Raw genomic sequence first — 57,671 nt, 5'->3', positions numbered from 1 at the left:
GTGCAGGGCGGGAACGCCCTGGCGGTAGAGCTCGCCCAACAGGGACAGCGCGATGACGCTCTTGCCCGTGCCGGGGCCGCCGGTGACGATCACGACCTCCTTGTGGTCGGAGACCTTCGCCTTCCTGACGGCGTTGAGCACGAGGCGGTAGGCGACCTGCTGCTGGTCCAGGAGGACGAACTGCTCGCGGTCACGGACCTCGGCGGCGGCCACGGCCATCAGCTGCTTGGAGGGCACGGGCTTGCCGGCGAGAAGCTCATCGGCGGCGGCGCCACCGGGATGCCCGGTACTCAGTTTGCCGCGCAGGTGATCGAGGAAGGCTCCGCGGCGTTCGGCGGTGAACAGCCGCCCCCGGTCGTCGACCTCCAGCTCACGCAACCCGGCCACGCCGAACTCGGTGGCGTTGTGGAGGTAGGCCACGCCACTGACCCGGTCCGACCGTCCGGCCAGGGCACCGTTGAAGTTCGCGAGGTACTCGCAGTACCGGCGCACCTGCTCGACGGGGTTGAGGACCGCGTGCGTGTAGGCGTCGACATGGCACAGGGCGGGGTCGTCCTCGTCCGGATCCGCCTGACTCCACTGCTTCAGTTCCACGACGACGTACGACGGCTCCCCCGTGACGGGGTGCACGCCCGCGAGGATCACGTCCGCCCGCTTGCTGTTGAGCGGCAGCGCGTACTCGAGCATGACCTCGACGTCACCGAGTCCCGCCTCGTTGAGGACGCTGAGGAGCGCGGGAATGCTGCGCTCCCAGGAGCGGGCCTCCGAGGGGGTGGGCCGGTGGCCGTGCATGTGCGAGAACTGCTCGGTCAGATGCAGGAACAGCGAACTGTCCATCGCCGCAGCCGCCACGGACTTGGCCGACGCACGGAACAACAAGGACTTCCCCCAGGCAGCACGAAGTGACTCGTGCGGGTGGGGGCGTGTCCTTCGAAACTCCACGGGGTGGAGCGGAAGCCCGTCGGGCCGCGATGACGATGTGTCACGAGGGTACCCGTCCCCTCCGGCGCGGGGGCGAGCGGACGAAACTCGTCTCCCCACCGCACGGCTCTCGTGGCCCTCGGTCGCACCGGCCGGGTCGCCGCCCCTCAGTCGTGGCCGGACATGTGGGCCAGGACCCGCGCCGCGCCGTCCGGGCCGAAGGCGTCGGTCAGGGCTTCGGATGCTCCCTCGGCGGCTTCGGTGGCGCGGGGGAAGAGGGTCTTCTCGTAGGCGGTGACGGCCTGGGTGAGGGTGGGGTGGGTGAGGACGGCGTGGGCCAGGTCCGTGGCGTCGAGCATGGCGAGGTTGGCGCCCACGCCGGAGAAGGGGGGCATGAGGTGGGCCGCGTCGCCGAGGAGGGTGAGGCCCGGCGTGGTGGGCCAGGTGTGCGGGACGGGCAGGGCGTACAGGGGGCGGTGCACGTAGCCCGTGTCCGTGTCGGTGATGAAGCCGAGCAGCTCGGGGCTCCAGCCGGCGAACCGGGCCAGGAGCGCGTCGCGTACGGCGGTGCTGTCGGTGAGGTCCAGGCCCGCCCGCCGGTGCCAGTCCTCGTCGGCGCTGAGGGCTACGTACACGCGTATGTGTCCGCCGCTGTTGCGCTGGGCGATGAGGCCCTGGCGGTCGGCGAGGGCCATCAGCGTGCCGTCGCCGGTGAGGCCGGCCAGCCGGGGGTGGCGCGCGTCGGCGTCGTCGAGGCCCGTCTCGACGAAGGTGACGCCGGTGTGGACGGGCACCGCGTCCGACAGCGCGGCGCGGACCGTGGACCAGGCGCCGTCCGCCCCGATGACCAGGTCGGCCTCGGTGGTCGCGCCGCCCGCGAAGTGCAGGCGGTGGCTGCCGTCCCCGAGGGGTTCGACGCGGGTGAGCCGGTGACCCCAGCGCACGGTGTCGGGCCCCAGCGAGTCCAGGAGCAGGTCGCGCAGCTGCCCGCGGTCGATCTCGGGGTTGCCCTCGGCGGTGTCGGCCTCGGGCGGGACGGCGTCGAGCAGGATCCGGCCGTCGCGGCCGACGAGGCGCATCCGCTGGCCCTCGGGGCGTGCCAGGGCGCGGAATTCCTCCGTCAACCCCGCTTCGGCCAGGGCGTATTGCCCGCTTCCGGGGTGCATGTCCAGGGTGCCTCCCTGGCCGCGGGCGGCCCGGGAGGCGTCCAGGTCGTAAACGGTGGCCGGCACGCCGTGCCGGCGCAGGACGCGGGCGCAGGTCAGGCCGCCGGGGCCGGCTCCGATGACGGCGATGCGGGGTGGTGCGGGCTCGGTGCGCATGGCGGGGCTCCGTTCGGCCGGGGTGGTCGGCGTGGTCGGGGGAGATTCCAGAAGAGCACACCCGTTCAATAAGTGCAACGACTCATCTTTTGAATCGAGTGAACCGAAGCGGGTACGCTGATGGCATGACCGAGACCAAGACCGAGCCGGCCGGCACCCCGCCCCCACCGGGACGCCGTGAGCGCAAGAAGGCCGCCACCCGCCGGGCCATCGCCGACGCGGCCCTGCGCCTGTTCCTGGAGCGCGGATACGACGACGTCGGCATCCGCGAGATCGCGGACGCGGCGGACGTGTCCACGACCACGCTCTTCAAGCACTTCCCGGTCAAGGAAGCCCTCGTCCTCGACGAGGACGCCGAGCAGGAGGCCCGGCTCCTCGCCGCCGTACGCGAACGCCCCGAGGGCCGGTCCATCCCGGCCGCGCTGCGCGAACACGCCCTGCGCCATCGCCTGGCGGCCGGCGACGACCCCCGCTTCCGCGCCTTCTCCGAGCTGGTGAACAGCACCCCCGCCCTGCGCGACTACGCCCAGAGCATGTGGCTGCGCCACACCGCCGCCCTCGCGCGGGTCATCGCCGACGAGAGCGGGCTGCCCCCGGACGATCCCGCCTGCCTCGCGCTGGCCCACTTCGCCCTCGAAGCCCCGCGTGCGGCCCGTGCGGCGCACGGTGACGAGGACGCGCGCCGTGCCCTCGCCCGCGCCTTCGATCTGCTGGAGACCGGCTGGGACGGCTTGACGGCCTGACGGTCTGACGGTCTGACGGTCTGACGGTCTGACGGTCTGACGGCCGGATAGTCCGGCGGATCCGGCCGAGCCGGGAGGGGCCCCGCGCCGCCTTCAGGACGTCGATCCTCGGGGCGCCGATCCTCGGGTTGCCGACCCGAAGGGGGTGAGCGAGCTTGGTGGGAGCAGAGGTCTCTGGAGGGCGCGCCCGCTCCCCCACCGTTCGCTTCGCAGGAGGAATGATGGCCAACCCCGAACAGGACCCGAACCAGCAGGAGGGCCCCGCGGACGGCGGCGCGGCCGGCACGCCCGGCGTCCACGACGGCGGCGCCGACGGCGGAGCCGAAGGCCCTGCAGACGGCGGCGCGGCCGGCACGCCCGGCGTCCACGACGGCGGCGCGGACGGCGGAGCCGAAGGGCCCGCGGACGGCGGCGCGGCCGGCACGCCCGGTGTCCACGACGGCGGCGCCGACGGCGGAGCCGAAGGCCCTGCGGACGGCGGCGCATCCGGCACCCCCGGCGTCCACGACGGCGGAGCCGAAGGCCCTGCGGACGGTGGGGCAGCAGGTACCCCCGGCGTCCATGACGGTGGCGCCGACGGCGGAGCCGAAGGGCCCGCGGACGGCGGCGCATCCGGCACCCCCGGCGTCCACGACGGCGGCGCCGACGGCGGGGCGGACGACTCCGGCAGCGGCTCTTGAGCCTTCCCCCGACCGAGCTCCAGGACGCCGTCGCCCCGCCGGGCCCCGGCGTCCTGCTGACGCGGCTGACCGGCCTGCGTCAGGAGGAGTTCGCCCGGGACGTCTGGGCGCGCTCGGCGCTGCTCATCCGCCGCGCGAGCGACTTCTCCGATCTGTTCTGCGCCGACGCCGTGGACGAACTGATCTCGCGTCGCGGGCTGCGTACGCCCTTCCTGCGCGTCGCCAAGGACGGCTCGACCCTGCCCGAGTCGGCGTTCACCTCGTCGGGCGGCGCCGGCGCCACCATCGCCGACCAGGTCGACGACACGGCCCTGTGGCGCGCTTTCGCCGACGGCGCCACCCTCGTCCTGCAAGCCCTGCACCGCACCTGGGGCCCGGTCACCGACTTCTGCTCGGGGCTGGCCGCGGAACTCGGACATCCGGTCCAGGCCAACGCCTACGTCACTCCCCCACAGAACCGCGGGTTCGACGACCACTACGACGTCCACGACGTCTTCGTGCTCCAGATCGCCGGCACCAAGCGGTGGATCATCCACGAGCCCGTCCATCCCGATCCGCTGCGCGACCAGCCCTGGAGCGACCGCCGCGCCGCCGTCGCCGAGGCCGCGCGGGGCGAGCCCCACATCGACACCGTCCTCGCGCCCGGCCACGTCCTCTACCTCCCGCGAGGCTGGCTGCACGCCGCCCGGGCCCAGGGCGAGGTCTCGATCCACCTGACGCTCGGCGTCCACACGTGGACGCGCCACGCCCTGGCCGAGCAGCTCGCCCAGTCGGCGCTCGCGGCCCTGCGCGAGGACCCCTGGATGCGCGGCACCCTGCCCCTTGGCCTGGACGGGCCGGAGGCCGCGATCGACGGCGTCCGCGAGCGCCTGACCGCCGCCCTCGCCGGCACCGATCCCGCTCCCCTCTTCCACCGCGCCCGGCGCGCTCAGGCACGCCCCGCGCCGCTGGGTCCGCTGGCCCAGCTCGCGGCGGTGCGCGGCCTCGCCCCCGACACGCCGGTGCGGCTCCGCCCGGCCCTGGCGGCGAAGCTGGAGGGGCGCCGCCTGACCACCCGCGTGGGCCGGCTCGACTTCCCGGAGGCCGACCTTGCCCCGGTCGCCCGCCTGCTCGACGGCGAGGTCCACACCGCCGGCGCCCTCGGCCTCCGTCTGGTCGAGAGACTGCTGCGCGCGGGCGTACTGGTGCCCGCCGAACGGTGAGGCGGGCGCGATGACCCCGGCGGAGCGGTTCTTGTGCGCCGAGGCCGCCCGGACCCGCGGCGACCCGCTCGCGGGCACGGCGCCGTACGGGGGCGTCTGGATCCTCATCGAGTACCGGGCCGGCTGGCCGCCCAACGGCTTCGACGGTCTCGACCTCGACCCCGGCACCAAAGGACTGGTGTTCTCGGCCGCCCAGGCGGTGCGGGCGCGGATACTCCTGATCAGGCGGCACGGGCGCCGCACCGCCGAAGGCGCCGGGCGCTGGGCGGTGCTGCGCCACGAGAAATCCGGCGCCCACCGTCAGCGGTGGGGCACCTGGCGCCGGGACGAGGACCTGGCGGACATCGTCCGGGCGCTCGCGGAACCGGGGGAGCCGGGCCTTCCGCCCGTCGTCCTCGTCTGCGCCCACGGCCGGCACGACATCTGCTGCTCGGTGCGCGGCCGCCCCGTGGGCCGCGCCCTGAGCGAGCGCTGGCCGGACCTGGTGTGGGAGTGCACCCATGTGGGCGGCGACCGGTTCGCGGCGAACGTCGTGGTCGCGCCCGACGGGGTCTACTACGGCGCCCTCGACGCCGACTCGTCCGTCACGACCGTGGCGGAGCATCTGGCCGGCCGCGTCCACGCGCGGCATCTGCGCGGGTACACCGACCTCGTTCCGGCGCAGCAAGCCGCCGTCGCAGCCCTGCTCGGGCGCTTCGGCCCGGCCGGGCGGCACGACTACACCGTCGTCGCGACCACCCGCGAGCACGACCGCTGGCGCATCCACGTCGCCGGCCGGCCGCCGCACCCCCCGGCCTGCCACGTCGAGGTGCGCTCCCATCGGACGCCGCCGCGCCGGCTGACCTGCCGGGGACTGTCCATGGCGTCCACCGTGGTCTACGAGGTCACGTCCATCCGCGTCGACTGAGCCCGGCCCCCTTTTTTTCCACGGAGTCTGCCCGGAGGGCTCGTCGCCGTCGCCGGTGCGACACTGGCGGCATGACGGGCGGCAGTGCGGCGGACGAGCGGGCGACGGGCCGGGACCTGGAGAAGGCCATCCTGGACCTGCTGGAGCGTCGGGGCCCGACCGCGTCCATCTGTCCCTCCGACGCCGCCCGGGCGGTCTACACGGGGGACGGCGACGGCTGGCGCGAGCTGATGGAACCGGCCCGGCAGGCGGCTCGGCGGCTGGTGGCGTCCGGCGAGGTGGAGATCACGCAGGGGGGCCGCCCCGTCGAACCGGCGGAGGCCCGCGGCCCCATCCGCATCCGCACCCGCATCCGCACCCGCCGCGCGGACTGAACTCCCGGCCGCCTCCGCGTCCCCCTGCCCCGGCTGTTCACCGAGGGGACATTGAACCCGAAGTTCCGCCACCCTCAGGTGAGTTGACGGTGTTGCGCCGTCGCCGCCGTCAACTTGCCCGGCGCTCGGTTGACTTCCCCGTCTGGTGCAGATTCACTAGAGCACATCTGGTGCCCTCGCACTATGGGCGCGTTATGGGCAAGGGTTCATGGGATCGCGTCGCGCGGCACACGCGGCACGTCAGCACGGAGAGGTGCGGACACTGTGACCGCTCACCCGTTCACATCACACACCGTTGTTCACGCGGGCGCCGCCCGAGTGACCCTGGCCGGAGAACTGGACCTTGACGCCGCCTCGTACGTCCGGGAGGCGGTCGCGACCTGTCTGGTGGAGGGTGTGGCGGTCATCCGCCTCGATCTGACCGGCGTCTCCTTCTGTGACTGCGCCGGTCTGAACGCGCTGTTCACCGCTCGCGTCGCCGCGCTGAGGGCAGGCGTGGACCTTTTCGTCGAAGGGGTGGGGCCGCAGCTGACGCGGCTGCTCTCCCTGATCGGGGCCGAGGACGCCTTCCTCGAAGCGGACGCACCCGTGGTCGGGGAGCCGCCTCGTCAGGGCCGGGCGATGAGCACCACCGCACCGCTGCTCGGTGACCTTCTGGCATGATCGTGCGGCCCGCCACCTGCAAGGATGCCCTCATGCCCGCGCCTTCCCCGAACAGTCGTCCGGTCCGAGTCCTGCTGGTGGAGGACCACGACATGGTGGCCGAGGCGATCTGCCTCGCCCTGGAGCGCGCACCCGATCTGCGGGTCGTGGAGCGCGCCGCCACGGTGGCTTCGGCATTGGCCGTCGTACGACGATGCGACCCCGACGTCGTACTCCTGGACCGGCGTCTGCCGGACGGGGACGGCATCGCGGCCATCGCGGATCTGCTGGCGCTCGCGCCCGGCGCGCGCATCCTGGTCCTGGCCGGCGAGGGCAGCGGATCGGTGGCCGCGCGCGTCGCGGAGTCGGGCGGCGCCGGCCTGATCCTGAAGGCCCGTGGCCTGCGCGAGCTGGAGGACGCCGTGCGCCGGGTGGCGACCGGCGAGGTGGTGTTCAGCCAGGACCTGCTGAGTGACGTACTGGGCCGGCTGACCGGCAGGACACCGCGCCCCGGCGCGAACCTCACCCCGCGCGAACGCGAGGCGCTCCAGCTGCTCGGCGAAGGACGCACCACCGCGGAGATCAGCGACCTGCTCGGGGTCGCCCTCAACACGGGGCGCAACCACGTCCAGCGGGTGCTGGAGAAGCTCGGGGCGCGTTCCCAGCTGGAGGCCGTGACGATCGCCCGGCGCGAAGGGCTCCTCGCGTGACGCGGGAGCCGCGTCACCACAAGCGCGCCCGGAAGCAGGCCGCCCCCATGTCGGAGGCGGCCTTCACCCTGCTGGTCCAAGGGGTGCTGGACTACGGCATCTTCATGCTCGACCCGCAGGGCCACATCATCAGCTGGAACGCCGGGGCGGAGCGGATCAAGGGGTACAGCGCCGCCGACATCCTCGGCGAGCACTTCTCGGTCTTCTACCCGCCCGAGGACCAGGCGTCGGGCAAGCCCCAGTGGGAGCTGGAGACCGCCGTGGCCGACGGCAGGCTGGAGGACGAGGGCTGGCGCGTCCGCAAGGACGGCTCCCGGTTCTGGGCGAACGTGGTCATCACCGCCCTGTGGAACGAAGAGGGCGTGCTCCAGGGGTTCGGCAAGGTCACCCGGGACATGTCCGAGCGACGGGCCGCGCAGCACGCGCTCAGCGAGCGGCGGCGACTGTTCGACCACCTGGTCCAGGCCCAGGAGACGGAGCGGCGGCGCATCGCGTGGGACGTCCACGACGACTCCATCCAGGCCATGGTCTCCGTCGCCATGCGGCTGGAGCTGCTGGCGGAGCGGGTGCCCGAGTCGTACGCCCCGGAACTGGAGCGCCTCGACGCCTCGGTGCGCGAGGCGATCGGCCGGCTCCGCAGTCTGACCTTCCGGTTGCATCCGCCCGGGATCGACAGGCACGGCCTGATCGAGGGGCTCTCCAGTCACCTGGCCGACGTCGTGGGCTCGTCCTGGGGAATGGCGTACTCGTTCGAGCACGAGCTGGAGCGTGAACCGACCCCCGAGACAGCCATCACCATCTTCCGTATCGTTCAGGAGGCGCTGCTGAACGTCCACAAGCACGCGCGCGCGAGCCGCGTGGACGTCCGGGTGCGCTCGGCCGACGGAGGCATCGTGACGCGCGTCGTGGACGACGGGACAGGCACCCCCCGGTCACCGGACGGGGCCCGGGATCACTTCGGGGTCATCGAGATGCGGGAGAGAGCGGAGACGGCAGGAGGATGGTGGTCCATGCACAGCCGCCCCGGAACGGGGACGACGGTCGAGTTCTGGGTGCCGAACCATCTCCCGACGCCGCCACCGCCGGACATCATGCCGTGACCACGGCGGGCGCGGCGGGCGTGTCGGCCGCGGACGACCGTTCCCACCCGCCGCTCGGCGTGCTCCTGTGCGATGACAACGCCCTGCTCCTGGAGGCCCTGGCCGAGGTCGTGGGCGCACAGCCCGGCCTGGAGGTCGTGGGCACCGCACGCGACGGCGAGCAGGCGCTGCGGCTCGCGGCCCGGCACCGGCCGGCCCTCGTGGTCCTGGACGTCCGCTTCCCCGGCGGCGGCCCCCGCGTCGCCCGGGGCATCCGACGGTGTTCGCCGTCGAGCCGCGTCGTGGCGTTCTCCGCGTACGACGACAACGGTTCCGTCGAGGAGATGAAGAGCGCCGGCGTGGTCGAGTACGTCCTCAAGGGCGCGAGCAATCGGGTACTCGTCGCGGCACTGCGCCGGGCGGCGGAGCCCCGCTGAACCCAACGGCCGAAGCCGCTGGACCACCTGACAGGGTTGTGCGGGGTTATGGGGGTAGTCGGTCCGCGTGAGGCCGGGCTGCTTGGGAAGCAAGGCGGACTGTATGGATCAGACGGCGGACGATGACGGGCGAGAGCCGACGGCCGAGGGACCCCTGGCGGTCTCCCGGCTGTTCGAGGGCAGTGAGGGGATCGCGACCGCGCGGCATCTGGCCAGAGACTTCCTGACGGAGGTGCGGTCCCTGCACGGGCTCCCGGTGTCCGGCCGGGCCATGGGCACGGTGGAACTGGTGGTCAGCGAGCTGGTGACCAACGCCCGCAAGTACGCGCCCGGACCGTGTCTGCTCACCCTCGTGGTGCGGGGCGGCATCATCGAGATCACCGTTCGGGACAGCAACACCGCCCTGCCCGCGGTCTCGGCACGGGATCCGCACCGCATCGGGGGGCACGGCCTGGAAGTCGTGATGGCCGTGTGCCGGAACTTCCAGGTGCACCGGGAGCCCTCGGGCAAGCGCGTCACCGCGATGCTGGAACTGACCGACGGCCCGGACGGGCACGCGACCGGTCCCCATCCGTGACCGCACGGCCCGGAACCATGTGAACGTTGTCCGGGCGCCGTGACGTTCCCTGGGAGCGAGGCCACCGCCTGCTGCCATGAGAGTGATTATCACACCGCAAGGGCGAGGGCAGGCGCGTTCCGACCGGCGGGGGATGTGATCGTCGTCGAGCATGGGCGGCATGCGTACTCGCGGGCGAATGAAGCACGTGTGGCCTGTGCACCTGTCCGCACTGCTGATTCTGGTCTGCGTCATCGCCGTGCCCGGCAGCGGGCGCGCGACGGCCGACGGCGCGGGAAACGGCGGCCTGGCCCTGCACGTGCACATCAACTCCCGGCCGGGTACGGGGGCACTGCGACCCGGCATCCGGGTCGGCGACCCCGTGCACGCCGTCTACCGTCTGATCAACCGCACGGGGGCCGACCTCTACGACGTACGGGTGAGCGACCCCGGGCTGCCCCCGGGCACGGCCGTCACCTGCGGGGGTCGCCCCACGGTGCGGATGCTGCGCGGCCTCAGCTCGACCACGTGCACGGCCCGGACCCGGGCGCTCCCCGGGGTACGGGTGAACGACGTGACGGCCGTCGGCCGCGTCCCGTCCCTGAACACGCTCTCCCGAGCCCGTACGCGGGCGGGGTACCGGGGGGTCGGGGGCGTCCTGACCCTCACGCAGACGGCCGCCGTCACCGAGCCGACCGGCGCCATGCGGCCGGCCGGAGTCGTGCGGCGGGGGGCTCTTGGGCGACGGGGCGACCTGGTGCGGCAGGCGGCTTTCGTGCGGCGGGCCGACCTCGTGCCGCAGGTCAGCGTCATGCAGCAGACCGACCTCGTACAGCGGGCCGATCTCGTGCGGCAGGTCGGCGTCGGGCAGCGAGCCGGTGTCACGCGGCAGGCGGCCCAAGTGCGGCGGACCGGCCCCGTGCAGCAGGGCAGCCCCGTGCGGCAGGCCGGGCTCAGTCAGCAGGTCGGGGTCATCCAGTACGTCGTGGCCAATCGCGGGGATCTGCCCCTGTACGACGTTCGGGTCAGCGACGCGCTGCCGGAGGCGAAGGCCGTCGACTGCGGGGGCGGCCGTCCCGTCGTGCCGCAGCTCGCTCCCGGGCGCTCCGCGTCATGTCGTGCCCAGGCCCGTGCGGCGCCGGGCACCTATGTGAGCAGTGGCCTGGCGGTGGCCGGCGACCGCACCGCGACGCTGGGAGCCACCGGTGCGCTCGTGCCTCCGCCGCTCCTCACCGCGCGGTCCTCGGCGCGGTTCACCCTTGCGCCCGTACCGGTCCCGCCTCCGCCGCCGCCCCCGGCTGCTGCTCCGACTCCGGCGCCGGCCGGGCGTACGCCCGCGTCGGTGCCCGCGCCCGCGCCCCGAGGTCGGGACGGGCAGCGGGCCGCGCCTCCTGCGTCCGGTTCCAGAACCCCCGGCGGGCAGGGGAACGCCCAGTCGCCTCCCCTGTCCGGGCGGCCCGGGACCGCTCCGGGGGCGCCGGGTTCCGCCCCGGGAGTGCCGGGGGCCGCACCAGGGGCACCGGGATCCGTACCGGGGGCGCCAGGATCCGTACCGGGGTCCGCTCCCGGGGCGCCGGGGTCCACCCCTCTGATCACTCCCCTGATCGCGCCGCTCACCCCGCCGGCCCTCCTGCGACTCCCGGCCACGTCGGCGCCGGCCCCCGCCTCAGCAGGCGCGGTCCCCGGCCCGGCGGACGCGGCCCCCGCTCCCCGGTCGGGCGGGAATCCCCCGCTCCTCGTCTCGCCCGGGGCCGCCGCCCGACCGCCCCTGGGACCCGGCGCGGCCCCACCGCCCCCGCCGCCCGGAGCGGCCGCACCGCCGCTGCCCCCGGGAGCGGCCGCGCCCCTTCCCCCCGGAGTGGCCCCGCGCCCCTTCCCGGCCGGGATGGCCCCGCCGCCCTTCCTGCCGGGAGCGGCTCTCCCGCCCGTACCGCCCGGTCTCGCCCTGCCCCCGGCACCGGGTGTGGCTCCCCCGCCCGGAGTGGCTCCCCCGCCTCTGCCGCCAGGGATCGGCCCGCCGCCCTTGGCGCCCGGAGTCGCTCCGCCGCCTCTGCCACCCGGAGTGGCCGTACCGCCCGGCGTGGTCCCACCACCCGTAGTGGACCCCGACGCCCGCAAGGTGACCCCGGAGCAGCCGCGACGCGCCTCCCGAGGTGTGCCGCTCATGGACCACCTCTATCGTCCGGGGCACGGCCCCACCGGGGTCGGTCTGGCGGCCCTCCTGTTCCTCGTGATGGTTCCGGCCATCCTGGCGGCGATCCTCCTCGGCTCCCGTCTGAAGTGAGCCGGGGCGCCGCTGTCGCCGCGCCGGACGCAGAAAGGGCACTGATGATCGGCACGATCGCGCTCGTCCTGGGCGTCTCCCTCCTGGCCGCCGCAGCCGTACTCCTGCGCCACCGCTACTGGCCGAACGACGACAGCGAGCCGCGGGAGGACGTGGCCGAGTACATCGCGATGATGGTCGGCGTGCTGTACGCGCTGCTGCTGGGGCTCTCCCTGGTGTCGGTCTGGGAAGGCCGCTCCAGCGCGGAGGAGCACGTGCGCGAGGAGGCGAGCGCGGCCCACGAGATCTACCAGCTCGCCGAGACCCTCCCGGCGCCCGACGCGCTGCGCCTGCGCGACAGCGTGACGCGCTACGTGCGGCACACGGTCCGCGTGGAGCTGCCGGCCCTGGCGGCGGGGGAACCCCTGCCCGAGGAAGGCTGGCGTCTCCTCCAGGACGTGCGGGGCGCGAACCAGCTGCGCCCCGACGCCAAGACCATCGAACAGGCCACCGCGCAAGAGGTCATGGCCCAGCTGTGGGCCCTGGACGACGCGCGCCGGGGGCGGGAGGCGGACGCGCGCGACGGACTGTCGCCGGTCCTGTGGTTCGGCCTGGTGACCGGCGGGCTGCTCACCGTCGCCTTCATGTTCATGTTCGGCATCCAGCGCAACACCACCCATGTCGTCATGGTGATGGGCCTGACCAGTCTGATCACCCTGACCGTGCTGCTCATCCACCAGCTCGACCAGCCGTTCGCGGGCCCCATGGCGGTCGACTCGTCGTCCTTCGGCCGGTACTTCCCCGGCGCGTAGCCGACGCGGGCGGCCCGCCGCGGCGAAAGACCGGCGGCGCGCCGGCCGGCCAGGCGCATAGGGTCGTCGCGGAGAGGGCCACCCGCACCCGACTCCTGACCGCCCTCGTCCAGGAGGCCGCCCGATGAACGTCGACGCAACGCAGATATCTCAGGCACCTCAGTCAGCACCGACAGCACCGACAGCACCGACAGCTCGGACGGCGCACGGTCTCGTCGTGCGCGAGCTGCACGAACTGGGCGAACTGGAGGATGTCGTCGCGCTGTTCGAGGGCATTTGGGGCAGCGCTCCCGGCAGCTCCCCCGTGAGCGTCGAGCAGATGCGGGCCCTCGCGCACGCCGGCAACTACGTCGCCGGGGCCTTCGAGGACGGCCGCCTGGTCGGCGCGTCCGTGGCGTTCTTCGCGGCGCCCGTCGGGGAGTCGCTGCACTCGCACGTCACCGGCGCGCTGCCCGGCCGCCGGGCGGGGCCGGCCCTCAAGCACCACCAGCGCGAGTGGGCGCTGGCGCGCGGCCTGCGCCGGATCACCTGGACCTTCGACCCACTGGTGCGGCGCAACGCCCACTTCAACCTGGCCAAGCTCGGCGGACGCCCGGTGGAGTACCTCACCAGCTTCTACGGCCGCATGGACGACGCGATCAACGGCGGCGACGACACGGACCGCGCCCTGGTCGTCTGGGAGCTGGACCGCCCCGGGCATCCCGACCACTCCGACGGCCGGGACGACGCCGTGGTGGTCCCCGCCGACGCCCCGACCGTGCTGTGGGAGCGAGAGGGCCTGCCCGTCGTCGGCCACAGCGACGCCGCGACCGTCCTGGTCGACGTACCGCCGGACATCGAGTCGCTGCGGCGCACCGATCCGGGCGCGGCCAAGGCGTGGCGCCTGGCCATGCGCGAGGTGCTCGGCGGCCTCCTCGCCGAAGGGGCCCGCGTCACCGGCTTCCACGCCCGCACCAGCTATGTCGTCACGCGCGGCGCCACCGCGTGACCCGCCCCCCGGAGGAGCCGATCACCATGCGGACCAACCTGCAGATCACCGGAGTTGAGCTGCGGCGGATCGCGATGCCCCTGCGCTCGCCGTTCCGCACCTCCTTCGGCACCGAGACCGCCCGCGACGTCCTGCTCGTACGCGTGGTCACCCCGGACGCCCAGGGGTGGGGCGAGTGTGTGGCGATGTCCGCACCGCGCTACTGCTCCGAGTACGTCGAGGGGGCCGCGGACGTGCTGCGCCGCTTCCTCGTCCCGGCGCTCCCGGCCGTGGCGGACGCGCACGCGGTCAAGCGTGCACTCAAGCCGTTCAAGGGCCACAAGATGGCCAAGGCGGCGCTGGAGACGGCGGTGCTCGACGCGCAATTGCGTGCTGCGGGGCAGTCGTTCGGCTCTTTCTTCGGCGCGGGGCGCGACCGCGTGCCCTGCGGCGTCTCGGTCGGCATCATGGACTCCGTACCCGAACTCCTGGACGCCGTAGGCGGGTTCATCGACGAGGGGTACGTCCGTGTCAAGCTGAAGATCGAGCCGGGGTGGGACGTGGCGCCGGTCCGCGCGGTACGGGAGCGGTTCGGCGACGACCTGCTCCTCCAGGTGGACGCCAACGCCGCCTACACCCTGGCCGACGCCCGCCACCTGGCCCGGCTGGACGCCTTCGACCTGCTGCTGATCGAACAGCCCCTGGCCGACGACGACCTCGTCCAGCACGCCGCCCTCGCCGAGCGACTGCGTACGCCCGTATGCCTGGACGAGTCGATCGAGTCCGCCGAGGACGCCGCCGCGGCCATCATCCTGGGCGCCGCCTCCGTCATCAACATCAAACCGGGCCGTGTCGGCGGCTACCTGGAGGCCAAGGCCATCCACGACCTGTGCGTCGCCCACGGCGTCCCGGTGTGGTGTGGCGGCATGCTGGAGACCGGCATCGGCCGCGCCGCGAACGTCGCGCTGGCCGCCCTGCCCGGCTTCACCCTGCCCGGCGACACCTCCGCGTCCGGCCGTTACTTCGCCACCGACATCACCGAGCCCTTCACGCTCGCCGACGGACACCTCCGCGTACCCACCGCGCCGGGGATCGGCGTCGATCCGCTCCCCGAGATCCTCAAACGGGTGACCACGGCCGAGGAGTGGCTCAAAACGCGTACCTGATCCGCAGCCAGGGCGCGTGCTCGGCGAGCAGGCGCCGCAGCCGCGTGAGGGATTCCTGCTTGACCTCAAGGGCGTAGCGCACGTTGAGGGCGCCGTTCTGCGAACGCTTCGGCTCCTGGATGTCGGGCCGCCACAGCACCTCCTCGGCGCGGGGGTGCCAGCCGAGATTGACCTCGTGGAGCGCCTGGTTGTGGGTGAGCATGATGACCTCGGCCGCCGCCTGCTCCTTCACGCGGGCGGGCAGCACGTCGTCGAGGTGGGTGAGCAGCTCGGCCCAGGCCCGCTCCCATCCCGGGCGCAGGACGACGGGCGAGAGGTTGAAGTGGACCTCGTAGCCGGCGTCGAGGAAGTCGGCGGCCGCGGCGATCCGCTCGGCGACCGGGCTGGTGCGGATGTCCAGCAGCCGGGCGTCGTCGGGCGGCATCACGGAGAAGCGCACCCGGGTACGGCCCCGGGGGTCCAGGGCGAGCAGGTCGGGGTTGACGAACTTGGTCGCGAAGGACGCCTTCGCCGTCGGCAGCGCGCGGAACGCGGCGACGAGGTCCGCCGTGTTGTCGCTGACCAGGGCGTCGACGGAGCAGTCGCCGTTCTCACCGATGTCGTAGACCCAGGCGTCGGGGTCGCACTGGTTGGGTTCCGTCTTGGGCCCCTGGGCCCGCACGTGGCGCCGGATGTGGGAGACGATCGCCTCGATGTTGGTGAACAGGGTGATGGGGTTGGCGTACCCCTTGCGGCGCGGGACGTAGCAGTAGGCGCAGGACATCGCGCACCCGTTGGAGGGTCCAGGGGCGATCCAGTCGGCCGACCTGCCGTTGGGCCGCGTCACGAGCTGCCGCTTGACCCCGAGCACGAGCGTCTCGGTCTTGACCCGGACCCAGCGCTCGACATTGCCGTCGTTGCCGTGCAGGGAGGGGATGCGCCAGTGGCCGGCCACCTCGGTCACGCGTACGCCCGGCAGCCGGGCCATGATCTGTCGCCCGCGCGGCGAGTCCAGGGCCGCGGGCTCCGCGTACACCTCGCGTACGTCGAGCATGCGCCGCGCCTGTGGACTGTCCCGGAACGCCTCGTCGGCGCCCGGCGCCGCCGCGGTCTCCGCCCACTCGAAGAGCGGCTCCTGCTCGGGCTCCCCCGGGCCGCCTCCCGCCGCTGACCGCTCCACGTGCCGTCCTTGTCATCTCCGCCGCGCGCGATAGCCCGGCGCACTACGCCCTCTACTCTCCCGCTGATCGGGACCTCTCGCACTCCGGCGGAGCCGCGAGATGCCGACGCTGCCCGTCAGCGCACCACCACAACGTCTGTCCCGACTTTCACGAAGCCCCAAAGGCTTTTGGAGTCATCGGTCCGCAGACGTATGGCCCCGGTCTTCTTCCTCGGCACCGGTTCAGGCGACGCCCCGTCCCGCGCGGCGGAAAACGCGGCCGCCGAGCCACCGGCACGGGAGAAGTAGACGACCCGCACGACCGGAACCCCGTCGCTGCCCACGGTCGCGTCCCGCAGGCCGGTCACCTTGTGCTCACCCACACCCGGGCGGACCGACCCCGGCCACACCGCGAAGGTGTCGAAAGGCTTGTCTCCGCTGCCGCCGACCAGCCATACGCGGTCTCGGCCCAGGGAATAGACGACTCGCTTCCCCTCCCCCGATTCCTTCGGGAGCAGGTGCGGCGTTTCGCGCTTCTCGCCGCCAGGGCCCGGCGTACTCGCCTTCGCCCGGGGCTCTTTGCGGGCGGTGGGCTCGGGAGTCGATCCCTCGGCCTGCATCGCGAGTACCGCAACCACGGCCAACGCTGACACGGTAAGGCCTGACACACTGATCCAGGACGGTATCCGGCTGGCCATCGGCGTTGCTTGTCCCCTACGCGAATTGCGGCCCCGGGCCGGGCCGCGGCTGTCGGAAGCCTATCGGGCGGGCCGCCTCCCGCCCCCACAGCGTGCCCCCGAGCGGGAAGCCTTCAGGCCTCAGGCCTCAGGCTTCAGACGAAGAAGGCGTTCATCCCGGGCACGTCGGAGAGATAGGTCTCGATACTCGCGATCTTCCCGTCGCGGAGCCGGCACACCGTGGCCAGGTGCTCGTCCAGCACCGCGTCCTCCCGGCGCGCGGTGTTGTGCAGGGAGAGCGCCACGTTCTCCCGACTGACCAGGATGTGCAGCAACGTGAAGTCGAGGCCGTACGAGGCGATGCGCCGAGCGCGCTCCACCACGGCGTCGGCACCCTCGGCCACACCGGAGACGGTGTTGTCGCCGGGCAGGGTCCATGTGGCGTCGTCGTGCAACAGAGCGCGGATGCCGGCCCAGTCGCGTGAGACGAGGGCCCGGTGAAAGCTGCGTCCGAGGGCGGCAGCGGCTTCGTTGCTGGACATGGCGTTCCCTTCCTGGCACTGCAAGCGGGATGCGCGGCGCTGCGTCCGCGCCACTAAAGCGGTGATCTCCGCTTTAGTGCGACTGTAGGCACACTGCCCGCTAACGCACAACCCTTCGCTTTAGGATGGAGGGGTGAACACCGACGCATCCACGAAGCGGCCCGGTGGCCGCAGCACCCGCGTCCGTGACGCCGTACACGGCGCCGTGGTCGCGCTGGTGGCCGAGCGCGGCGCCGACCAGGTGACCCTCCCCGCCGTGGCCCAGCGCGCGGGCGTCAACTCCAGCACTCTCTACCGTCGTTGGGGCACGCTCGCCGCGCTCCTGGCCGATGTCGCCCAGCATCGCGGCGAGGACGGCGCGCCCCCGCTCCTCGGCGACCTGCGCGCCGACCTGGAGAACCAGGCGCTCTGGACGCTGACGGAGCTGTCCCGGCCCGGCGGCATCGCGTTCTTCCGCGCCGAGGTCGCGTCCGACGTCGACGAGCGGCGCGACGGGCTGCGCGAGTGCCTGCGCAGGGTCAGCGAGCGTTTCCGCCCCATCCTCGACACGGCGCGGCAGCGAGGCGACGCGCACTCACCGCGGCCCCCGTCCCCGTCCCTGGAGCAGGTCCTGGACCGGATCATCGCGCCGCTCTACTTCCGGGTGGTCTTCTCGATCCCCGGTACGGACGAGGCGTACGTCCGTGGACTCGTCGCGGAACTCCTCGGGGAGCCGCAGCTTGACCGCTGACCTTTGACCGGCGAAGACGAAGGCGCTCATGGCGAAGGCGAGGGCTAAGGCGCTCATACGGAAGCCCGGTGGGCGCACGCGGCGCACGCGGCGCACGGTGGTTTGACGCGTGCGCCACCCGTCCGGGTGGTTGGCCGCCCGGTGCCGCCGCGTGAGCGACGGGCAGCCGCTCTCGTGTGGTGACCATGCCGCGTGACTCACTTCGCCTTGCGCTCCGCGTCCCGGGGCCGTGTCCTGACCGCCACCACTCTCAGCGCCCTGGTGCTCTGCCCCCTGCTGTCGCCCTCGGTGGCCGGCGCGGCGGACGCCTCTCCCCGCCACGTACGAGGGGCGGAACCTCCCGTACGTACGTCGACCGCCTCGGAGGAGCGAGCGGCGAGGCGCCTGGAGGCCCTCCGCGCAGGAGGTGACCCGCGACGGCTGCGGGACTTCTTCCACCGGCTGCCCAAGGGCGCCGACCTGCACAATCACCTTTCCGGGGCGGTGACGACGGAGTACCTGGTGGAACTGGCCGCCCGGAGCGGGCTGTGCGTCGACGCCACGATGACGGCCGTGGACGCGCCGTGCGGGGCCGGCGCCCGCCCCGCGGCCGACGCCCGCACCGACCGGGACTTCCGCGCCGCGATCGTGCGTGCCTGGTCGATGCAGGACTTCCCGCGGGGCGGGAACGGCCACGACCACTTCTTCGACACGTTCCAGAAGTTCAGCAGGGCCACGTGGGACCACCGGGGCAGGATGCTCGCGGAGGTCGCCAACGGCATGGCGGAGCAGAACCAGTTCTACCTGGAGACCATGGTCAGCCCGGCCTCCGAGGAGACGAACCGGCTGGCGGACGAGGTCGGCTGGCACAAGGACCTCGCCCGGCTGCACGGAAAGCTCACCGCGGGCGGCAAGCTCGACAAGGTCGTGGCGGCGGCCCGCAAGGAAGCCGACGGCACCGACGCGCAGTTCCGTGCCGCGAACCACTGCGGGACCAAGAAGGCCCGGCCCGGCTGCGACCTACCGGTGCGGTGGATCGCCCAGGTCGGGCGGACCGGCCCCTCCCAGCGGGTCTTCACCCAGCTGGCGCTGGGCATGCGACTGGCCGAGCGGGACGGCCGGTTCGTGGCCGTCAACCTCGTCCAGCCCGAGGACGAGAAGAACGCCCTGCGCAACTACTCCCTGCACATGCGGATGATCGACTACCTGCGCAAGGTCTACCCCAAGGCGCACGTCACCCTGCACGCGGGCGAGCTGTGGCCGGGCCTGGTCAAGCCGGAAGAGCTGAAGTCGCACATCGGGCAAGCGGTGAACACCGCACGGGCCGAGCGCATCGGTCACGGCGTGGACCTGGTGCACGAGGACCACTGGCAGAAGACGGCACGCACGATGGCCGGCCGGGAGATCGCCGTCGAGGTCCCCCTCACCAGCAACGCCCAGATCCTCGGCGTACGCGGCCCCGACCACCCCTTCCCCACCTACCGGCGCTTCGGCGTCCCCGTGGTCCTGGCCACCGACGATCCCGGGGTCAGCCGCACCGACATCAGCCGCGAGTACCAGTACGCCGCCCAGACCTACGACCTGTCCTACCCCGAGCTGAAGGACCTGGCCCGCGCCTCCTTGGAGTACGCCTTCCTGCCCGGCAAGAGCCTCTGGCGCGGCAACCCCACCCAGGAGGGCTACCGCCTCACCGGTGTGTGTGACACCGGCCGGCCCGGCGCGGCGAAGCCTGCCGCGCGGTGCGAGCACCTGCTGAACGGCAGCCCGAAGGCTGCGGCGCAGTGGCGCCAGGAGGCCGCGTTCCGCCACTTCGAGAGCCGGGCGGGCACCAAGGCCTGACGCCCGCACCACCAGCGGCCTGTCGACCCCTACGAACCACAACGGCACCCCCTCTCCCAGGGGGTGCCGGCGTACGAAGAGGGAGCCCCGACGGCCTACGGGCCATGCGCCACGTCACCTGGGCAGGCGCCTGCGGCGGCGCCCCAGGCGCAGGCCGAGGAGGACGAGGTCGGCGACGAGCACCACCACCCCGATGACCAGCAGGTAGAACAGGCCCTTGGCCACCAGCCCGATGATGCCGAGGACGATGGCCACAATGACCAGCAGGAGGAAAAGAGCCATCTGCGTCACCTCATGGTGGGGGAAATCGGTGAGGGGAGTCGGTGGGAGAAGTCGGCAGGAGGGGGGTCGGTGGGGGTGTCAGCGGCGGGCGAGGCGGCGTTCGCCACCCGCGCCCGTGCGGTAGACCAGCTCGTAGTGCGCGAAGACCGTCTTCTCGTCCTCCGCGAGCAGTTCGCCGTCCGTGTCGATCGAGGGCGCTTCCTTGACCAGCTTCTTGTCGTAGGCGACCTTCAGATATCCCGGACCGACCGTCGCACCGCCCAGGGGGACGAAGACCAGCCGGTGCCGGGTCGGCAGGCCGACCGTCACGGTCGCGAACGCGGGCTGGTCGGTGGCGGTGTCGACGTAGACCGCCTCCAGCGCGCCGATCTTGTGCCGCTCGTGGTCGACCACATCGTGGCCGCGCCACTCCCTGATGTCTTCCGCCTCGAACACGGGGTCCCCTTCGTCTCGGGCCAGCTGAAGACCGCTGCCTCGTCTTTCTCTCGCTCCTCCCTCCTTACCTGCCTGGGGAACGTCACACCCCGAAGAGCACACAATGCCGCGCACACGGGGCGACCACACCCCCCTCTCCTGATCATCGCCGACACCCGCACCCCCTGCTACCTGGCCCTGGACCGGACGCCCACCACCCGGACCTCCCTGCAGAAGGCCTCGCCTTCGCCGCCCGGACGGCCCGGCCGGTGGTGAGGCACGGGGGGACTCGCCTGTTGCCGGAGAAACATGCGCAGCCGCAGCTTCCCTGAAACACTGCGGCCATCGGTGCCGCGGGGGCCCGGTGTGTCGTCATCGAGGTGCCCGACGAGGAAGCCCTTCGGGCCCGACGGGGAGCCGTCCGTCAGGCGCTCAGAGCGTCAAGGACATGCTCCGCCACGCCACGGCTCAGTCGCGTCGGATCAATTCGGGATTGATCCGACGCCCGACCAGGGGCAGCGTGCCGAGCACCGCCACGATCAGGACGGCGAGCGCAGCCACGGTGAGCAGGGGGATGCCCGCGCCGTCCCAGAGGACCTCTCCGCCGCCTGTGACGAGGTAGGAGGACTCAGCCAACTTTCCCGTGACCAGCGCGAGGACCAGTCCGAGGGCCAGGGGCAGCACCACCTGGGCGCACTGGACCAGCCGCAGCGTACGTGGCCTGGCTCCGATGAGGGAGAGGGCGGTGACCTGCGCACGGCGCTCTACCGCACGGTCGGTGACGGAGACCAGGAAGGCGGCGACGCCGATCACCAGGCCCATGATCATGCCGACAGCGAGCAGGGTCTCGATGACGGTGATCTGCTGAAGCGCGTCGATGTTGATGCCGACGGGGTCGACATCGGCGGTGGGCACGATGGCGCCGATGCGGTCGAGCACCGTTCTGACGGTCTCGGGATCGGACGCGCTGGCAAGGATCAGGCTGCCGGTCGCGGGGAGGGCACCGGGCGGCAGCTTGGACGGCGGGTAGAGGACCGGCGCGTCGACAGAGGTGATGTCGTAGCCCCAGTACAGGGCCTGCCGGCGCGGCACGTGGAGCTTCACGGACGTGCGGTGGTCACCCTGCCGGAGGTGGACGGTGGAGGGGGCGACGGGCTCCTCGGTGACCGCGGGGTCGGTGAGACGGAGCGGCGTGCCGTCCACGCAGCCCTCCAGACGGCGCACCATCTTCGCGAGCTGGCCACAGGTCGCGACCAGGGCACGGGCGGGAATGCGCGGGCCCTCGGCCTGGGGATCGAAGGGCGGCTCCATCACCATCGCGTGTGCGCGCAACTCCGGGATGTCGCGGAGCTTGTTCTGCTGGTCCTTACTGAGGCCCGACAGGGACAGGCCGTACTCCTGGGAGGGCGAACTGGGCCGCAGGATCTGGTCCTCCTCGACGAGGACGCCTTGAGCCAGGGACGCGGAGAAGACCAGGAGGACCAGCCCGGTGACGACGCGCATGGCGCTGCCGGGTTCGACCTCGTTGCGGCGCATGGCCAGATTCAGGGTGAGAGAGGAAGAGCGGGCCAGGCGCTTGGCGAGGAGGTACGACAGGAGCGGCATCGTGAGGACGAGCCCGAGGCCGGTGAGCAGCACGCCGAGCGGGACCAGCAGTGTGTTGATGCCCGTCGTCTGGGCCGGACGGTCGGTGAGGCCGGTCAGACAGTAGCCGGTGACGATGCCGAGGCCGGTGACGAGCAGGAGGCCGCCCCAGACGCGGGGTGCGCGGGGGGCCGCCGTACGGCGCGTACTGAGCGGGCTTGCGGCAGCCGCCCGGGCACTCGCGCGGCCGACGAACCAGGCCAGGGCCGGGCAGCCGAGCAGGCAGACGGCGAGGGTGGTGGCGGACAGCGCGCCATCGGCCGGATACCACTTGAGACCCGGCAGCCCGGTCCTGGCCATGACCTGGTTCAGCAGCCAGAACTCACCGAGGCCGAGGAGCGCGCCGAGCAGTGCGGCGGCGACGGTCTCCGCGGCGTTGACCCGCTGGGTGCCCTTGGCGCTCAGGCCGAGCAGGCGCAGCGCGGCGAGACGGCGGTTGCGGCTGGCGGCGGAGAGCTTGGCGCATACGGAAAGGAAGACCGTGAGCGGCAGGAGAACCAGCGTGCCCAGTGTGAAGCGCAGAATGTCGAGGGTGGAAGGCTCGATGGCGGGCACAGGCGCGTAGCCGGTACCGAAGCTTTTCAGGGCGCGGGTCGCACCGAACCCGGTGAGCTTGGAGCGGTCGGTGCCGACGTACGCGTACAGCTCGTTGGGGTCCGTGAGTCCCGCCGGGGAGATGGTCCCCTTCTGCCGGCCGGGCAGCAGCCCCTTCAAGGCGGGCTCACGCTTGAGTTGGTCACGCAGAGCCGGGGAGACGAACACCTCGCCCGGAGAGGGGAGTTCGCTCAGGCCCGCCGGTGGTTTCGGAGTGTCGACCGTGCCGCGGGCGATGAAGACCCGGTGAAAGGGCTTCGAGCCGTGCGGGTCGGACCGCTCCAGCACCAGGGTTCGGTCGCGTTCGGGTTTGCCGGGGAAGACGACGGTGGCGCGGTCGGCGGCCCGGCCGTCTCGCGCGTCGAGGATCGCCGGGATCGTCAGGACGAGTGCGAGGCAGCACACCCCGAGTGACCCACCCACGGTCATCAGCAGAAAGCGCGCCCGTGTGCCGCGCCCGGAGCCGAGGAGCAGCCGCAGCCCGAGCAGGAACTCCTTCATTCCGATGCCCCCTTGAGGGCGAGGACACCGTCGGCCATCGTGCAGCGGCGGTCCGCCTGCGCGGCAACCGTCCGGTCATGCGTCACCAGGAGCACAGCGGTGCCCTGCGAGCGGGCCAGGGACAAGAACTCCTTCAGCACGGCGTCCGCGTTCGCGCTGTCGAGCGAGCCGGTGGGTTCGTCCGCGAAGACGACGGCGGGCCGGTGCACCAGCGCACGGGCGACGGCCACGCGCTGGCTCTGCCCGCCGGACACCTGCGACGGGCGCCGCTCGCGCAGCTCGACGATGCCGAGGCGGTCAAGAACCTCGGCAGCGGCCTTCAGCGCGGGACGCTTACGAACACCCGCCAGCCGCAGTGGCAGCGCCGTGTTCTCCTCGATGGTCAGCTCGGGCAGCAACTCGCCGTACTGAAAAACGAATCCGAATCGCTCACGCCGCAGCGTGCTGATCTCCTCGTCGCCGAGGTCTCCGAACGCCTGCCCCTCGAAGCGCACCTGCCCCCGAGTCACCGGCAGTACCCCCGCCAGGCAGTACAGAAGCGACGACTTGCCGGACCCGCTGGCCCCGGTGATCGCCACGACCTCGCCGCGGGCGAGGCTCAGATGTGCGTCGCGCACGGCGGCTGTGGAGCCGTAGGAGAGGTCAACTCCTTCGGCGACCAGGACTTCCGACGTACTCACTGTTTTCCCCCAATGGGCCGGATGGGCCCCGGCCGAAGGACCGGGGCCCACAAGGTGGTGCGACTGTCGCCGGCAGCGCTTATCGCCGGTACCGCTTGGTCGGCGAGCAGTTGTCCGGGTGGAACGAGCCTCGGTCACGGCATGCGCGTATCCGGGCGTCGTCCGTGTACCGGTCGGCCGGGGCCCACACGAGATAGTCCTTCCACACCGACTGGCGCTGCTTGCCGTTGAAGCGGTTCCAGTCGTGGCCTTCCGCCTTCACCTGGACGTACACGTTGTGGCCATCACCGGCACTGGTGTCCTTGAGCCAGCCCTTGAAGTGGAAGGCACCGTGCGTCCTGGGCCCGGCGGGCTCCCACTTGTACTTGCCCGAGTGGAACGAGACGCCGCCACTCTTGCGGGTCGGGATCTTGTGCCATGACGCGGCCGCCTCGACGCCCCCACTCGCCTCTGCGAATGCTGCCCCTACCCCCGCGAAGAAGAGCCCAGCGGTGAGCGCCCCGACTGCCAACTTCCGATTCACTTATGTCCTCCCGTTGTTTTGCTGCCGTTATCCGCATGTCCATGATCGGCAGCCACGGCAGCTTAACAGTCGGTCACCATGCGAACACGGGGCTCCGGCGTGAGGTGCCCCACGCCGGGTCCAGCGTCGAACGCGATCCTCTGGCACCCGCCTTCCGAGCCCGTGGCGGCCGGGGCAATGGCCACGCATGCGCGACGCCACGCGGTACTTGCGATTCGCTGCAACGGTGCTGTGGCACACCCGTTGCCCGGCGATGCCGTTCAGCGGAGGCGGGGACGTACTACATGTGGCCCGACACGTACAACCCGATGACCGGGGTAGTACAGCATGGCCGCATACTCGGTGATCGATACGAGGCCGTCACCGCTGTACCGGCCGATCAGTGCGCGGGAGCGAGGAGACGTGGGGGACATGAAGGACGTGAACGGCCCAGCCGTGCCCGAGGTGGTGGAGAGCCCCGCCCTGCGGGCGCAGCCCACCGGCCGCCTCGCCCGGTGGATGCTGCGCCACCAGGTGCAGCCCGTCGGACCGGCGGCCGGTGAGGGGCAGGGTGAGCCGCACGCCTGGTGGAAGGTGATGTGCCTGACCGGCGTCGACTACTTCTCCAGCCTCGCCTACGTGCCGGCCATCGCCGCGCTCGCCGCCGGCGCCGCTTCCCCCTTGGCGACACTGCTGATCGTGGCGCTGACCCTGCTGGGCATGCTGCCGATGTACCGGCGCGTGGCGAAGGAGAGCCCGAACGGCGCGGGGTCCGTGGCGATGCTGGAGGACCTGCTCCCGTTCTGGTGGGGCAAGTTGTTCGTGCTGGTCCTGCTCGGCTTCGTGGCCACGTCGTGGATCATCACCATCACCCTGTCGACCGCGGACGCCTCGGTGCACGTGGTCGAGAACCCCTTCTTCCCGGAGGCCCTGCACGGCCATGAGGTGGCCCTCACGGTGGTCCTGCTGCTGGTCCTCGGCGGGGTGTTCCTGCTCGGCTTCAGCGAGGCCGTGAGCGTGGCCATCCCGCTGGTCGCCATCTTCCTGGCGCTCAACGCGGTCGTCATCGCCGTCGGCATGGTCCACGTCCTCACCACCCCCGGGGCGTTCTCGGCCTGGACGGACGCCCTGGTCGGGGGCGGCGGCTTCGGCGACCTGGTGACGCCGGCGCTCCTCGCGTTCCCGCTGCTCGTACTGGGCCTGTCCGGCTTCGAGACCGGCGTGAGCATGATGCCGCTGGTGGCCGCCGACGGCGCGAACGACGAGGAACGGCTGCGCTCCCGGATCCGCAACGCCCGCAAGCTGCTGACCACCGCCGCGCTCATCATGAGCGTCTACCTGCTGGCCTCCAGCTTCGTCACCACCGTCCTCATCCCCGAGGACGAGTTCCGGCCCGGCGGCGGCGCCAACGGCCGCGCCCTGGCCTGGCTGGCCCACGAGCACGTCGGCGAGGCGTTCGGCACCGTCTACGACATCAGCACGATCCTGATCCTCTGGTTCGCCGGCGCCTCCGCCATGGCGGGGCTGATCAACATCGTCCCGCGCTACCTGCCCGACTACGGAATGGCGCCGGAGTGGGGGCGCGCGGTGCGACCGGTGGTCATGGTCTACACCGCCCTGTGCATCCTCATCACCATCGCCTTCGACGCGGACGTCGACCACCAGGCGGGGGCGTACGCCACCGGCATCCTCGCCATGATGGTCTCCGGTGCCTTCGCGGTGACCCTCTCCGTGGCGCGCGGCGGCCGCCGGCCGGTGGCCGTCGGCTTCGCGCTGCTCACCCTCGTCCTGCTCTACGCCCTGATCTACAACATCGTCGACAAGCCCGACGGCATCACCATCTCCGGCTTCTTCATCCTCGGCATCATCTTCGTCTCGCTGATCTCCCGCGTCTCCCGCACCACGGAGCTGCGCGCCGACCGGATCGTCTTCGACGAGGCCGCCCGCCGGTTCATCACCGACACCCTCGCCCACGACGAGTCGATCAACATCATCGCCAACCGCCGCCAGGCCGGCGACAGCGCCGAGTACAGCGACAAGGAGCGCGAGCAGCGCGGCAACAACCCGGTCCCCGGACCGGCCGACGTGCTGTTCCTGGAGATCGACGTGGTCGACCCGTCCGACTTCAGCGAAACCCTCTCCGTCCGTGGCTTCGAGGTCGACGGCTACCGGATCCTGCGCGCCGAGGCGCCGGCCGCCCCGAACGCCATCGCCACGATCCTCCTCGCCCTGCGCGACACCACGGGCGTCCAACCGCACTGCTACTTCGCCTGGGCCGAAGGCAGCCCGTTGAAGCACATGTTCCGCTACTTCCTCCTCGGCCGCGGTGACACCGCCCCCGTCACCCGCGAGATCCTCCGCAGGCAGGAATCCGACCCCGACCGCCGCCCCCGGGTGCACGTCGGCTGACCGTCGGGCGGTGGGCTGCTACGGCGCCATGCGGAACCTGAGCCGGCAGATGACGGCGTCGGTGTCGCGGCGTACGGCATGGGCGAGAACCGCGCCGCGCTGGTTCTGCAGCAGGCGCTGCCACCGCCGCTCCGGCTCCGTCTCGGCGATGAGCACGGTGACGCGGGCGCCGGGTTCCGCGGCGACCAGCGCGCGGACGTACGCGGTGATCGGGCGGCCCAGCGTGCGGCGCTCGGACGGCAGGCGGACGAGGTCCACACCCGGGTTCCACAACGCCCAGTCGCGCTCCAGCGCCTCGGTCGTCACCCGGTCCTCCTCGTCCGCATGACACACCGTCACCGCCCGCACCTCGTCGCCCAGGGAGACGGCGGCGGTGAGCGCCTCGCTGGTCAGCCGGGTCAAGGACGAGACCGGCACCAGGACGAGTGAACGCTGACGGCGCGGCGGCTCCGGGATCCGGCCGATGCCCAGACGCTCCCCGATGCGTCCATACGTCCGGTGGACGTGCTCGAACAGGGCGACGAGCAGCGGCACGGCGATCACGATCAGCCAGGCCCCGTCATGGAACTTCGTGGCCGTGACGACGACCGCGCAGACGCCGGCCAGCAGCGCGCCCAGGCCGTTGAGCAGAGCCTTGCCCGCCCGGCGGGGGCCACGCTCGCCGCGCCAGTGGAGCACCATGCCGGTCTGGGCGATCGTGAACCCGACGAAGACGCCGATGGCGAAGAGCGGCACGAGCGTGTTGGTGTCGCCGCCCGAGAACACCAGGAGAGCCGCCGAGACCGCGGCCAGCCACACCACGCCGTGCCGGTGCACCTGGCGGTCCACCTTCAACCCGAAGACGTGGGGCAGGTAGTTGTCCCGGGCCAGCAGCTTCAGCAGGACCGGCAGACCGCCGAACGACGTGTTCGCCGAGAGCGCCAGCAGCACCATGGTCGCGAACTGCACGCCGTAGAAGGCCCAGTTGTGGCCGAGGGAGGCGTCGGCGAGCTGAGCGAGGACGGTGACGCCCTCGACCGGCTGGAGACCGAAGCGGGAGATCAGCGCCGACAGGCCGATCAGCATCCCGCCCAGGAGCACACCCAGCGCGGTCTCCGCACGCATCGCCCGCCGGGCGGCCGGGGCGCGGAAGGAGGGCACCGCGTTCGCGAGCGCCTCCACGCCCGTGAGCGCCGAGCAGCCGGCGGCGAACGCCTTGAGCAGCAGGAGAGTGCCGACGGCGGTGGCGTTGTCCGCGAGTACGGAGGCGTGACCGGAGGAGGCCGCGGTGGACACGGGGGCCTCGCGGAAGAAGCCGACGACGATCAGGACGAGGATCGCGCCGATGAAGATCGCCGTGGGAACGATGAACACGCGAGCCGAGTCGACGATCCCTCGCAGGTTCACCGCGGTGATCAGAACCAGGACGGCGAGGCAGATCCACAGCCGCTCCCCGTACAGCGCGGGAAAGGCCGAGGTCAGCGCGGCGACCCCGGCCGTGACCGCCACGGCCACGTTCAGCACGTAGTCCAGGACCAGCGAAGCGGCGGCGACCAGGCTCGCACGGCGGCCGAGGTGCGCCTTGGCGACGGCGTAGGAGCCGCCCCCGTCGGGGAACGCGGCGATCACCTGCCGGTACGAGGCGACCAGCACAGCCAGCAGGCCGGCTATCGCGAGCGTGACGGGAAGGGTGAAACCGAGACCGTGGGCGCCCGCGGCGGCCAGGACGAGGACGATGGCCTCGGGCCCGTACGCCACGGAGGCCATGGCGTCCAAGGAGAGCGCGGCGAGGCCGGTGAGGGCCGTCAGCCGGTGACGGGCAGCGGAATCGGGAGGTTCCTCAACGCTCGGAGCGGCGGCGCTCGGAGCGGCGGCGTTCGGGGTGGTCAGGACGGCCATCGGGTTGATCCCTTTCACGACTGGTCCGCTCAGCCTGCGCCCCGGACCGCCCGTCCCCGCACCGCCTTTCTGCCTCCTTGACGCCATGGGGCGGAGTCGATACGTCCCCTTGACGCCGCTGGCGTAGGCCGAGCGGTGCCGGGGCGAGTCGTCGGCCGTTGGGGTACAAGTCGCACGGGGCGCTGTGCAGCGGCTGTTCCAGCGCAGGGCGCATGCCGAGATACGTCACAGCAGTGCGCGACCAATCACCTCACTGCCGCGTGAGTAGGAGGAGGCGAGTCCGACACCCGCGTTACGGAGGTGCTTGTGCAGTCTGCGCACCTCCGCAAGAAGATTGCCTGTCGGCGTGACGTCACCAAGGCCAGCGCCCCTTGCCCTGACCGCACACCCTTCACCAGCACATTCCCAATGATTGGAAAATCTGTTCAAGCCGGTAGACGTCCCTGTCCCCCACCCCGAACTCCTGCCTGAGTCGCTCCAGCGCCACCCGGCAGCGTTCGACGCTTTGCAGTGTCCCGTACACCTCGAAGTGCACCAGCTCCAAACCCAACGCCGTACGAACCGTTGCGGGGTGCTCGTCACCCAGCCCTCGTCTTTGCAGACGAAGCGTCTCGACAAAGAGATCGAGTGCCTCCTTGGTGCGTACACCCGACTCGTGGTAGGCGCAGGCCAGTTCGTAGGCGGTGGACAGCACATCAGGATGCGTCGGACCCAAAACCTGTTGCTGTTCTTCGAGCACGGCTTCGCCGGTCGCCACGGCATCCCGACGACGCCCTGCCAACCTTTCCACAACGGCGCGACGGCTCTTGGTGAGCAAGGTATCCCGGTGATCGGCTCCGAGCCGGCTCGTCTGTGCCTGGAGGGTCTTCTGCGCCAGTGCGATCGCATCCGCGACATCTCCACGACTACCCAGCGGGACGATCATGGCCGATGTGCTCTTGAGCGTGTCGATTGCCATAGGGCCACACACCGAGACACGACGCTCCCGCAGCGCCGCCCCCAACTTCACAGCATCGGCATAACGATGTGCGGAGGTGTAGGCACGCAGGAGGACGTCGCCAACGCCCAGGACAGCCTCGTCGTCCTCCGAGAACAACTCCCGCCCGCGGCGATACAGTGCCTCAACTCGCTCCAGAACCGCCTGCCAACGCCCCAGGTCCGACATGTGGTCATACGCTGCGGCCAACGCGGTCAGAGCCTCACACGTGACGACTTCCTGGGGCTCTCGAGCGAGGAAGGACGGCAGGACCGGCTGCCATCGCATCGGCGCGGGACACCGATTCGTCACAGGGTCACGAGGGTCCAACGCCATCAGCAGAACATCCGCCCAGCGAGCGGCATGGCTCATCTCTTCCGGAGAAAGGAGGCCGCGCACGGTGGCGCAGTACACGGGACTGACGTGCAGTAGCGCGTCGACGAACGAGCTGAGGCCGCACTTGCCCATGACCGGGAACGCCCTGTTCAGCTCAGTTGGGTAGAGAGCGATCTCCGTACTGAGAGTGTCATCCGCGGGGCGGTACAACGAGCGCGATCCAAGGGAGCGGGCGGGCAAAGGGGTGGGGCCGAGCAGGGCCGCCGCGTCCAGCAGGCGGGCCAACCACCGGTCCGTACCCGCGAGGGAAGCGCGTACCTCTTCGATTCTGGCGACGAGGGATCCGGGATAGTGGTCGGGGCCGCCCCCGCCGAGAACAATCCGCGGGTGAGCCCGCAGCGCGTTCAGGAAACCGTCGACTGTACGGCCGCGCTTGAGCCAGGCTTCCGCATAGGCGAGTGCCAGGGGAAGATCACCGAGGACAGCCGCCATCCGCCCTGCGTCCTCGCTACCGAGCGAGCCGATGTTTCTTTGGAGATAGTCGACCGCCTCCTGTCTGTCCCAAGGACCGACGGACACGACCTCCGCCCAACCGGCCCACTCGGCCGCAGTTCCGGAGGATGTGATCAGTACGTGCCCGGCCCTCCCACCCTGCTGGAACTGGTCATAGTCGCATCCGCGCAAACCATCGACCACCACAAGCGAGGGCTTCTCACCTCCACGCAGGGCGCCCTCCCACGCGGGGTTCCCGTGAACCAACACGCCGTCCGTGACTTTGATCCAGTGCACGGACTCGAATCGTGCCGCGTTGACGTGCACCCACTCAGCGGCGATGTGGCTCTTGCCGACACCGAACGGGCCGACAAGGACGGTCGTCCCCCAAGGAGCCTGAGACACACGCCGGTCGAGCGCTGTCAAGAGTTGCCGCCGTCCCCAAAACCGCGGGTTGCGCGGCGGCACGCCGCCGACGCTGTGCGCTGCCCCCGTCCGTATCGTGAGTGCCCGTAGCGCGGCTGCCTCATCGCTCACCCGGGTTCTCCCCCGCCGTCATTGCATGTCTGCCAACCACTCGTTGGTGGAGGTCAGATGCCGCAAACCCACGCCTTCCTGCGCCCACCGCTCCCCCTTCACGAGAACGTCCACGACCGGGTCCAGGTCAGGGCCATCGCCCAGCCACTTCGCCAACGTTCTCGCCTCCTCACGCGTACGGCTGCGCTCCTTGCCCGGGAGAGGAGCTCCCACGGTCATCAGGTCTCGGTAGAGCACATGCGTGGGCCGCACCGGCGGCAGACCCAGGTCGACGGCCGCCTGCATTGCCTTGATCGGGATCTCCAGACCGCTGACGTCCAGGTCCCCGAAGTAACGGATCTCCCTGAACGGCGTCGTGGCATGACCGTCAGCGCCATGGTGGGCCCTGATGCTGCGCACCGATGCGGTGAATGAGCGGCCCACTCCCCAGGCCACGCAGCCGATGCGGTGCTGGTGCTCATGCTCACGCAGCCGACGAACGAGGGAGGTGTACGTGGCCGAATTCTCGACGACGAGCAGGACGTCACCACCGCTCAGTGGCGTGCTCTGATCGCCCGGACTGAACCGGGAGAAGCGAGCGTTGAGAAGGGGCGGGTCGGTGGGGAATGCCCAGATCAACTTGTGGAAGTCAGTGCGCTTCTCAAACAGCGGACCACCGAACCCCTTGTGGTCCAGACACTTCTCAGGCTCCGGGAATTCCGCGATGTACGCCCGCTTCCCGAAGATCTCCAGGGCACGTTCTCGCAGCGGCACCTCCAGCACCGGGTCACACAAGGCGTGCAACCAGTTGCTGATGGCCGAGTAGGCGATCTCCTGTCTCGGGGTGACCTTCCGCTGTTCCTTGATCAGCGCATGGAGTGCCGGGTGATAGAGGGTTCGTCGCCTCGATCTGGGTTCCGGCGCCGCGCGCACGGGAAGCAGATGGATCCCCGGCAGCTCTCCCGCCTTCTCGCGCATGAGCTGGATGTTTCCGGACAAGACGAGGGCTGCGAGGCACTGGCGGAGTGTCTCTTCCTCAGGATCGCTGTCGGGTCCTGCCCGATAGACAGCTCGAAGCGCTTCGAGCAGCTCCGGTCCCCGCACCTGTTTCGGTCGATAGCCGTTCCAGCTTTTGGAGTCAGCCCACCGGTACAGACGTTGCAGCAGCTCCTCGGACAGGCGCTCCATTGCCGACATCATTCAACCGCCGCTTCCCCAGACGGACGCTGGTAGTAGCGGACGGCCGTGAGGTCACCGCCGGCACCCTCTCTGAGGGAGGCAAGATGCCGGCCCACCGACAGGTCCGCCACCGAGAGATACCGGCGCCGCGCCCGGAGGTCGGCGTCGTTACGCATCCTGATGACGAGCGGAAAGACATCCAAGGCGGTTTTGTCGTACAGGCCTGTGGTGTAGATGAGCTGGACGCCGAGTGCCGCGGCCACCGCCTGCTGGAGGCGGAGCAAGTAGAGGGCCGAGGCCCGGCCGATCGGATTGTCGAGGAAGAGCACCCCGGAGTACTGGCGGCGCACCTGTCCCCGGTCGTTGGCACGGAGCGCGGCCATCGTGCAGTACAAGACGATGGCCGCCGTGAGGATCTGCCCTCCGGAGAAGATGTCCTTGGTCTGCGCCACACGCACCCGCTCCACGGCCAGCCCGACGTCCGGCTTGAGCACTGTCACGCAGAAGCCCTTGGGCGCGACCGCGGCCTCGACGCCCTTCAGCACGAGTTGATGGGCGTCCCGATTTCCCCGGCGGTCCTTCCCTTCCACCGCAGCGTCGTCGACGACCCGCCCCAGCAGCTCCGCAAGTACCTCGTCGGTGACCTCAGGGAAACCGATCTGCAGAAATTGCTGGCCAGACCAACTGCCCAGCCCTTCGGGTAGCTGTGACAGGCGCTGGGCGCGCTTCAGGGTGCGCAGCGCGTCCCGAACCTGCTGGACGAACTGGAGCACAATCTGCTTGCGGTGCCGGCCGATCGAGTCAAGGTCGATCTCCAGCGTCCGCAGTCGGGGGCGCAGGTCCGCCGTCCACGTACCGGCCCGGACGGGCAGTTCATCCCGCGGGGTATGAAGCATGACACGGCGGCTTGGCGACTGCAGTTCCTCGAAACGGGAGTCCGCCGCGTGCGTGGCGAGACGGTCGGCCAACGCCCTCTCGGCCTTCTCCGCATCTGCCGCAACCCGCTCAGCAGCGGTGTGCTCGCCCACGAACGAGTCGTGACGCTCGCGAGCGGCGGCCGCATCACCCTTGTACGGCTGAACCGTCTCGAGCGGTTCGGCGTGCTCCTCGGACGGCTGTCCGAAGAGGTCGACCAGGATCTTGAAGGCGCGAGCGGTCTGACGGGCATCGGTCTGCTCCTGAACCCGCTTGTCCAAGAGGTCCCGCAGCTCGGTGGCGAGCGCCTCGGCCTCGTCGCGGGCCTGTTCTGCCGCCGCGACAAGTCGCTCGCCGTGCGCGACGTCACGAGGTGGCCCGAAAGGTGCCAGGTCGACGGGAGCCTCATCCGGGCGGGCTTCGTCGATGGCACTTCGCGCGGTCCTGCAACGCACCACGACCTCGTACAGCGCGTTCAGACGCACATGCGCCGCAGCCACCCGGCGTTGAGCACGTGACCGACCGGCGTTCAAGGCGGCGGTGTCCACCCCGTCGGAGCCCTTGAGCAGCTCACGCGCCACGACGCGCTCATCTTCAGGGATGGAGGCCAGCGCTTTCCCGGCGGCCTTCTCCTCCCGCTCGGCCTGTTCCAAGTCGGCCTTGAGACTCGCGCCGACCTCGACCCGGCCATACTCGTCGGCGGCCGTGCGGTAGAGACGACGCAGCACCTCCAGCGGTTGTTCCGGCATGGCGTGCTGCGCGGACGCACCACCTTCGGCTTCCCGGACGGGCAGTCCGGCCAATTCCTCCTCGGTACGGGTGACCGTGACCTGCAATACGTCGACTGTGCGCCGGGCATCCGCTGCGGCACCGCGGGCAGTCTCGGCCCTGGCGCTGGCAACGTCTGCGTTCTGCCGGTGCTCTTGGGCCGCCCCCCGCAACCGCAGCGCCTCTGCTTGCCAGCCAGCAATACGTGCCACCGAACGGACGAGCACCCGCAGCGCTTCGACACGGCGGTCCAGACGCAACTGAGCGTCGCTCAGGCCAGAGAGCTCATCGCGTGCCGTCCGCAGTTGCTCGGCCGTTCCGTCCTTGGTGGCCTTGGCCGCTGCCTCCGCACCTCGGGCTGCGAGGACCTGCTCTTCCGCGGCCACCATCGCGTCATGCAGCGCCGCGAGGTGGCCCGGAGGACAAGCCTCCCGCCACTGCGCCAGCCGGGCCATGAAGCGTCCGTAGGTGCGCAGCGTCTTGTCCAGTTCGGCCAATCGCCGATGGTGCTCGTCTCTCCGAACCGTCAGCCCGAGACGTTGCGATTCACCGGCCCGCTCGTCGTACAGGGCAGGGTGGGCCGGTACGACGAAAGTGACTCCTGGCGGCAGACCGCTCTGCCCTTGGAGTGAGGTCGTGGTCCCAAGGGCCACGAAGCCGGTCACCGTGACGCCCTCGGACCCGATGATCTCAGCGGCGACCTCGAGCTGGTCGGCATCGTTGCAGAGCACACCGGTCGTCAACTGGGGGAAGGCTTCGACAAGTTCGGCGCGCCGCTCCACATCGGGGATGGAGGCGAGGTACTCCCACCCCGTGCAGGCGGGAATCTGTCGCTCGTGCAACAGGTCGCAGATCCGCACCGCCTCGAGCGACGAGGGCAGCAGGTCGTTCCTTTCCAGGGAGGTGAGTGAACGCTCGTCGGCCGCCATGGCGATGCGGACATCGATCCTGGCGGTCTCGGCATCCCCCTGGGCCCGGGTTAGCCGGTCCGCGAGCCCTGCGGCCTCGATGTCGAGTTCCCCTGACTCGCCGCTGTACAGGCCGGCGAGCTGCAAATCTTGGGCTATCCGCCGCATGGTGTCGTCGGCGGTCTGGTGATCGCGGCGAGCGATGTCGTGGGCGTGACCGGCCCTGGTGAGCTCGTTGCGGCTCCTCTCGTGCTCCTCTTCGGCCTTCTCACAATCGCGCTCCAGCCCCTCCACCGCCTGCCGGCCTTCGGCCACTCGCTCACGATGAGCGGTGGCTTCGGACTCGGCCCGGCCAGCGGCGTCCACCACCTCCATCCCGTCGAGTACCAATCCGTCCCGAACAGCAGCCGCGATCTCCTCCTGCACCTCGGTGACACGGCCGTCCAGCAACCCCGCCTTCGCCTCCTCTGCCGCTGCCGCCGAGATCGCGGCGTTGTGATCCGTCTGCGCGGTCTGGGCTTCCCGGTCGCACGCACCGGCGCGTTCACCGAGTTCACGCGACTCGTCGTTGAGGTGGCGCACCATGCTGCGCAGCGCCTGCGACAGGCTCCTCGCAGCCTCATCGCGAGCGGCGAGCGCAGGTTGAGCCGCAGCCTCCGTTTCGGTGACATGCATGCGCAACCGGCGGGCGTTGGCGACGGCTTCGAGATCGCGGAGCACAGCGGGGACGGCCTGCCAGCCCTTCTCGATCTCTACGGCCTTCCCCCACTCTTCCTCGGCCGTCCGGTGCTTTCGCTGCGCCTCATCCAGCTTCAACTGGGCTACGAGCGCGCCCAGTTCTCGCGCGACGGCGGCGCTGTGCCGGTGTCCTTCGTGCGCTCTGCGGACCTCGTCCCTGAGCTGGACGACGCCTTGCTCCCGGTCTGCAAGTGCCTGCTTCTCCCGTGTGGCACGCGCCCGGGTCTGGTGAATGAACCGGTCCAGAGCGATTCGAGCGTCCCTCTGTCTCGCATCGGCCGCCGTCCGCTCTTCGCGGGCCTCACTCAGGGGCGCCAATACCGCAAGGGCTTCCTCGATGAACGACTTCTCCAACTCCATCATGCCGCGGTCCGCCAGTTTGCCGGCGTATGTGCCCAGCACCTCGGCCAGGTCTCGCGCGGGCTGAAGCGGCAGGATCGCGCTGAGGAGAAAGTTGACGAACGCCTGGTCGCTGCCGAGTGAGAAGGCGTCGGCCGCCTCCCCCTCGTCGCTGTTCATCGCCCGCTGATAGCGGAATAGCTCGGGGTCGAGGCCCAAGACCATGAGACGGTCCGTCCACTCACCGTGGATCTGGAAGTTGCGGTAGCCGAGTGCGGGCTCTGCCACGTCGGCAAGCCTGAGCCGCTCGCAGTACTCGGTCAGGCCGAGGTAGGTGTTGTTCTCCTCGATCGGCAATGTCTCCAGGTCGAGCGTGCGCCCCGGACGGAAGTGGTACCAGCGTTCGACCAGATCGGACTCGTCGGACGTCCGACGCTCCTTCCACTGGCTCACCTTCCCGGTCACCAGCCGCTTGCCGCTGGCGGCATGGGTCCATTCCAGTACGACATGCGCCACGTCTTCGCGTCCCACGAAGCCGGCCAGTGTCTGAGGATTCCGGGTGCCCACGGCATTTCGGCGCCCAGGAAGTACAACCGAGAATATGAGCTTGATAAGTACCGACTTGCCCCCGCCGTTCTCCAGGAACAGCACACTTGCCGGGGACGGGCGGCGCGGTGGCTCATCGACGTCGAAAATGTCGCCTTGCCGACTGTTGGCCACGGGAGCGCCGACCCCGCTCAAGTCGAGCAGAACGTTTTCGTACCGAGCGGCCTGCGGGCCGACTCCTCGCAGTAGGACACGGGACAGCTCATACATGGAAGAGTCCCTCGTCCGCCGTGTCCGGTGCGGCCGGGGCCCTAGTCTGCTCCGTGGAGTTAGGGGGAACCGTACGCACGGTGCCATGTGAGGACATCGGTACGACTCCCAGGGCGAGCAGTTCGTCGAACGCACTGGTCGCCGCGAGTTCGCGCACCTGGAGTTGGTAGCGCGGAGTCGTCCGGTACCAACCGTCCTCCCCGGCTCCCGCGACCGCCAGGAATCCCTGGTCGGTGAGGAAGTTGAGGGCTCTGGTGATCATGCCCTTCGTCGAGTTCATCGCCAACCTGCCGTCCTTGGTCAGCGCTGCTTCCGGTCGACGGGCGTACGAGATCCACACCTTCTCCAGCTCAGGTGTGTCGGTGGGAGTGTCCACACCGCCTTCCGTGGCGTCCGCCCTTTCGCGCAGCCGGTCACAGGTGTCACGTACTGCCCTGTCCACAGCTTCGGCGCTGACACGGCCCGTGTAACCGTCGTTGGCCAGATCATCGGGGCGCGGGAAGGCCAGGGCCGCAACCGCCAGGTGGATGATGCCGTGCAGTAGTCTCTCGCCCTCACCGCGCTGCCGGGCGCCTCTCACGTAGTCCTCGATCTTCGTCTCGAAGACCGAGTTCGGCAGCGCCGCCAGGGCCACACCGATGTCCTCTGTGGCACCGAGGATCTTCAGCCCGAGACCGCGGGCCGTCCGTTCCACCAGCTCCCGGAAGGCACTCTCGGTTCGGTACTTGACCACCAGGTCCCGGTAGGTCCGGTCCTTGGCGGGTCGCTGCCGGGGACGCATGCCGAAGGAGATGAGTTTCGCGGCGTCTTCGGCTTCCTCCACGGTGATGGTCGACATCACTCGTCAAACTCCTCGTCTCGGGAAACGTCGTCGTCCCACTCGCCCTCCGGGGCCTTCAGACCCACCCGGGAGATGAGCAGTTCGTCACCCCCCAGTGAAGGGACGTCGAGTTCACCGACCGCCGGGGTCGCGATCAGCACAGTGCTGTCTCCGCGGAGCATGGCCTCGCTGAGGGCCGGACTGAACGCGTGTACGGCGTCGTGCAGTACCAGTCGCTCGACGCTCGGTCCATGGACACGCGCCTCGCTTAGCAACGCGCTCAAGGACCGGGTCTCCTCCACGGCAAGGTCGATCAGCTTTCCCGCGATGTGCTGGTCCTCTTCACTGAACCGCACGGCTTCCCCATCCCGCTGCACCTCGGGAACGGGCACTGCCCCGGCATACACGCTGCTCTCCGAACGCACCGTCAGCAGCCGGCCCACCAATGAGCCCATCGAGGTCACCGCAGGCGGGACAGGCGCCACTCCGAAACGGAAGAAGTCGCTCACCGGCGCCACCGCGGCGCCCACAGACAGTCCGAGAAGAGGCACCAACAGCTGGTTGAAGACATCGACCGCCGCACGTTGGGGGGGACCGGAGAACTGCTGGCGGTCCTGCTCCTTGCGAAACAGCGCTCCTGCCCCTTGCAGCCTGGCCTGCAACTGCATGTGGCGATGGATGCACTCCCGAACAATGTCGACGAGCCCAGCCGCCTGCCGTTTCTTCCGCGCGTCGCGGGCACCATCGCGGTGTTCGGTGATGTTGGTCAGGATGGCGCTCTCGTGCCGGTAGCGCGCCTCAATGTGTTTGAGCGCGTCCTCCAGCAGGGTCGGAACCTGCTGCTCCCAGTCGACGGCCCGCACGTCCCGCCGGGTCGCGTCGAGATACTGCCGCAAGTATTCCCCGTACTGCACAGTGCGGTATCTGGCCTGCTCCGCTGCAAGCTTCGCGTCCTCCAGTCGGCCACGGTTGATGAGGTATTCGAGCTTGTGTTCGGCGGCTACCTGTGCCGACTCCACATCCGTGTCGAGCGCACCCACCAGAACGTTGATGGCTTCGTCCGTGACCCGCAAATACACATGGCCATCGGAGGTGGAGTGTTCCACGAGCAGCTTGAAGTCGAAGGCGTAGCGGCTGTAGGTACCTTCTCCGTCCACCCGGCCGTACGTCCAAGTGAATCCCCGGTCGAGGGTGCCGATGTTGATGAGTTTGTGGAGCACCCACTCCGCCACCACGCGATGTTCGTGTCCCTGCTGCTCCGGCACCTGCACAGCAGCAAAGTGAGTGACCTGTTCAATGACCTTGGCGTGCTCAGCGCCTTTGTCGAAGTCCATGGCCATCGCTACCTGGTCGATGGTATGAAGCGCGAGTTCCACCATGTGGTAGGGCCGGGCGTCGACACGTCCCAGGCTGCCCTTGTTGTCCTCCAGAGCCTGGAGCGGCGCAGTGCATGCGAGGGCTTTCACTCTGCGGATGAGCCCGTCATCCGGCATGTTCACGGCTGACTCCGCTGATTCACCACGCACATCAGGCACTGTAACTACGTGCCGACCCACTCGGACGAGAAACGCGCAGTTTCAGGCATGAGCCGCGTCGCCAGTGCCCCTAGGGCTTGGCCAGTTGAGGAATGCGCCGACTCTGAGGGCGACCGCGTCTGAGAGAACGATCCCCGCCCCCAATAGGACCACCTCGCCCGGCTCCCCCCTCCTCCCCCGCCCGCCCTCGCGGCACGACGGTCGGGTACGCCACGGGCCGCCCTCCTGACCGTCAGGAAGGCGGCCCGCCGTCACGGGTGAGGCACGGGGGTCAGGACGGGTCGCCGTACTGGAGGCCGCGGCCGTTGGTGCCGATGTAGACGCGGCCGTAGGTGTCGGGGTCACCGGTGATGACGCCCTGGCTGCCGATGGCACCCCACTGGTGGGCGTTGTCGTTGACGCGGGTCCAGGTGGCGCCCTTGTCGGTGGAGCGGAAGACGCCGGTGACGTCCTTGACCGTGCCGATCAGATACAGCGTCTGGTACGAGGCGCGCGGCGCGGCCTTGCCGAAGCCGACCGCCGAGGCGGACGTCACCGAGGTGAGCCGGGTGAACCTGCCGCCGCCGTCCGTGGAGTGGAACAGGCCCTTGCCGCCGCCCGCGATCCACAGGTCGCCGGCCCGGCCCGGGATGGCCTTGAGGCGGCCGTCGGCGGGCAGGCCGGTCGCGCGGGCGGTGAAGGTCGCGCCGCCGTCGGTGCTGGCGTAGAGGGTGCCGCCGGTCAGGGAGTAGAAGGTGCCGGCGGCGGAGCGGTCGGCGACGACCTCCGCCCCCGTGCCGAGCCCCCGCACCTTCGACCAGGTCGCTCCCTTGTCCGTCGAGCGGTACGGGGACTGCCCGGCCTGGGTCCACACCAGCGTGGAGCCGTCCGCCGCGAGGGCGATACGGCCGCTGTGGGCGCCGGCCACCGGTTCGGCGGCGAAGCCCCGCCAGGTGACGCCGCCGTCGGTGGAGTAGGCGCCGTCCTGCGCGCCCCCCGTACCGACCCGCGCCATCACCGACGGCTTCGACGCGGCGTAGTCGATGTCGGTGCTGTTGCTCATCAGCGGGTTCTTCATGCGCCCGGACGGCACCCGCGTCAGGTCGGTGTGCCGGAATCCGCCCTGGTCCCCCATGGCGGTCAGGACGCTCGCGCCGCCGGGCGGGGCGATGGCGTCGAGGATCGCCGTCTCCTCGAGTCCCTTGGCCCCCACGGTCCAATGGCTCGTCGCGGCGTCGGCGTCCTTGCTCCGCCAGATTCCGTTGCCGGTGCCGTACAGCACATGCCCGGAGTCGAACGGGTCGATCGCGAGGGCCGTCATCCAGTGACCGGTGTGGGTGCCGACGTAGGGCGCGCCGGAGGCGCCCCGCACGGACTTGCCGGCGAGGGCCTTCCAGGTCGAACCGCCGTCCGTGGTGCGGTAGATCTCGTCCTCGGGGTACCAGCGGTCCAGCGTCGTGACCATGACCGTGGACGGCTTGCGCGGATCGACGGCGAGCCCCGAGAAGCCGTACGAACCCTTCGAGGGGGACACGTCCTTCCAACCCCCGCCGCTCGGCGTGTACTTGTGGACCGAGCCGCCGGTGACGCCATTGGGTCCGAGGTTGTCGGTGTACGTCACATACAGCGTGCCGTCGCCCGTGACGACGCCGTGCTGGGGCAGCCGGCCGGTCGGCTGCCCGGCGACCGCCTGCCAGGTGGCACCGCCGTCGGTCGACCGGTAGAGGGACGTGGACTTGTCGGCGACACCGGCGTACACGGTGCCGCTGCCCTTCGGCCCGTACGTCACGAACGAGATCCCGGCACCGCTGCCCGCCCCGTCCTTGACCGGGAAGGACTCGACCTGCCGCCAGGTCGCACCGTAGTCGGTGGACCGCCACAGGCCGTTCTTGCGGGAGCCGAGGAGCAGCTTCGAGTGGTCGGACGGGTCGACGACGAGGCGTTCCCCGGCGCCGCGGCCGTCCTCGTTGCCGCCGATCTTGAAGGGCAGCTCGGTGCGTTTGAAGGTGCGGCCGCGGTCGGTGGAGCGGAGGATCGCGCCGTTGCCCGCCCAGTCGTTGGTGTACGTGCCCGCGCCGAGGTAGAGCCGGTCGGGGTCGACGGGGTCGGTGGCGAGGGAGTCGATGCCGAGCAGGTTCCAGTCCTTCTCGCCGAGCCAGTCGGTCAGCGGGATCCACTTCTCGGCGCCGGCGTCCCAGCGGTACGCGCCGCCCATGTCGGTGCGGGCGTACAGCAGACCCCGCTCCCGCTGGTTGAAGACGAGGCCGGGGACGTAACCGCCGCCCACGGTCTGCGCGTTCCTCCACTTGTACGGTGTGGCCGCGGACGTCCGGGCCTTCGCGGCCTGGGAGTCGTCCTGCGTGAGGAGCAGGTACGGCACGGCCGCGGCGGGCACCGCGAGCAGCAGGGCGATGGCGCCCCGGCGGCGACGGTGCAGACCGCGCCGCCGGGATGCCCTGCGGGTGGGGGAAGAGATGTTCATGGGGAAGGCGTGCTCCTTGCGGATGACTGACTGTGGAACGGTGGAACGGGGAACGGTGGAGCGGCTCAGCGCCTGAGGGTCAGCACACCCGGCCGGTACGGCAGCGCGTCGTAGGGGGCGTCCGACTTCGGGTCCTTGCCCTGGTAGAGCAGCTGGAGGTTGCACGGGTCGACGGTCATGGTCTGGTCCGGGTTGGAGCGGGTCAGGTCGCCGTGGCTGATGTCATTGGTCCAGGTCGCACCGCTGTTGGCCTTGCCGGCGAAGGGGTTGGACTCGGTGGCGGCCTGCGGGGTCCACGTACCGTTCAGGCTGCTCGCCGTGAAGGAGCGGAAGTAGCGGTTCTCGTTGGCGCCCCGCGCCTCGACGATCATCAGGTACTGGTTCTGGCCCTGGACCTTGTAGACCTGCGGTGCCTCGAAGAGGTTCTTGACCGTGTCGCTCATGACCGTCGTGTACGAGGAGCCGAAGTTGCCGGGGAAGTTCCCGATCGGCATGGACGCCCGGTAGATCTTGCCGTTGTCACCGGCGAAGAAGAGGTACATGTTCTGGTCGTCGCCGATCAGCGTCTGGTCGATCGGACCGGTCCGGGAGTCGGGCAGGCTGCCGGTGAACAGGGGCTGCGGCGCGGACCAGCCGTTGGGGTTGGTCGGGTCGGTGGAGGTGCGGTAGCTGAAGGGCGAGGCCCCCCACTGGTACGTCAGCACCCAGATCCTCTTCGGCGCGAAGTAGAAGAGGGTGGGCGCGACCGCGTTCTGGTTCATCCTCGTCTGCGTGGTCGTGGCCATGCCGGACCAGTCGGCGAACGGGGCGAACGCCATCGACCCGTAGGAGGTGCCCGTCGACATCGACCCGTAGACGAGGTGCTTGCCGTTGTACGTGACGTGGGTGAAGTCCTTCAGCGAGGCCCAGCCGTTGGCGGGGTTCGCGAGGACGCCGGTCGAGCTCCACTTGTACGTGGACGGCAGCGCGCACGTGCCACCGGCCGACCCGGAGGGGGCCGTCCACTTCTGGTTGGCGACGTCGGCGCAGGTGTACAGCTGGATCTTGGTGCCGTTGGACGTGCCCGCGCCGACCGCGTCCACGCACTTGCCGGACTGGACGCCGGAGATCGAACCGTTGGCGTTGATGTTCCACTGCTGGTTCGTGCCGCCGTTGCAGTCCCAGATGACCACCTCGGTGCCGTTCGCCGTGCCCTTCGCCTTCGCGTCCAGGCACTTGTCGCCGAGCACCTTCAGCTGCTTGGCGGCGCCGTACGTCCAGGTCTGGTTCGGCTGCCCGTCGCAGTCCCTCAGCTGTACTTGGGTGCCGTTGGCGGTCGAGGAGGCGGGGACGTCGATACAGCGACCGGAGGGCAGGCCCTTGATCGCGCCGGTGCCGTCGCCCGCGCCCGCCGGGGTCCGTCCCGGCCCGGTGCCGAACGCGTCCTTGACGGCGTCGTACGCGGGCTTCGGCTTGCCGGCCGCGTCGAAGAGCAGCGGCTTCTCGTCCGCGCGCCACGAGTCGCTGTCGCGGACGCCCCACACCGTGATGCCGGTGCAACGCCGCACGCCGAGACAGGCGTTGACGGCGCTCGCGTAGTGCCCGGGGGACGCCTGGGCGATGTCCAGTTCGGTGATCTGCACGTCGACGCCGAGGGCGGCGAAGCTGTCGAGGGTCTTCTTGAAACTGGCCGGCGGGCCGCCCGCCCCGAAGTGACTCTGGAAGCCGACGCAGTCGATGGGGACACCGCGCGCCTTGAAGTCCTTGACCAGGCGGTACACGCCCTGCGTCTTGGCGGCCGACCAGTCCTCGATGTTGTAGTCGTTGTAGCAGAGCTTCGCGGCCGGGTCGGCCGCGCGGGCGGTGCGGAACGCCTCCTCGATGAAGCCGCTGCCGAGCACCTTCTTGAACACCGACTCGCGCAGCGCGCCGCTGCCGCCGTCCTGGAAGGCCTCGTTGACGACGTCCCAGGCGTAGATCTTGCCCTTGTAGCGGCCCATCGTCGTCTTGATGTGGTTGTTCGTGACGTCGCGCAGCGTGCCCGGGTCGTTGATCGCCTTCACCCAGTCCGGCAGCTGCGAGTGCCACACCGTGGTGTGGCCGCGCAGCCGCTGGCCGCGCTCCAGGGACCGGGCGACGATCCGGTCCGCGGCATCGAAGCGGAACCTTCCGCGGGACGGCTCGACCGCGTCCCACTTCATCTCGTTCTCCGGGGTGATCATGTTGAACTCCCGGTCCGCGATCTTGGTGTAGGTCGCGTCGCCGAGCCGGCCGGCGGCTATCGCGGTGCCGAAGTACCGGCCCGACGAGGATGCCTCGTCCTCCAGGCTCGCGGCCCCGGCGGAGTTGGGGAGCAACGTCACGGCACCGGCCACGAGGGCCGAGGCGCTCAGACCGATCGCCAGCGTCCGGCGAGGCCGGCGGAGGCGGTGCAGGCCTTTGCGGGGTTCGTCGGTGTGTCTGGTCATGGGGGGTGGCCTTCTTCAGGGGACAGATCAGCGGGGGACGCCTGTGGAGGGGCGCCCCTGAAGAGGAGGCCGGGGAAGGCGGGTCGGCGTAACGAAAAATGTGCACGCCGGCGCGGTGAGGGATCTCGCAGCAGAAAAACGTAATGCGGGGCGCGGTCGTGAAGTCCCTCGCTCTATACGCGGATCCCCGCGCTCACCCCTGCGGCGCGCGGACGACGAAAGAGGCCTGGCCGGTGAAGGTACGCGTGCCGTTGAAGCCGTCGAGGTGGATCGATCCGTCGCGGGGGCGCAGGGCGGAGCCCGGGTAGTTGTGCGCGTACAGAGTCACCGATCCGTCGGCCGTGCCGGGGCGGGGGCAGAAGGTGGCGTCCTCCCGGAACAGCCGACTGCCGTCGTCGGCGCTCAGGCGCAGCCGCAGATAGTGGTGGCGCAGATACCGGCCGTCGGCCGCCCGGAACGTGACACACCGGCTGTCCGCGAGCCCCTTGCTGACGGTGAAGGTGGCGGCACCGCTGCTGAGCGTCGCGTAGTCGCCGTCGTACGTGAGGAACTGGCCGGGCCGGTCCACGGACTCGAGGGACCGCACACCCAGCGGAACCACGGCCGGGCCTGACGCCGACGACGATGGCGATGGCGTCGCCGAGGGAGCCCGGGTGGCCGAGGGAGCCGGGGTGGCCGAGAGGGTCGGCGTGACCGGTGTGGCCGATGGAGCCGTCGTGTTCATACCGGCCGTCGGCGCGGCGGCGACACCGGGCGCCCGGTGCTCCGGTTCGGGCCAGGCGACGTACGTGGCGGTCCCGGTGACGAGCACCGCGCCGGTGGCGAGGGCCGCGATCGGATGGGCGGTCACCGCGTGGAGCTTGCCGAGCAGAGCGCCGCCCCCCGCCGCCGTTCCCGTGGCGCTCGCGGTGGCCGCCGTCGTCACCGTCGTGGCCGACAGCAGGCCCTTCGCGACCAGCGCCCCGAGGAGTGTCGCGGGCACGGCCAGCGGTGTGAGGCGGGACAGGAGCAACTCGGCCGGTACGCGCTCGGCCGCCGTCGCCGTACATACAGCGCAGTCGCGCGTGTGCCGAGCGATCCGTTTGCGCCACACGGACGTTCGCGCGCCGTCCCAACCGGCGACGGTCGCGGTCAGGCCCGGGCAGCGCGGGTCGGCCGCCAGCGCGGCGACGATCGTGCGGCTCAGGTCCAGCTGCTCGCGCATGCGTTGGAGGCGCACCCCTGTGTGGGAGACGCCGAGGCCTGTCGCGTCGGCGATGTCCCGGCGGCTGAGCAGCCCGGCGCACTCCTGCCACCACAGCGAAAGGAGCACCCGGTGTTCCGGGTCGAGCCAGCGGCCGGCCTCGGCCGCCTGTGCGCGCTCGTCCGACATGCGCAGCCGCAGGATCGTCGTGTCCTCCAGTGGGGCGGCGGCGTCCGGCAGCGAGAGGGCCTCGTCGATGAGCGTGGTCCGGTCGGCGAGGGTGCGCTGCCGCTGCCAGTACGTGTTGATCTGCCGGAGCGTGATCGACACGAGCCAGGAGCGGAAGCTCTCCGGGGCCCGCAGGGCGGGCAGGTCGCGGACCGCGCGCAGCAGCGTCTCCTGGACCACGTCGTCCACGTCGGCATGGCCGCTCAGCGCCCGCCCGACGATGTTGTACAGCAACGGCAGATACGCGGAAACGAGCTCCTCGCGCGCCCGCTCGTCGCCGCGCTGCGCCGCGACGACCAGCCTTACGTGATCCGCGTCCATGAGCCCCGGTCCCATCTCTTCAGGGGAGTGATCCGCCGAGTACGGCGGATCACCCTAACCGTGTGGACCGGACGTCGCCCCCCAGGGGCAAGGCTCACACGACGCCCCGGTCGGTTGCCCGGGGGGGCGGCTGGTCGGTCCGGCTCAGTAGGCGTAGCTGGTCTGGCTGTTGCCCGCGGTGACCCGGGTGAACGGGTTCTCCTGGCCCGCGACAACGCCCGCACCCCGGACAACACCATCGGCGCGCCCACGCTGCGCACGGCGCCCCACCTGATGCCGGTGGGCGAGGCGCCCCAGGGCATCAAGGCCCGCACCGTCGCGCTGACCGTCGACAAGCCCCCGGCCCGGGCTGGAACCACACCTGGAGCATGACCAACTCCGAGGCCACGGAGGTCTCGTTCACCCTGAAGCCCAACGACGAGATCCAGTTCGGCGCGCTGAACTCCATGTCCCGCATCGTCGGCGACCTGCACGTGGACGGCACCGGCAAGCTGGTCAAGGACATCGCGGTGGACGGCCCGTCGACGACGAACTCCTCCACGGTCGTGGCGCAGACCTACACCAACCCCGACAAGTGCCAGAGCGTCCGCCCGTCCGGTGCCACCGCGAAGCAGCCGGACGACAACGGCGACCGGAGCGCCAAGCCGCGGGCCGGCACCGCCCAGCGCCGGCTGACGGGCACGTACCGGCTGGAGAAGGGGGGCGTCTGGCGCAAGACCGGCTGACGCGACAACCGCACGGGCAGTCGGACCGGGCCTCGCTCCGGCTGCCCGCTGGTCACTTACGGCCCCATGCCGCCGCACAGGCCGTGCCGCCCGTCCCTGTGCACCGCACGCCGGCCATCGCCAGCAGCGCCCGCTTCCAAGGGCGCACTCCGAATACCCAAGGCAAGGGGCCCGCGGCCGGAATGCCGACGTGTCGAAGTGATCTACGACTCTCGCGCAAATCAATCCCCAGCAGGTAGTGTTCAAGAGCGTTGATGATCACCTCGGCACTGCTGTGGCCGGGTAAAGGTACTTGGGGTAGAGGTAGTTGTGGTGGTAACGGGCAAGATCCTGCGGTTTGATGAGACGCGTGGTTACGGCTTCATCGCTCCCGACGACGGGGGTGAGGACGTCTTCATGCACGCGAACGACCTGCGTGACGACAAGTACCTCTTCCGAGCCGGTCTGCGGGTCGGGTTCGAGGTGGAAGACGGAGATCGCGGCCTGAAGGCCTCCAATGTCCACCTCCTCGAGAAGCCCGTCCAGCACACCCCACCCGAGAGGCCGCTCAGCACGGTGGTGCGCGACGAGGACGACGAGAGCCTCTGTGATGTCCTCTCCCGTGGGGACTTTCTCCAGGAGTTGACAGAGGCCCTGATCCAGGGCGTACCCACCCTGACCGCCGCTCAGATCCAGCAGGCCCGGCGGTGCGTCCTGGAGCTGGTCCAGACGCACAACTGGGTGGAGCCGTAAAGAAATCAGCAGAAGCGGGTCGCGTGTTCCAGCGCGGCTCGCTGTTCTGTCATGCATACCGGGGGAAGGCACGTTGGTGATGAGACCGCTGTCCATCGAGGGCACCTGGTTGTTCGAGCCTCAGCTGTTCGACGACACTCGGGGCACCTTCGCAGCGTGGTACCAAGGGGACGTTTTCCAGCAGGCCACCGGCCGCAGCATGCCGCTCGGCCAGGCCAATCTTTCGACCACTCGCCGCGGGGCCATTCGCGGCATCCACTTCGCCGATGTCCCACCGGGCCAGGCGAAATACGTCACCTGCGCGAGCGGCACCGTGCGCGACGTGGTCGTCGACCTGCGCGTCGGGTCGCCGACCTTCGGCCGCTGGGAGGCCGTGGACCTGGACGACCAGAGCCACCGGGCGCTTTTCCTGCCCGAGGGCATCGGGCACGCCGTGCAAGGGCTCACCGAGGAAGCCACGATCGTCTATATGTGCTCCACCGGCTATGTCGCGGAACGCGAGCGCGCGATTCACCCGCTCGACCCGGATCTCGGTATCGAGTGGCTCCCCGGCATCGAGCCCATTCTCTCCGCCAAAGACACCGTTGCGCCCACCGTGGCCGAGGCCCAGGCGGCCGGGCTGCTGCCCGTTTACCAGCCCTGAATCTCCCGATCTGGCAGCACAACGGCAGGCAAACGCAGCGCAACGCATCTCAGCGAGGAGTACCGTGAAGGCGCTTGTCCTTTCCGGAGGTTCCGGAACTCGTCTACGCCCCCTTACCCACACTTCCGCCAAACAATTGGTGCCGGTAGCCAACAAACCGATTCTCTACTACGTCCTCGAAGGAATAGCAGAGACCGGGATCAGCGAAGTCGGCATCATCGTAGGTGAGACCGCCGACGAGATCCGCGAGGCGGTGGGTGACGGCTCCCGGTTCGGTGTCGAGGTCACCTACATTCCGCAGGAAAAGCCGCTCGGCCTCGCCCACGCCGTCCTGACGGCGCGCGAATGGCTCGGTGACGACGACTTCGCCATGTATCTCGGCGACAATTTCCTGCTCAGCGGCATCACCCAGCAGACCGAGCAGTTCCGGGCGACACGGCCCGACGCGCAGATCATGCTCACCCGGGTCCCCGACCCGACCGCATTCGGTGTCGCCGAAATGGACGCGGACGGCCGGGTGACCGGCCTGGAGGAAAAGCCGGAGATCCCCAAGAGCGATCTCGCGCTCGTCGGCGTCTATTTCTTCACCCCGGCGGTGCACGAGGCGGTCGACAGCATCCGTCCCTCCGCGCGCGGCGAGTTGGAGATCACCGACGCGCTGCAGTGGCTCATCGACCAGGGGCGCCGAGTGGACTCCTCGATCGTCACCGGCTACTGGAAGGACACCGGGAACGCCACCGACATGCTGGAGGTGAATCGTTCCGTCCTGGATCGCCTCGAACACCGCGTCGAAGGTGCGGTGGACGAGCAGAGCGAGCTGGTCGGCAGGGTGGTCGTGGAGCCCGGGGCCTCGGTCGTGCGATCGCGGATCGTCGGCCCGGCGATCATCGGCGACGGCGCCCGTGTCGAAGGCTCGTACGTGGGGCCCTACACCTCCGTGGCCGACGACTGCGCGGTCGTCGACAGCGAGATCGAGTACTCCATCATCCTGCCCGGCGCGACCATCGACGGCGTGGGCCGCATCGAGGCCTCGGTCATCGGCCGTGCCGTGGAAGTGACCCCCGCGCCGCGCACCCCGCAAGCCCACCGCCTCATACTCGGCGACCACAGCAAGGTCCAGATTCGCGCATGAAGATCCTCATCACCGGCGCCGCCGGGTTCATCGGCTCCCACCTGGCCCGGCTGGTCCTCGGCTCCGAGCGGCCGCTGGGCGACGATGTCCAGGTCACCGTCCTGGACAAGCTCACATACGCCGGAAGCCTCGACAACCTCGCCCCGGTGCGCGAGGCCCCCGGCTACACCTTCGTCCACGGCGACATCGCCGACCCGGCGCTCGTGGACCGGCTCATGCCGGGGCACGACGCCGTCATCCACCTTGCGGCCGAGTCCCATGTGGACCGCTCCATCGACTCCGCTCAGGCCTTCGTGCACACCAACGTGGTGGGCACGGGCGTGCTGCTCGACGCCGCGCTGCGGCACGGGGTCTCCCGGTTCGTCCACGTGTCGACCGACGAGGTGTACGGATCCGTCGAGTTCGGCTCCGCGACCGAGGAGGACCGCCTCCAGCCCAGCTCGCCGTACTCGGCCACCAAGGCGTCGAGCGATCTGCTGGCCCTGTCCTACCACCGCACGCACGGGCTCGACGTCCGGGTGACGCGCTGCTCCAACAACTACGGCCCGTACCAGTTCCCCGAGAAGGTGATCCCCCTCTTCGTCACCAACCTCCTGCGGGGCCGCAGCGTCCCGCTGTACGGGGACGGGGAGAACGTGCGGGACTGGCTGCACGTGGACGACCACTGCCGCGGCCTGCTCGCTGTACTCACCGGGGGCCGGGCGGGCGAGATCTACAACATCGGCGGCGGTACGGAGCTGTCCAACAAGGAGCTCACCGCGCTGCTGCTGGACGCCTGCGGCGTGGGCTGGGAGCGCGTCGAGTGGGTCGAGGACCGCAAGGGGCACGACCAGCGGTACTCGGTCGACTGGAGCAAGATCCGCCGCGAGCTCGGCTACCGGCCGGCGCACGCCTTCACGGCCGGGCTCGCCGAGACGGTGGACTGGTACCGCGCGCGGCTCTGAGCCATACGCACCGACGCCGGGTCCCCGCAGCGCGATCGCTGCGGGGACCCGGCGTTTCGCCGTGCGGGAGGATCAACGGGCGGCGGACGCGTCCCGCTCCCCCGACGCCTGGCCGTTCACGTACCCCTCGATCAGCTCGCAGGTGGTCTCGACGCCGCGGTCGCCGACGATCCGCGGGCCGAGGGCCGCGGCGCGCTCAGCGATGCGCGGGTCGCCGAGCACGGTCGACACGGAATGGTCGAGCAGCTCCTGGGTGAGCTTGGTCAGCGGCACCGGCTGCGACGAGACACCCATCTCCAGGAGCCTGGCCGCCCAGTACGGGTGGTCGGCGAAGCACGGCAGCACCACGTTGGGCACTCCCGCCCGGAGCACCTCCGCCACCGTGCCGGGGCCGCCGTGGTGGATGACCGCCGCCGTACGCGGGAAGAGCCAGCTGTAGTCCATTTCGCCGGCCCGGAACACGTCGTCCGGCATATCGCCCTCCGGGCCGTCCACCAGGACCATCCGGCGGCCGGCCTTGCGCACCGCCTTGAGCACCCGCTCGAAGGTCTCCTCCCCGTAGACGGGCCAGGTGCTGCCCAAGGTCAGCGCGACCGGCGGCTCCCCGCTCTCCAGGAAGTCCACCAGCTCCGCCGGGGGCTCCCACGGCCGGTCCCAGAACCAGTAGCCGGTCACATGGGCGCGGGCGGGCCAGTCGGACGGTGGCACGACCACGCTGGGGCTGGTCGCGTGGAACACCGGGTACTCGACGCCCAGCTTCTTCGCCGGCGAGCCACCACTCAGCGGGGGCAGCCCCCTGTTCTTGCGGAACTTGTTCACCGGTCCGCGGTTCATCGCCCAGTCGAGCTGCCCGGCGAGGGAATGGCTGAACCGGGCGTACGGGGCGCCCAGCGGCAGCTCGGGGAAGCCGAAGGCGGGGAACCGGCCGGTCGGCACGATCGGCCACCAGGCGACGGTGCCCCAGGGCACGCCCGGATCCGCGTAGCCCGCGCCCCGGGTGAGCATCGCGTTGACCATGAAGTCCGCGCCCTGCGTCGCCTCGTGCATCGCGTCGAGTGCCGCGACGACCTCGTCCTGGGTCGGCCGCGGGATCGCCCGGCTCGCCCTGACGATGGAGGGGCTCTTCCGCAGCGCCTTGATGACCCCGGGCATTTTGAAGTAGTTCCCGGTGCTCCCCGGGATCTCCCGGAAGTTCAACCCGGCGTGCTCGACCATCCCTTTGAAATCCGTGGTGGTGGCCAGGTCCACCTCGTGCCCACGGGCCCGGAGCCCGGTACCCAAAGCGAGGAATGGTTGTATGTCGCCTCGTGACCCAAAGGCGAGGAGTGCAACCTTCATGCCGTCCTCCGTAACTGGTGGCCATGCCCCATTCGGGAGCTTTCAGCAGGCGCAGCTCCCCCGATTTACAAAACAAGATCATCCTCGTGGCAGCAAAGGCCCACGCACAAGCCGAGCTTGACCGGGCGCCGTGTGAAGTCAGTCACCCCGTACGGGAGTTCACCCGCCGATACGATGAGTGCACTCAGCATGTCTGCGCAGGCGCATTTGCCCGCACCCATCGCACAACGAAATTCCTACGAGGGGAACTCACCGTGAATGGCACGTGGTTGGTCACTGGTTCGGGAGGACTGCTCGGCCAGGACGTTTTGACCGGCCTACGGGAGGCGGGGGAGACCGCGACGGGCTTGGACCATAAGGCCCTGGACATCACCGACGCACACGCGGTACGCGAGGTGATGGCGAAACACCGGCCCGCGATCGTCGTCAACTGCGCCGCATTCGCCGCACCGGACAAGGCGGAGAACGACGAAGAGGGCGCGTTGCGGATCAATGGCGGGGGCGCCCGTATTCTGGCGACCGCCTGCGCGGAGTTCGAGGCGCGCCTCATCCATGTTTCCACCGATTACGTTTTCGCCGGCGACGATTCCGGCGGCGTCGCGGTGCCCTTTGCGGAGGACGCCCCGACCTGCCCCGTCAACGCCTACGGCCGCACCAAGGTCGCCGGGGAGCGTGCGGTGCTCGAATGCCTGCCCGAGACGGGTTACGTCTTCCGGACCGCCTGGCTGTTCGGCGCGGGCCGCACCAACTTCGTACGCACGATGATCCGGCTGGAGCGCGAAAGGGACCAGGTGGAGGTCGTCGCCGACCAGTGCGGTCAGCCGACCTGGACCGTGGACGCCGCCGACCAGCTGATACGGCTGGGGCGCGCCGCGCTCGACGGGAGGGCCCCCGCGGGCGCCTACCACGGGAGCGCGGGTGGCCAGGCCAGCTGGTACGAGCTCGCCCAGGAGGTCTTCCGACTGCTCGGCGCCGACCCCGAGCGGGTGCGGCCGAGCACGGGGGCGGCGTTCGGCCGCCCGGCGCCGCGGCCCGCGTACAGCGTGCTGGGGCACGCGCGCTGGCAGGCCGTCGGCATCGAGCCGATCCGCCACTGGCGGGCGGGGCTCGAAGCGGCCTTCCCCTCGCTGGTGCGGGCCGAGGACGCGGCGCTGCCGGCCTGACGTGCGCGATGGTGCCGGGCGGGCCGGGTTTCCAGCCCGCCCGGCACCCGCGCATCGGCGTCAGGCGCGCAGAACGCGGTCCAGGTACGCCTCGATCTCGTCCGCGGCCCGGCCGGCGCCACCCGCCTCGCGGGTCACGCGCCGCATCTCCGCGACGTTCCGGCCGATCTCCGCGTCCCGCGTCACCTCCAGCACCGCTTCGCGCAGCCGCTCGGGAGTGACCTCATCACGCCCGATCCGTACGCCGAGGCCCAGCTCGGCGGTTCGGCGCGCGGCCATCTCCAGCTCCACGGCCTGCGGCACGGCCACCATCGGGACGCCGAAGTGAAGGGCCTCCATGGTGCTGCGCACACCCCCGTGCGTCACGAAGGCACTGGCGTACTCCAGCACGGCGAGCTGGGGTACGTGCTGATGCGCCTCGATGTTCGGCGGCAGCGGGCCGAGGTCGGCGGGGTCGACGTGCCGACCCACCGCAAGCACCACGTGCCATGGCTGCTCCGCGAACGCCTCGACGCACATCCGGTAGAACTCGGGGCGCTCGTTGAACAGCGTGCCCAGCGCGACGAGCAGCACCGGGGCACCGCTCTCCGGCGGCGTCCACGCGCCCTGGGTGCTCGGGTCGGCGAGGCTCGCCCCGACGAACGCGTACCGCTCGTCGAACGTGTCTGCCGCGGGCTGGTAGTCCTTCGGCAGGAACACCAGGTTGAGGTCCTCGACGACACCGAAGAAGTCCGCGGGCGACGCCTCCCCCATCCCGTACGAGGCGCGGAACTCGGCCAGTTTCGTGCCGAACTCGATCAGCGCGGGGTGCTGCGGGTCGAGGGCCGGGAACTCGGCCGCCAGTTGCTGGGCGACCGAGAAGTGCTCGTTCGACGCGAACAGCGGGATGAACTGGGCGGTCGGCCGCTGCCACTTGTGGGCGAGCGCACGCGCCGCGGAGTGCATCAGCGTGTCGTAGACCACCACGTCCGGCAGGTCACCGTCGTAGGCGGGCTCGGCGCCGGTCGCCGCCGCGACGTTCTCGACCAGGTACTTCAGCGGTCCTCCGGCCATCTCGTCGGCGGAGACCTGCGAGGGCGCGCTCCGGCCCGCGGGCCAGGTGGACTCGTACCGCACCACCTCGACGCCGGTGGCCGCCACCGCCGCGGAGAACTCCTCGGTCGTGACGTAGGTGACCCGGTGCCCCCTCCTCGCCAAGTCGGCGAGCACGGCCAGCGTGGGATTGACATGCCCCCAGAAGGGCGCACCAAAGAATGCGATGTGACGCTTCAACGCTTCAACTCCATAATCCATTCTTCAACGGCTCGCCCGGTCGAATCGGTGTGCTCCTCCATGAGGGAGAAGTGATTTCCCGACACCGCCTTGACCGTGTGGTCCAGCTTCCAGGTGATGTGCAGACCCTCGTCGTCGCCGAGAGTCCCACCGGCGGTGGGCAGTTGGTCCGTGGCCTTTACCAGCAGGGTGGGCGTCTCGATCACTTCAGGACGCCAGTCCTCGAGAATGCGGTGGTACCCGCCCATGGCCGTCAGGCGAGTCGCATTCATGATGTCCCCACCGAGCTTTGCCTCACGGTCGAAGACCACACCGAGCATGGCCGTGCTGGCCTGCTCGCTCACCTCGTCGCCCGGCCACGGCGTGTCCAGGAGCGCGAGCCCCACAGGACGCCGCTCCCCCAGCCTCTCCAGGCGCGTGGTGACGGCATGCGCGATCTGCCCGCCCGCGGAATGCCCGACGAGCACGTACGGACCGTCTCCCGCCGCACGCAGCACAGCCTCCGCGAGCAGTGCGGCGAGTGCCTCCATGCTCTCGGGGAGGAAATCGCCCCGCATGTAACCCGGCAGCGGCAGCACGGAGACGTCGCGGCGACCGCGGAAATGCTCGGCGAACCGCGAGTACTGCTGCGGACCGGCCGTCGCGACCACGGCGGGGAAGCAGATCAGCCGCGTCGCGGCGTCACCCGTGGACAGCCGCACTGCGTCGGGAACCTGCTCGGCCACAGAGGCACTGCCGAAGGTCGGACGGAAACGCGAAGCCGCCACGATCAGGTCGTTGCCCACGGAATTGCGCCCAGTGGCGAAAGCCTGCCTGAAGAGCGCCACGATGCCGTCCTGCGCCTCCACGTCGAAGGCGGCTCCAGCACCCTGCGGCTCGGCTTCGGACCGCCGTGCACCGGCCCCGGCCAGTTCCCGGCGCAGATGGGCGACCACCGCGGTGGGCGTGCTGAAGTCGAACAAGAAGGCGCTCGGCAGGCTCAGCCCCACCGCCGCGCTCAGCCGGTTGCGCAGCTCGACGGCGGTCAACGAGTTGAGGCCCAGCTCGAAGAAGCCGTGGTGGACCTCGATCTCGTCCGGTGAGTCGTGCCCGAGGACCGTCGCCGCCTCGGCACGGACGAGCGCGAGCAGCGCGGCCTCCTGCTCCCCGTCCGGCAGCCCCGCGAGGCGCTGCGCCGGCGAGAGCCCACCGGCCATCTGCTCGACCGCAACGGCGCGACGGGCCGGAGTGCGTACGGCGGGCGCGCCCAGGGCACCGGACGGCACGGGCGCACGCTCCCCCGCGAGCTCGGCGATGGCCTCCAGCGCCTCGGTTTCCAGCCGGACCAGCGCCAGGGAGTCCACCGATGCCACCGGCGCACCAGTGGCATCGGCCATCCGGACGGTGAACGCGTCGGGCCCGCTCTTGCTGATCCGCACCCGCAGCGTGGACGCACCGACCGCGTGCAGTGCCACGCCCCGCCAGGTCGCGGGCACCCATACGGCGTGCTCCCGTCCCTCGGCGTCCTCACCTGTGCCGGGCGCCATTCGCCACGCGCGCACAGCGGAGTCGAGTAGTGCCGGGTGGATGCCGAACCGACCGGCCTCGACCTCCTGGTCCTCGGGCAGGGCGACCTCCGCGAGGATGTCCTCGCCGTGCCGCCAGGCCGTACGCAGGCCCGCGAAAGCGGGGACGTTGCCGACGTCTGCGGAGCTGAGGTCGACGCCTGCGGAGCTGTGGCCGACGCCTGCGGAGCTGAGGTCGACATCTGCGCAGCTGTGGCCGACGCCTGCGGAGCTGAGGGCCCCGTACAGAGCGTCCGGCTCCAGCTCGACCGCACCCGCCGGCGGCCACACCCCGAGCTCCCAGTCCGGCTGCGGCGTACGCTCGGCAAGCGTGCCCTCGGCGTGCCGCGTCCACCCTTGCTGAGCAGCCGCGCCCTCCGGCCGCGCATGGATGTGCAGCGCGCGACGGCCGTCCGCGTCCGGCTCGGCGACGGTCAGCCGGAGCTGGACACCACCGCGCTGCGGCAGGACCAACGGGGTGTGGAGCGTCAGCCGCTCCACCACCTCGTAGCCGACCTGGTCCGCCGCGCGGATCGCCAGCTCCACGAACGCGGAGCCCGGCAGCACCACCGCGCCGCGCACCGTGTGATCGGCCAGCCAACGGTGCGTCCGCACCGACAGTCGTCCGGTGAACAGGAACCCTTCGGAGTCCGGCAGCTCCACGGCCGCGCCCAGCAACGGATGCTCCGCCGAGCCCAGCCCCAGCGCGGAAGCCGCCCCCGCACCTGAGGCCAGCACGTCCGAGGTGTCGAGCCAGTAGCGGCGGCGCTGGAAGGCGTACGTCGGCAGATCGACGCGCGAGGCGCCCGTACCGGCGAAGAACGCGGCCCAGTCCACGGCCATGCCTTGGGTCCAGGCCCGGCCGAGACCCGAGAGCAGCGCCTGCGTCTCTGAGCGGTCGGAGCGCAGGGCGGGTACGAACACCGCGTCGGTGACGATGTCGGCACCCATGGCGCTCAGCACGCCGTCGGGGCCGAGTTCGAGGAACGTCGAGATGCCCTGCCCAGCGAGGGCGGCCACGCCATCCGCGAAGCGGACTGCTTCCCTGACGTGGCGCACCCAGTACTCGGCCGTGCCCAGCTCGTCGGACGTGGCCAGCTTGCCAGTCACGTTGGAGACGACGGGGATGCGGGGCGCCGCGTAGGCCAGGCTTTCGGCGACGGTACGGAAGTCGTCCAGCATCGGGTCCATGCGGGGCGAGTGGAATGCGTGCGAGACGTCAAGGCGCTTGGTCTTACGGCCCTGGCCGCGCAGCGTCTCCGCAACAGCGAGGGCGGCGTCCTCGTCGCCGGAGACGACCACAGAGGTCGGCCCGTTGATCGCCGCGATGCCGATCCGGTCCCCGTACTCGGCCAGGAGAGGTGTGACTTCGTCTTCGGTGGCCTGGAGGGCGATCATCGCCCCGCCTGCGGGCAGTGCCTGCATCAACCGGCCGCGAGCCGCCACCAGCCGGACCGCGTCCTCCAACGAGAACACCCCGGCCACATGAGCCGCCGCTATCTCACCGATGGAATGCCCACCCACGAACTCCGGGGTCACGCCCCAGGATTCGACCAGCCGGAACAGTGCCACCTCGACCGCGAACAGGCCGGCCTGCGTGAACACCGTCTGACCCAGCAGATCCGCGTCCCCGAACACCACCTCACGAACCGAGCGCTCCACATGCCCGGCCAGCTCCTGGTCCAGGAGCCCGCAGACCTGGTCAAACGCTTTCGCGAACACCGGGTACTGGCCGTACAGCTCGCGGCCCATTCCGACCCGCTGACTGCCCTGGCCCGAGAACAACACCGCCAACCGACCCGAACCCACACCCTGACCGACGACAACGCCAGGAGCAGACTCACCCCGCGCCAACGCACCCAGCCCGACCCGCAGAGCGTCCCGACCGTCACCGATCACCACAGCGCGGTGCTCGAAAGCAGAACGCGCGGACGCCAGAGACCAGCCCACATCCACCGGCGACAACTCCCCGTGCGCCTCGAGGTGGGACAGCAGACGCTCCGCCTGACCCCGAAGCGCCTGGGCACCGCGGCCCGACACCACCAACGGCACTGCCGGAAGCGTCACCGCCGACCCCGCGGACTCCTCGGCCACCTCGGGGGCTTGCTCGAGGATGACGTGCGCGTTCGTACCGCTCACACCGAACGAGGAGACACCGGCGCGGCGCGGACGGTCGCTCTCCGGCCAGGCCCGCTGCTCGGTCAGCAACTCGACCGCGCCCGCCGACCAGTCCACCTTCGTCGACGGCTCATCGACGTGCAGGGTCTGCGGAAGCTCGCCGTGCCGCATGGCGAGCACCATCTTGATCACGCCGGCGACACCCGCGGCGGCCTGGGTGTGGCCAATGTTCGACTTCAACGAACCCAGCCACAACGGTCGGTCCTCCGGCCGGTCCTGACCGTACGTCGCCAACAACGCCTGCGCCTCGATCGGATCGCCCAACGTCGTCCCCGTACCGTGCGCCTCCACCGCGTCCACATCGGCAGCCGTCAACCGTGCGCTCGCGAGCGCCTGACGGATCACCCGCTGCTGCGACGGACCATTCGGCGCCGTCAACCCATTCGAGGCACCATCCTGGTTCACCGCCGAGCCACGGACCACCGCCAGCAC

General features: G+C 70.6%; 45 protein-coding genes (1 of these 45 running past the window's edge). 24 read left to right on the top strand and 21 right to left on the bottom strand.

The window, feature by feature from the left end:
- Positions 1–879: the beginning of a DUF2075 domain-containing protein gene (locus ABZ385_RS10725; RefSeq protein WP_358910936.1), read on the bottom strand. Its footprint begins 1,005 nt before the window's first position; 879 of the gene's 1,884 nt are visible here — the first part of the coding sequence; the start codon lies at positions 877–879; the stop codon falls past the left edge of the window.
- Positions 880–1,088: 209 nt separating this feature from the next.
- Positions 1,089–2,243 (bottom strand): NAD(P)/FAD-dependent oxidoreductase, encoded by a 1,155-nt coding sequence (locus ABZ385_RS10720; RefSeq protein ID WP_358910934.1) that lies wholly within the window; start codon positions 2,241–2,243, stop codon positions 1,089–1,091.
- Positions 2,244–2,368: 125 nt separating this feature from the next.
- Here ABZ385_RS10720 and ABZ385_RS10715 point away from each other — a divergent pair, with 125 nt between their 5' ends.
- The 14 genes from ABZ385_RS10715 (at position 2,369) to menC (ending at position 14,781) form a co-directional block, all read left to right on the top strand.
- Positions 2,369–2,986: a TetR family transcriptional regulator gene (locus tag ABZ385_RS10715; RefSeq protein ID WP_358910932.1), complete on the top strand. Its 618-nt coding sequence runs from the start codon at positions 2,369–2,371 to the stop codon at positions 2,984–2,986.
- A 221-nt stretch (positions 2,987–3,207) separates the two neighbouring features.
- A complete protein-coding gene (locus ABZ385_RS10710; RefSeq protein ID WP_358910930.1) occupies positions 3,208–3,666 on the top strand; it encodes a BatC protein in 459 nt (152 codons plus the stop codon).
- The gene (locus tag ABZ385_RS10705) at positions 3,663–4,868 is read left to right on the top strand and encodes a cupin domain-containing protein (RefSeq protein ID WP_358910928.1); all 1,206 of its coding nucleotides are present in this window, start codon (positions 3,663–3,665) and stop codon (positions 4,866–4,868) included. The genes ABZ385_RS10710 and ABZ385_RS10705 overlap by 4 nt, the downstream gene beginning before the upstream one ends.
- Positions 4,869–4,878: 10 nt before the next feature.
- A complete protein-coding gene (locus ABZ385_RS10700) occupies positions 4,879–5,775 on the top strand; it encodes a sucrase ferredoxin (protein ID WP_358910926.1) in 897 nt (298 codons plus the stop codon).
- A gap of 71 nt (positions 5,776–5,846) precedes the next feature.
- Positions 5,847–6,149 carry a DUF3253 domain-containing protein gene (locus ABZ385_RS10695; RefSeq protein ID WP_358580750.1) on the top strand — a complete coding sequence of 101 codons (303 nt, stop codon included), beginning with the start codon at positions 5,847–5,849 and terminating at the stop codon, positions 6,147–6,149.
- Between the two features lie 183 nt (positions 6,150–6,332).
- Positions 6,333–6,812 (top strand): STAS domain-containing protein, encoded by a 480-nt coding sequence (locus ABZ385_RS10690; RefSeq protein ID WP_358910924.1) that lies wholly within the window; start codon positions 6,333–6,335, stop codon positions 6,810–6,812.
- Positions 6,813–6,844: 32 nt separating this feature from the next.
- Positions 6,845–7,501, top strand: a complete 657-nt coding sequence (locus tag ABZ385_RS10685) for a response regulator transcription factor (RefSeq protein WP_358580746.1) — start codon at positions 6,845–6,847, stop codon at positions 7,499–7,501.
- Between the two features lie 47 nt (positions 7,502–7,548).
- Positions 7,549–8,601: a PAS domain S-box protein gene (locus tag ABZ385_RS10680; protein ID WP_358580744.1), complete on the top strand. Its 1,053-nt coding sequence runs from the start codon at positions 7,549–7,551 to the stop codon at positions 8,599–8,601.
- The gene (locus ABZ385_RS10675) at positions 8,598–9,017 is read left to right on the top strand and encodes a response regulator transcription factor (RefSeq protein WP_358580742.1); all 420 of its coding nucleotides are present in this window, start codon (positions 8,598–8,600) and stop codon (positions 9,015–9,017) included. The genes ABZ385_RS10680 and ABZ385_RS10675 overlap by 4 nt, the downstream gene beginning before the upstream one ends.
- A 103-nt stretch (positions 9,018–9,120) precedes the next feature.
- Positions 9,121–9,594, top strand: a complete 474-nt coding sequence (locus tag ABZ385_RS10670) for an ATP-binding protein (protein WP_358910922.1) — start codon at positions 9,121–9,123, stop codon at positions 9,592–9,594.
- A 178-nt stretch (positions 9,595–9,772) separates the two neighbouring features.
- Complete coding sequence (locus ABZ385_RS10665) at positions 9,773–11,857, top strand: hypothetical protein (RefSeq protein ID WP_358910921.1); 2,085 nt, start codon at positions 9,773–9,775, stop codon at positions 11,855–11,857.
- Positions 11,858–11,901: 44 nt separating this feature from the next.
- Positions 11,902–12,648, top strand: a complete 747-nt coding sequence (locus ABZ385_RS10660) for a hypothetical protein (protein WP_358580734.1) — start codon at positions 11,902–11,904, stop codon at positions 12,646–12,648.
- Between the two features lie 217 nt (positions 12,649–12,865).
- Complete coding sequence (locus ABZ385_RS10655) at positions 12,866–13,636, top strand: GNAT family N-acetyltransferase (protein ID WP_358910919.1); 771 nt, start codon at positions 12,866–12,868, stop codon at positions 13,634–13,636.
- A gap of 26 nt (positions 13,637–13,662) precedes the next feature.
- The gene (gene menC / locus ABZ385_RS10650; RefSeq protein ID WP_358698493.1) at positions 13,663–14,781 is read left to right on the top strand and encodes an o-succinylbenzoate synthase; all 1,119 of its coding nucleotides are present in this window, start codon (positions 13,663–13,665) and stop codon (positions 14,779–14,781) included.
- Here menC and ABZ385_RS10645 read toward each other — a convergent pair.
- The 3 genes from ABZ385_RS10645 to ABZ385_RS10635 form a co-directional block, all read right to left on the bottom strand.
- Positions 14,765–15,940, bottom strand: coding sequence for a spore photoproduct lyase family protein (locus ABZ385_RS10645; RefSeq protein ID WP_358910917.1), 1,176 nt, complete (start codon positions 15,938–15,940; stop codon positions 14,765–14,767). The two genes, menC and ABZ385_RS10645, sit on opposite strands and share 17 nt — an antisense overlap.
- A 116-nt stretch (positions 15,941–16,056) precedes the next feature.
- Entirely contained in the window at positions 16,057–16,557 is a 501-nt protein-coding gene (locus tag ABZ385_RS10640; RefSeq protein WP_358911137.1) for a hypothetical protein, read from the bottom strand.
- A 194-nt stretch (positions 16,558–16,751) separates the two neighbouring features.
- Entirely contained in the window at positions 16,752–17,138 is a 387-nt protein-coding gene (locus ABZ385_RS10635; protein ID WP_358580726.1) for a nuclear transport factor 2 family protein, read from the bottom strand.
- A gap of 133 nt (positions 17,139–17,271) precedes the next feature.
- On the opposite strand from ABZ385_RS10635, the gene ABZ385_RS10630 reads away from it, so the two are divergent.
- Together ABZ385_RS10630 and ABZ385_RS10625 are read left to right on the top strand one after the other, a co-directional pair.
- Positions 17,272–17,868, top strand: coding sequence for a TetR/AcrR family transcriptional regulator (locus tag ABZ385_RS10630; RefSeq protein ID WP_358698497.1), 597 nt, complete (start codon positions 17,272–17,274; stop codon positions 17,866–17,868).
- A gap of 288 nt (positions 17,869–18,156) precedes the next feature.
- Positions 18,157–19,686 carry an adenosine deaminase gene (locus ABZ385_RS10625; RefSeq protein WP_358911135.1) on the top strand — a complete coding sequence of 510 codons (1,530 nt, stop codon included), beginning with the start codon at positions 18,157–18,159 and terminating at the stop codon, positions 19,684–19,686.
- A 114-nt stretch (positions 19,687–19,800) separates the two neighbouring features.
- On the opposite strand, the gene ABZ385_RS10620 is transcribed toward ABZ385_RS10625, so the two are convergent.
- The 5 genes from ABZ385_RS10620 to ABZ385_RS10600 all read right to left on the bottom strand — a co-directional run bounded on the left by ABZ385_RS10620 (position 19,801) and on the right by ABZ385_RS10600 (position 24,324).
- Positions 19,801–19,968, bottom strand: coding sequence for a hypothetical protein (locus ABZ385_RS10620; protein ID WP_358910915.1), 168 nt, complete (start codon positions 19,966–19,968; stop codon positions 19,801–19,803).
- Positions 19,969–20,046: 78 nt separating this feature from the next.
- Positions 20,047–20,403 (bottom strand): PRC-barrel domain-containing protein, encoded by a 357-nt coding sequence (locus ABZ385_RS10615; RefSeq protein WP_358580720.1) that lies wholly within the window; start codon positions 20,401–20,403, stop codon positions 20,047–20,049.
- Positions 20,404–20,850: 447 nt separating this feature from the next.
- Complete coding sequence (locus ABZ385_RS10610) at positions 20,851–23,121, bottom strand: ABC transporter permease (RefSeq protein WP_358910913.1); 2,271 nt, start codon at positions 23,119–23,121, stop codon at positions 20,851–20,853.
- Complete coding sequence (locus ABZ385_RS10605; RefSeq protein WP_358910911.1) at positions 23,118–23,801, bottom strand: ABC transporter ATP-binding protein; 684 nt, start codon at positions 23,799–23,801, stop codon at positions 23,118–23,120. The genes ABZ385_RS10610 and ABZ385_RS10605 overlap by 4 nt, the downstream gene beginning before the upstream one ends.
- Before the next feature lie 79 nt (positions 23,802–23,880).
- Positions 23,881–24,324: a hypothetical protein gene (locus ABZ385_RS10600; RefSeq protein WP_358910909.1), complete on the bottom strand. Its 444-nt coding sequence runs from the start codon at positions 24,322–24,324 to the stop codon at positions 23,881–23,883.
- Between the two features lie 411 nt (positions 24,325–24,735).
- On the opposite strand from ABZ385_RS10600, the gene ABZ385_RS10595 reads away from it, so the two are divergent.
- A complete protein-coding gene (locus tag ABZ385_RS10595; RefSeq protein ID WP_358580717.1) occupies positions 24,736–26,712 on the top strand; it encodes an amino acid transporter in 1,977 nt (658 codons plus the stop codon).
- 18 nt (positions 26,713–26,730) lie between these two features.
- Here the strand turns inward: ABZ385_RS10595 and ABZ385_RS10590 are convergent, their stop codons facing one another.
- The 3 genes from ABZ385_RS10590 to ABZ385_RS10580 all read right to left on the bottom strand — a co-directional run bounded on the left by ABZ385_RS10590 (position 26,731) and on the right by ABZ385_RS10580 (position 32,098).
- Positions 26,731–28,590, bottom strand: coding sequence for an APC family permease (locus ABZ385_RS10590; protein ID WP_358910907.1), 1,860 nt, complete (start codon positions 28,588–28,590; stop codon positions 26,731–26,733).
- 391 nt (positions 28,591–28,981) lie between these two features.
- Positions 28,982–30,931: a tetratricopeptide repeat protein gene (locus ABZ385_RS10585; protein ID WP_358910905.1), complete on the bottom strand. Its 1,950-nt coding sequence runs from the start codon at positions 30,929–30,931 to the stop codon at positions 28,982–28,984.
- Positions 30,932–30,949: 18 nt separating this feature from the next.
- Positions 30,950–32,098 carry a hypothetical protein gene (locus ABZ385_RS10580; protein WP_358910903.1) on the bottom strand — a complete coding sequence of 383 codons (1,149 nt, stop codon included), beginning with the start codon at positions 32,096–32,098 and terminating at the stop codon, positions 30,950–30,952.
- Between the two features lie 1,653 nt (positions 32,099–33,751).
- Here ABZ385_RS10580 and ABZ385_RS10575 point away from each other — a divergent pair.
- On the top strand, positions 33,752–34,036 hold the full coding sequence (locus ABZ385_RS10575; RefSeq protein WP_358911133.1) for a hypothetical protein: 285 nt from the start codon (positions 33,752–33,754) through the stop codon (positions 34,034–34,036).
- Between the two features lie 2,529 nt (positions 34,037–36,565).
- On the opposite strand, the gene ABZ385_RS10570 is transcribed toward ABZ385_RS10575, so the two are convergent.
- From ABZ385_RS10570 to ABZ385_RS10550, 5 genes are all read right to left on the bottom strand, one after another.
- Positions 36,566–37,411: a hypothetical protein gene (locus tag ABZ385_RS10570; RefSeq protein WP_358910901.1), complete on the bottom strand. Its 846-nt coding sequence runs from the start codon at positions 37,409–37,411 to the stop codon at positions 36,566–36,568.
- On the bottom strand, positions 37,411–38,886 hold the full coding sequence (locus tag ABZ385_RS10565; protein ID WP_358911131.1) for a hypothetical protein: 1,476 nt from the start codon (positions 38,884–38,886) through the stop codon (positions 37,411–37,413). Before ABZ385_RS10565 ends, ABZ385_RS10570 begins: the two co-directional genes overlap by 1 nt.
- Positions 38,887–39,199: 313 nt before the next feature.
- The gene (locus ABZ385_RS10560) at positions 39,200–41,389 is read right to left on the bottom strand and encodes a carbohydrate-binding protein (RefSeq protein WP_358910899.1); all 2,190 of its coding nucleotides are present in this window, start codon (positions 41,387–41,389) and stop codon (positions 39,200–39,202) included.
- 65 nt (positions 41,390–41,454) lie between these two features.
- A complete protein-coding gene (locus ABZ385_RS10555; protein ID WP_358910897.1) occupies positions 41,455–43,836 on the bottom strand; it encodes a non-reducing end alpha-L-arabinofuranosidase family hydrolase in 2,382 nt (793 codons plus the stop codon).
- Between the two features lie 193 nt (positions 43,837–44,029).
- Positions 44,030–45,568 carry a sigma-70 family RNA polymerase sigma factor gene (locus ABZ385_RS10550; RefSeq protein ID WP_358910895.1) on the bottom strand — a complete coding sequence of 513 codons (1,539 nt, stop codon included), beginning with the start codon at positions 45,566–45,568 and terminating at the stop codon, positions 44,030–44,032.
- A gap of 368 nt (positions 45,569–45,936) precedes the next feature.
- Here ABZ385_RS10550 and ABZ385_RS10545 point away from each other — a divergent pair, with 368 nt between their 5' ends.
- The 5 genes from ABZ385_RS10545 to rfbB all read left to right on the top strand — a co-directional run bounded on the left by ABZ385_RS10545 (position 45,937) and on the right by rfbB (position 49,744).
- A complete protein-coding gene (locus tag ABZ385_RS10545) occupies positions 45,937–46,293 on the top strand; it encodes a hypothetical protein (protein WP_358580705.1) in 357 nt (118 codons plus the stop codon).
- Positions 46,294–46,602: 309 nt separating this feature from the next.
- Positions 46,603–47,025, top strand: coding sequence for a cold shock domain-containing protein (locus ABZ385_RS10540; protein ID WP_358910893.1), 423 nt, complete (start codon positions 46,603–46,605; stop codon positions 47,023–47,025).
- A gap of 79 nt (positions 47,026–47,104) precedes the next feature.
- Positions 47,105–47,668, top strand: coding sequence for a dTDP-4-dehydrorhamnose 3,5-epimerase family protein (locus ABZ385_RS10535; protein ID WP_358580700.1), 564 nt, complete (start codon positions 47,105–47,107; stop codon positions 47,666–47,668).
- Positions 47,669–47,732: 64 nt separating this feature from the next.
- The gene (locus ABZ385_RS10530; protein WP_358580698.1) at positions 47,733–48,800 is read left to right on the top strand and encodes a glucose-1-phosphate thymidylyltransferase; all 1,068 of its coding nucleotides are present in this window, start codon (positions 47,733–47,735) and stop codon (positions 48,798–48,800) included.
- Positions 48,797–49,744 carry a dTDP-glucose 4,6-dehydratase gene (gene rfbB, locus ABZ385_RS10525; protein WP_358580695.1) on the top strand — a complete coding sequence of 316 codons (948 nt, stop codon included), beginning with the start codon at positions 48,797–48,799 and terminating at the stop codon, positions 49,742–49,744. The genes ABZ385_RS10530 and rfbB overlap by 4 nt, the downstream gene beginning before the upstream one ends.
- 72 nt (positions 49,745–49,816) lie before the next feature.
- Here rfbB and ABZ385_RS10520 read toward each other — a convergent pair whose 3' ends face one another.
- Entirely contained in the window at positions 49,817–51,082 is a 1,266-nt protein-coding gene (locus tag ABZ385_RS10520; protein WP_358697634.1) for a glycosyltransferase, read from the bottom strand.
- A gap of 254 nt (positions 51,083–51,336) precedes the next feature.
- Here ABZ385_RS10520 and rfbD point away from each other — a divergent pair, with 254 nt between their 5' ends.
- Positions 51,337–52,245 (top strand): dTDP-4-dehydrorhamnose reductase, encoded by a 909-nt coding sequence (rfbD, locus tag ABZ385_RS10515; RefSeq protein ID WP_358910891.1) that lies wholly within the window; start codon positions 51,337–51,339, stop codon positions 52,243–52,245.
- Between the two features lie 60 nt (positions 52,246–52,305).
- Here rfbD and ABZ385_RS10510 read toward each other — a convergent pair whose 3' ends face one another.
- A complete protein-coding gene (locus ABZ385_RS10510; RefSeq protein WP_358580687.1) occupies positions 52,306–53,517 on the bottom strand; it encodes a macrolide family glycosyltransferase in 1,212 nt (403 codons plus the stop codon).
- Positions 53,514–57,671, bottom strand: a 4,158-nt coding sequence (locus ABZ385_RS10505) for an acyltransferase domain-containing protein (protein ID WP_358910889.1), incomplete at its 5' end; no start/stop codon positions are given. The genes ABZ385_RS10505 and ABZ385_RS10510, both read right to left, overlap by 4 nt.

Origin of the sequence: Streptomyces sp. NPDC005898, from assembly GCF_040629635.1 — a bacterium.
In the GTDB taxonomy this organism is placed as follows: domain Bacteria; phylum Actinomycetota; class Actinomycetes; order Streptomycetales; family Streptomycetaceae; genus Streptomyces.
The sequence above is the reverse complement of the archived record's forward strand: the minus strand, read 5'-3'. Positions and strand labels throughout refer to the sequence as shown.

What these genes read in the sequence shown, in the direction of transcription:
- ABZ385_RS10720 (WP_358910934.1), bottom strand. Translation starts at nt 2,243, where the DNA reads ATGCGCACCGAGCCCGCACCACCCCGCATCGCCGTCATCGGAGCCGGC.
- ABZ385_RS10715 (WP_358910932.1), top strand. Translation starts at nt 2,369, where the DNA reads ATGACCGAGACCAAGACCGAGCCGGCCGGCACCCCGCCCCCACCGGGA.
- ABZ385_RS10710 (WP_358910930.1), top strand. Translation starts at nt 3,208, where the DNA reads ATGGCCAACCCCGAACAGGACCCGAACCAGCAGGAGGGCCCCGCGGAC.
- ABZ385_RS10700 (WP_358910926.1), top strand. Translation starts at nt 4,879, where the DNA reads ATGACCCCGGCGGAGCGGTTCTTGTGCGCCGAGGCCGCCCGGACCCGC.
- ABZ385_RS10695 (WP_358580750.1), top strand. Translation starts at nt 5,847, where the DNA reads ATGACGGGCGGCAGTGCGGCGGACGAGCGGGCGACGGGCCGGGACCTG.
- ABZ385_RS10690 (WP_358910924.1), top strand. Translation starts at nt 6,333, where the DNA reads ATGGGCGCGTTATGGGCAAGGGTTCATGGGATCGCGTCGCGCGGCACA.
- ABZ385_RS10685 (WP_358580746.1), top strand. Translation starts at nt 6,845, where the DNA reads ATGCCCGCGCCTTCCCCGAACAGTCGTCCGGTCCGAGTCCTGCTGGTG.
- ABZ385_RS10680 (WP_358580744.1), top strand. Translation starts at nt 7,549, where the DNA reads ATGTCGGAGGCGGCCTTCACCCTGCTGGTCCAAGGGGTGCTGGACTAC.
- ABZ385_RS10670 (WP_358910922.1), top strand. Translation starts at nt 9,121, where the DNA reads ATGGATCAGACGGCGGACGATGACGGGCGAGAGCCGACGGCCGAGGGA.
- ABZ385_RS10665 (WP_358910921.1), top strand. Translation starts at nt 9,773, where the DNA reads ATGAAGCACGTGTGGCCTGTGCACCTGTCCGCACTGCTGATTCTGGTC.
- ABZ385_RS10660 (WP_358580734.1), top strand. Translation starts at nt 11,902, where the DNA reads ATGATCGGCACGATCGCGCTCGTCCTGGGCGTCTCCCTCCTGGCCGCC.
- menC (WP_358698493.1), top strand. Translation starts at nt 13,663, where the DNA reads ATGCGGACCAACCTGCAGATCACCGGAGTTGAGCTGCGGCGGATCGCG.
- ABZ385_RS10635 (WP_358580726.1), bottom strand. Translation starts at nt 17,138, where the DNA reads ATGTCCAGCAACGAAGCCGCTGCCGCCCTCGGACGCAGCTTTCACCGG.
- ABZ385_RS10620 (WP_358910915.1), bottom strand. Translation starts at nt 19,968, where the DNA reads ATGGCTCTTTTCCTCCTGCTGGTCATTGTGGCCATCGTCCTCGGCATC.
- ABZ385_RS10610 (WP_358910913.1), bottom strand. Translation starts at nt 23,121, where the DNA reads ATGAAGGAGTTCCTGCTCGGGCTGCGGCTGCTCCTCGGCTCCGGGCGC.
- ABZ385_RS10595 (WP_358580717.1), top strand. Translation starts at nt 24,736, where the DNA reads ATGAAGGACGTGAACGGCCCAGCCGTGCCCGAGGTGGTGGAGAGCCCC.
- ABZ385_RS10590 (WP_358910907.1), bottom strand. Translation starts at nt 28,590, where the DNA reads ATGGCCGTCCTGACCACCCCGAACGCCGCCGCTCCGAGCGCCGCCGCT.
- ABZ385_RS10580 (WP_358910903.1), bottom strand. Translation starts at nt 32,098, where the DNA reads ATGGAGCGCCTGTCCGAGGAGCTGCTGCAACGTCTGTACCGGTGGGCT.
- ABZ385_RS10575 (WP_358911133.1), top strand. Translation starts at nt 33,752, where the DNA reads ATGGCGTGCTGCGCGGACGCACCACCTTCGGCTTCCCGGACGGGCAGT.
- ABZ385_RS10570 (WP_358910901.1), bottom strand. Translation starts at nt 37,411, where the DNA reads ATGTCGACCATCACCGTGGAGGAAGCCGAAGACGCCGCGAAACTCATC.
- ABZ385_RS10565 (WP_358911131.1), bottom strand. Translation starts at nt 38,886, where the DNA reads ATGCCGGATGACGGGCTCATCCGCAGAGTGAAAGCCCTCGCATGCACT.
- ABZ385_RS10560 (WP_358910899.1), bottom strand. Translation starts at nt 41,389, where the DNA reads ATGAACATCTCTTCCCCCACCCGCAGGGCATCCCGGCGGCGCGGTCTG.
- ABZ385_RS10555 (WP_358910897.1), bottom strand. Translation starts at nt 43,836, where the DNA reads ATGACCAGACACACCGACGAACCCCGCAAAGGCCTGCACCGCCTCCGC.
- ABZ385_RS10550 (WP_358910895.1), bottom strand. Translation starts at nt 45,568, where the DNA reads ATGGACGCGGATCACGTAAGGCTGGTCGTCGCGGCGCAGCGCGGCGAC.
- ABZ385_RS10545 (WP_358580705.1), top strand. Translation starts at nt 45,937, where the DNA reads ATGACCAACTCCGAGGCCACGGAGGTCTCGTTCACCCTGAAGCCCAAC.
- ABZ385_RS10535 (WP_358580700.1), top strand. Translation starts at nt 47,105, where the DNA reads ATGAGACCGCTGTCCATCGAGGGCACCTGGTTGTTCGAGCCTCAGCTG.
- rfbB (WP_358580695.1), top strand. Translation starts at nt 48,797, where the DNA reads ATGAAGATCCTCATCACCGGCGCCGCCGGGTTCATCGGCTCCCACCTG.
- ABZ385_RS10520 (WP_358697634.1), bottom strand. Translation starts at nt 51,082, where the DNA reads ATGAAGGTTGCACTCCTCGCCTTTGGGTCACGAGGCGACATACAACCA.